We start from the raw sequence: 57,671 nt of genomic DNA, 5'->3' as shown, positions 1-57,671 counted from the left end.
TATCTCCCACTGGAAAAGTCGATCGTCAGACGCTGATCACACTGGCTCAGGACCCATCAACTGAAGATGATGCCGGGCTAATCCTGCCACAGACGCCACAAGAGATACTTTTAGCTCACATCTGGAGTAAAGTGCTCGGACGTGAGCAGGTTGGCATTACGCAAGATTTCTTTGAGATAGGTGGTCATTCTTTGCTGGCCACTCAGGTTGTGGCGCAGATCCGCCAGCTTTTCCAGATCAATTTCCCGTTACGAGCGATCTTTGAGCAGCTCACGATTGAGAAAATTGCACTGCAACTGATTCAACTCCAACGAGAGCAGCAGCACTTCTCCCATCCCAGCCTGCAACCACGCACGCAACAGAGCAACATCCCACTCTCTTTTACGCAGGAGCGCCTCTGGTTCCTCGATCAATTCAATCATAGCCACGGCGCATACAATCTGGCGACAGCGATTCGCCTGGCAGGCATCATAGACGTATCTGCGCTAGAAAATAGTCTCACCTATCTCGTCGCCCGACACGAAGTCTTACGCACAACGTTCACCGACCAGGATGGCATCCCACAGCAGATCATCCACACCCCCAGGCCATTCGCGCTCTTACAAAGAGATCTCACCTCATTCGAGCATAGAGAACGTGAAGAGCTTTTGCCCCAGATCCTCAATCAGGAGGCCCAATACGCATTTGATTTGACTCAGGGACCACTGATGCGCGTTCAACTTGTGCGTCTCACCGAGACAGAGAACATCTTAATGCTCACCATCCACCACATCATCACCGATGGCTGGTCGATGCAGCTACTCATCCAGGAACTCATCGCCCTCTACCAGCACATTCACGCTGGAGAGCCGCTCCAACTGCCGGAACAGCGCTTACACTTTGCCGATTACGCCATCTGGCAGCGCCACTGGATGCGGGATAGTGTGCTTGAGCAGCAGCTCGCCTACTGGAAAAAACAGCTAGCGCACGCCCCCATCCTGACCTTACCAACCGATTATCCACGACCGGCCCAGAGATCATTCCGAGGTGCACAACTGCATTGTACACTCTCGCTTGCCCTCTTAAAACAGCTGCAACGCCTGAGCAAAGAGGAAAATGTCACGCTCTTCATGACGCTGCTGGCAGCGTTCCAGATCCTGCTTGCCCGCAGCAGTGGACAGGAAGAGATTGTTGTAGGAACCTCGATAGCCAACCGTCCATTTGCCGAGATGGAACAGATCCCCGGCTTTTTCGTCAACACGCTGGCGCTACGCACCGATCTGTCGGCCGATCCAGACGTGCGCACCTTGCTACATGCAGTGCGAGAGACATGCTTGATGGCCTATACCCATCAAGATCTGCCCTTCGAAAAAATTGTGGACGCCTTACAGCCAACGCGCACCCTTAGCCAAACCCCACTCATTCAGGCACTGATAGTCTTACAAAACCAGCCTGGCTCAACCACAACGCTGCCTGATCTCAGCGCAGAATCCTACATATTACAAAATCACAGCGCCCGCTACGACCTCTCGCTCTACCTGACAGAGACCGAGGATGGACTGACAGCGATGTTCGAGTATAGTACAGATCTTTTCGCTGCGGAGACGATCCAACAGATGATGCAGCGCTGGCAACTGCTCCTGGAAGGCATCGTCGCGCATCCAGACCAGAACATCTCCATGCTCCAGCTCATGACCAGTCAGGAGCAGCAACACATACTCAAGCTCTCGCTGGGTCCATATATGCCCATCGACTCATCCCGCACGCTCTCACAACTATTTGAGGAGCAGGTCCGGAAAGCGCCGGCAGCGCTGGCTCTGCTTGCAACAGATAACACAATGCTTACCTACGCACAACTCAATCAACAGGCCAATCAACTGGCGCACGCGCTCTACGCCCGTGAGAGGAATACGGAAAGCTGCCTGGGAGTGTATCTAGAACGTTCATTTGATCTCGTAGTTGCGCTACTCGCCATACTTAAAATCGGCGCGACCTATGTAATCCTTGACCCAGAACTGCCGGGGAAGCGTCTCTCATTCCTGATCGCCGACGCAGCCCTTGATCTGATTATTACGCGTGACACCCTGCAATCAACGCTACCAGTTACATCTGTGCCAGTTTATCTCATCGACTCTCAGACGCTAGAACTACAGCCCGGAGACAACCTTGAGCTCCCGCTCTCGACCGAGCAGCGTGCCTATATCGTCTATACATCTGGTTCAACCGGCCAGCCACAGGGAGTAGAGACAACGCATGCAGCGCTTTTAAATCGCTTCACCTGGATGTGGCAACGCTATCCTTTCACGCCAGCTGATCGCAGTTGTCACAAAACGTCATTCAACTTTGTTGACTCCTGCTGGGAACTGTTCGGTCCTCTCTTACAAGGATGCTCGGTCCTCCTTTTCACCGAGGAGCAGATGCGTGATTTTCATTATCTGGTTCCTGCCCTACAGACGTACGCGATCAGCCGCATCATCCTCGTCCCCGCACTACTACGTGCCATCCTGGAGGCCTTTCCGCAGCTAGCAGATGTCCTCCCCAATCTTAACTACTGGACCAGCAGCGGTGAGACCCTGACACTTGATCTGATACACAGCTTCAGGCAACAGCTACCAGGAAAACACCTGCTCAACCTCTACGGCTCATCCGAAGTGGCTGCCGATGTCACCTATCATGAAGTGACTGAGCATGAGACGGACCAGACTGCCATCGCTATTGGAGTTCCCATTATCAACACCGATATCTATCTTCTCGATCGACAACGGCAGCTGATTGCGCCCGGCATCGTTGGCGAGATCTATCTTGGAGGAGCTCAACTTGCTCGTGGTTATCACCATCGGCCAGACGCGACCGCGCAGCGCTTCCTCCCACATCCCTGGAGTCAGATAGGAGGCGCACGTCTTTATCGCACAGGAGATCTCGGCTTCCGCACAACCTCGGGTCTACTCTACTATCTAGGCCGCAGCGATCAGCAGCTAAAGTGGCATGGCTTCCGCATCGATCCCACAGAGATTGAAATGGAGCTACGTCGTCATCCAGCTATCCGGGAAAGCATCGTACAGCTCAAGCAGATCGCCAATCGCCACGAGGACGAGACACAATTAGTCGCTTACCTTGTTCCAGACAGTGACGAGCAAGCACCGCTCACACGCCCCCAGATACGTGCATTCCTACAGGACTACTTACCCGACTACATGCTACCAACGCAGTTCATCTGGCTGCTGGAGCTCCCGCTTCTTCCCGGTGGAAAAGTCGATCGGCAAAGCTTGCTAGAGTTGGAACTTCCATCTGAGGCGGCAAACACAGCCTTGATTATGGCGCGTACGCCTCAGGAAGAGCTGTTAGTAGACATCTGGCGTCAGATTCTCAAGCTCGATGTTATTGGAACAACGCAAGATTTTTTTGCACTTGGAGGACACTCATTGCTTGCGACTCAAGTCATGGCTCGCATTCGTCATGCCTTTCAAATTGAACTCTCCGTACGCATTCTCTTTGAAAGCCCAACGATCATCGAACTATCCACCCAGATTGATCAAGCGCGCACGACTCCCACTGGCCTGCAACTTCCGCCACCGCCCAAGCTTATCTCGCGCCCACAGACGCTACCGCTCTCCTTTGAACAAGAACGCCTCTGGTTCCTGGAGCAGCTCACCCCTGGCAATCCAGCACAGACATTACCTGTAACGCTCCGCCTACGTGGTCCTTTCCATCTCGACGTCCTACAGCAGAGCCTGAACGCATTAAGTGAACGTCATGAGATTCTCCGTACCATCTTTCCCACACACATGGGACGTCCAGAACAAATCATTTTGCCTGCTGATGTCGTTCCCATCTCATATCATAAAGTTGCGTCAGAGCAACATTCAGAACACACCATACAACAACAAATCCAGCAAGCGCTCCGCCAGCCCATTAATCTCATGCATGGACCAATCTGGCGCGTCTCGCTCTGGCGTCTCAGCCCAGACGACCATGTGCTGCTGATCCATCTTCATCACATCATTGCCGACGGCTGGTCGATCAACCTCCTGCTGCAAGAACTTGCCACCTTCTACCAGGGGACACTCGACCAGCAGACAGTCAATCTACCCACGCTCCCGCTACAATTCGCGGATTACGCTCTCTGGCAGCGTCAATGGTTGCAAGGTGAGCCCCTCCAGCACCATCTCGATTACTGGACAGAACTATTAGCGGGTGCGCCCTTCTTATCGCTTCCAACCGATTATCCTCGCCCAGAAAAGCTCACTTTTAACGGAGCGCGTCAGGCCAGCACCGTATCAACGGAAATTTTACAGCAGCTAAAATCTCTGAGTCAACAAGAGCACGCCACCCTATTTATGACGCTCTTCACGGCCCTGCACATCTTGCTGGCAGGCTGGACCGAGCAGCAAGACATCGTTATCGGTACCGTGATTGCCAACCGCAACCATCTTGAAGTGGAACATCTGATTGGCTGCTTCATCAACATCCTACCCATTCGCATCAGTAGCACAGAGAAGGACTCCGCCAGTAGTCTGCTCGCCCGAGTACGTGCGACGCTCCTCGAAGCCTACACCCACCAAGAGTGCTACGTCGAAAAAATCGTGCAAGCGGTACAGCCCGACCGTAGCGCGAATCAGCATCCACTCTACAGCATCGCCTTCCTGCTCCAAAACTACGCGCCGGTACAATTCCCCGACTCAGCTAGTGGAGCACTACAGGTGCAGGCGCAATCCATCGAGGCCGAGTATGCGCAAATGGATCTGCGCTTCGTGCTTGAAGAAACAGAGAGTAGACTCACAATCCAGTGCGAATACAATACCGATCTTTTCGCCGCCACAACCATCAGCACACTTTTGACAGCTTATCAGAACATCCTCGCACAACTTGGCGAACAGCTAGCAGAGCCACTCGCCACGTTTGTGCTGCCGACAACATTGATTGAGCAGGCAGAGGACGCCAGACGGCGCGACCGAAAGCAGCAAATCATCATTGCATCAAACTTTACCGCCGAGCCAATCCAGGATACTCTCACATTCTGGATGCGCACACTCAAGTTGCCCTCGACGCTCCAGATCGCGCCCTATAACCAGATCATGCAACAATTACTCGACCCACAAAGCTTTTTTATGCAAAATTCCTGGGGCTTTAACCTTGTGCTCCTCTCGCTCTACTCCTGGTACAGCCCTGCATCCAATGACGCAGAGACTGACGCACATGACCCAAAGCCAGACGCAGTTGCAAGCCAGCATATTGAAAGCCTTTCCAGACTTGAGCAACAGCTCGCTGCGTTTACACGTGCGCTTCACGCCTACACAGATCAAACCCACACACCATTACTGCTCACGCTCTGTCCGCCACCACCCGATCTCACCACAGAAATTGCAGCATTTATAGCAGATCAGGAGAGTCGCTTACTCGCAGAGCTTGCCAACCTCCCACAAGTATTTGTCACACAGGCGCACGAGATACTACAAAGCTATCCCGTAGCAACATATTATGATGCACAGACAGATGAATTAGGAAAAATCCCCTACACGTGTCCATTCTTTACATCCCTGGGGACCAGCCTTGCCCGCACGATTCATGCATACCATCAAACTTCGTACAAGGTTCTGGTGCTTGATTGCGATAATACTTTATGGCAGGGATTTTGTGGTGAGGATGGGATCCAGGGGATCACGCTTGATCAATCAGCCATTGCGTTGCAAGAGTTTGTAATGGAACAATACCGAGCAGGGATGCTTATCTGCCTGTGCAGCAAAAACAATGAGCAGGATGTCTTCGCCGTCTTCGAGCATTATTCCGACATGCCTCTACGCCGCGAACATCTCATCTCCTGGCGCATCAACTGGCACTCCAAGTCCAGCAACATACAAGAACTGGCTCAGGAATTATCGCTGGGGCTGGAAAGTTTTATCTTTCTCGACGACGACGCGCTTGAATGTGCCGAAGTGCAAGCGCATTGTCCCCAGGTCCTTACGCTCCAGTTGCCAACCAAGCAAAAGCAGGCCACCTCATTTCTCCGTCATCTGTGGGCATTTGATCACCTACATACCACTGACGAAGACAGCCAGCGCACCCAATTCTATCGTGCGGATCAGCAACGCCGAGCTTTTGAGCAGAAAACGCTTTCATTTGAAGGCTTCATGGCGGAACTTGATCTGCATATCGAGATCACGCCCTACGACCACTCTCAACTTGCGCGCATTGCTCAGCTGACCTGGCGTACCAACCAGTTCAATATGACAACTCGACGCCGCACAGAAGCTGAACTTCAACAATTGCTCACCGCTACTCACAATCAATGCCTGACAGTTAAAGTTAGTGATCGTTTCGGTTCCTATGGATTAGTTGGTTTACTTATCTTTACCACAACCGAGACCGATCTCGTAATCGATACCTTTCTCCTCAGCTGCCGAGCTCTTGGTCGTCGGGTCGAACATCAGATGCTGACAGAACTGGGGAAAATCGCGCAGGCGCAAGGCTTACGTAGGATTCACATCCCCTATATCCCCACCTCCAGAAACCTGCCCGCCCGCACATTTCTACACGCCGTCAAAGAAACGATGCCTGGAGTGGCCCAACAGACAGACACATCTTTCTCAATCTCTGCGGCAGCAGCCGCTATGTATAGAGCACCATTAGTCGTCAACCAACCAATCGAGCAGACACAGGCATCTGGCATAATAGCACCAACGACCGTGATGCCCTCCCAGATTGGGCCGTCCCAGAACATTCATGCAGAGATACTCCAGGAGATCGCGGCCGAGCTCAATCAGGTTGCCACTATTTCTGAGCGTGTCATACTTGAGCAACGCCGCCAAACGACGACGCTCGTAGAATTTGTCGCGCCACGCACCCCGCTTGAAACGCTCCTGGCGCAGCTCTGGCAAGACATCCTGAACATCGAACAGGTAGGCATCTACCATAACTTCTTCGCGCTCGGAGGAGATTCCCTGCAAACCACGCTGATGATCGCGCAGATCAACACAGCACTGGCGATCAACCTGCCCTTACAACATCTATTTGCGGCCACCACAGTCGCCGATCTGGCCTCGATACTCTCAACAATCGTCGAGGCGGATATTCTGGAAGAGAAAATACAAGAGCATCTGGAAGAGTTAGATTAGAGGATCGCGATAAATGCCTGAACCGCTTTCACGAAATCGTCGGAGACACGTTGCATGGTCGCTTCATGATAAAGATTTTCTTGATAGGACCATTCCGCAACCAGACGATCGCCATCAATGAACATAGTCACGCTAATTTGTACCGGATCAATCATACTATCGCCTATCAGATTTTCGACGCGTTCTTTGGCTGGCTGAATCGTGGGATCACTGCTCGGAGGCTGCTTACCCAGATAGTTAAAGAGTATTTGCGGCTCCGGTTGGCCTTGAAATTGCTGCTGCACATCCGGACTCGTCAGATAACGCAGGACTCCAAATCCCAGGCCATATTGAGGAATACGTGCAATTTGATCTCTAACGGCTGCGATACTCTCATGTGGACTTGAGAGACCTTCACCTCGAAAAAAGAAAGGTACCACATTGGTCAACCACCCGACGGTACGCAGCAGATCGATACCTTCAAATTGTATTTGACGACCATAATTGGATAATTCAACCAACATATCACTCTTGCCAGTCCATTTTTTATAGACCTGAAAGAAGGCCGCCAGCAAGATATCCAGGACCGACAGATCACTTCTGGTAGCGGCGACCAGGATAGCCGTTTCTTCTCTGCTCCATTGTATATCCCAGGCACGCAGTGGAGCCGGTAAGGTACCGAGCTTAGCAGGATAATCGACCGGAAGTGGTGACGCCAGCCTGCGTTGTGGATCAGTCCAATAAGGCAGTTCCTGCTGCATCGTAGCTGTTTGAGCATAAGCTGTCAAAAACTCAACATAGCGCTGCACAGAAGTAGTCTTTGGAGGTAATTTAGCACTTTTCCCTTGGACCAAACGTCGATACAAGCTTAGCAAATCGTCAGTCACGATGCCCCAGGAAAAGCCATCGCAGACAAAATGATGAAAAATGAAGAGCACGCGACAGGGCTGATCATATCCCAGTGAAAAATGGACAATTCGTAAGAGAGGTCCATGTACCAGATCCAACGTCTCCTGAAAGCGCCGCACCTCCTCCTCAAGTACCTGAGTTTGGAGATGAAGATCCACATGCGAAAGATCACGCGTTTCGAAGGGAACATTATCGTCAGGCTCAACGATAAAGGATCGACAACCAGTTTCAGTCTCGACAAAGCGCGAACGCAATCCATCATGATGCAACATCACAAGGCGCACGCACTCGCGCATAATATCCAGATCAATCTGAGTAGTAATCTCCCATAATGCCGACATATTAAAGATATGCCTTTGTGCATCCGGCCTTGAGTGTATATGCAAAACCGTCGGCGTCACCAGGACAGGACCACTTATCACTCCTTGATCACTTTCGTCGCTTTTTCCCTGAACTATTTCGCGCTTCATAGCTTCTCGATTCTTTAAACGTCTCTTTTTCCCAAAACTCCTTCCCATTTTACAACCATTCTACTTTCGCCGCAATCTCGCCTGAACTACAAAATAGTTACAGCATCGGATGCAGGTACGCCTACACCGGCAGGTAATATCCTGTATCCGAAAAAGCTCCAGAGTTGTCTGAAAAGCATCAAAGTGATATATTCAGATAACCTGGGAATAGCCCTCTTGACAAAAGGCCTTACCACCCATGTTGACCAATCGGTCAATATTTTCGAGATAAAAATTCTGATCTTAGCCCGGTTTGGTAGAACAAGACGTGCCCAGCCTCGACTCGCAAGGATAACTGAATTGATGACAAATAAAAAGAGCATGATGAGAAAATGCAAACCAAATATTAGGAGGAAATAGTTATTTTGTTTCAGACACCAGAAGATACGTCTTCCTTCCGACAGGAGGTTACAGCATCACGCACCACGATTGAGGTGAGTGACCTCTCGGAGCTCACCAATCTGCGCTCGACTGATCTCAAGAGACTTGTTGTGTCAAATTACAAGGGGAGCGGCAAGGATCTTGCACATCTCGCTAACATCCCTACTCTCACGACGCTGGCGTTGGAATCTTGTCATCAGCTCACCGATATCTCTTCTCTCGCCAAGCTTCCCACTCTCTCCACCCTCATTCTGCGCGACTGCCTTCTGCTTACCGACATCTCTCCTCTCGCTCATTTGCAAGCTCTCTCCATCCTCAACCTGGACTGCTGCAAATGCCTTACCGATATCTCTCCCCTCGCGCATCTTCAAGTTCTCTCCATCCTCAACCTGAGCGACTGCCCTCTTCTTGCCGACCTTTCGCCGCTCGCGCATCTCTCTTTGCTCTCTACCCTCGATCTGGACTGCTGCAAACGCCTCACTGATATCTCTCCCCTCGCGCATCTCCCCATGCTCTCCACCCTCTATCTGAGCGGCTGCAACCTCCTGACCGATATCTCTCCCCTCGCGCATCTTCCCATACTCTCCACACTCGACCTGAGCGACTGCCCTCTGCTTACCGACATCTCTCCTCTCGCACATCTCCCTGCGCTCTCCACCCTCGACCTGAGCGGCTGCCCTCTGCTTACCGACATCTCTCCCCTTGCTCATCTCCCCACACTCTCTACCCTCAAAATACGCTTCTGTCCACTTATCACTGATATCTCTCCCCTTGCTCATCTCCCCGCGCTTTCTACCCTGGAAATGAACAACTGCCCTCTCCTCAACAACATCTCTCCCCTCTCACATCTGCCTACCCTTACTATGCTCGACCTGAGCAGTTGCGATCTTCTCTCCTCTTTAGGTTCTTTCTCCGCGTTGCCTGCTCTCTCTCTTCTCGTACTGAACAACTGCCCCCTCCTCTCAGATATCAGCACACTGCCCTCTCTCTCGGCTCTTTCTTTACTTAATATGAGCAATTGTCCCAGGCTGAGCGCATTACCAGCACACCTCACAACAAAGCGACTCGATATCAGCAACTGCACTGCGCTGCATACGCTGCCAGAAGATCTCTCTGTCTCTGAGCTCATCATGACTGGATGTATCTCCATGACCTCCTATCCCCAAAAGGGCGCATCGCACATGACAGTCTTCGAGATGCACGGCTGTCGAGAACTGCACACCATCCCCCCCTGGCTCCTAAGCGTTGAGCGGCTTGATATCAGTGATTGTCCTCTGATCTCCGAGATTCCTGCCACCCTCCAGATCGGATCCTGGCTCGATCTTGCCGGCACCCCAATACAGTCACTCCCCCAGCATCTCAGCTCGCTCCAGTTGCGCTGGCACGGAATACCGATCTCACACCGTATAGCCTTTGCACCCGAATCGATCACCGTTGAAGAGATTTTGACGGAAGAGAATGTCGAGCGCCGTCGTACCCTACTCGAACGCATGGGTGCTCAACGCTTTATAGAGCACAGCCAGGCACGGGTCCTCGATCAGGATCAAGATCGCGGTGGTCAACGCCAGCTCTTGCGCGTCCCGTTCGATGAGGATGAAGATCTCATCGCCCTGGCCGTTACCGATCCATCAACCGGTCATCGCTATATGCTGCGCGTCCCACCGACAACAACGAGTTGTCGGCAGGCCGCCGCCTGGATCGCTGGCTTCGAGAACCCCGATGATTATCAGCCACTTGACGAAACCTAAAGAAGATCGCTATCAATATCATCCCATTTTGTGTGAAGAATGGAGAGGAGACAGGTAGATGATGATTGCATGAGTACCTTTCCTCTTTCAGTTTCATAATGTACCCGTTTGCCAAAGAATACTCTTCTCTAATATGTATAGAAAAATTTATTCGCTCAAGAGATTTACACGAACGCATTAATGACCTACAAAAGTAGTCGAAGGAATCTTCATTTATGAGTAATCAGCAGTTATTTGGTAACGCATTCGCTCTCCGCAATCGTCGCCGTTTTCTTCAACAAGCTGGTGCGCTTGGTATTTCCTCATTCGCACTCACATCGCTTTTAGAGGCTTGTGGTAATGCTTCCAGCACATCAACTAGTGATGTCGATATGACCGGTCCAATTGACATGCAAACATTAATCACAAATGCCAAAAAGGAAGGCCAACTACAAGCAGTTGGTATTTCACCAGAATGGGCCAACTACAAAAACATTCTTGCTGGCTACACCTCAAAATATGTACCAGTCGAGTACCAGGCCGAAGCATTGTTTTCTTCCGCACAACAACTCGAAGTATTCACAAAATCGAAATCCCATGCTCAGGGTGACATTAGCGATGCAGGATTCAAGTTTGGCGCACGAGCTGTGCAGCAAGGACTTGTAGCACCGTACAAACATGCGCATTGGACTGACATTCCCGCTGACCTCAAAGACCCTGATGGCTACTGGTGTACTGAGTACTACGGTACAGAAGCATTTGTGATCAACACGGATATTGTAAAAAATCCACCAACCTCCTTCAAAGATCTACTCACGGGAGACTATAAGAATCAGGTGGGCATCGATGGTGATCCACGCCAGTCGAATGATGCATTTATTGCCGTCTACTCAGCCGCACTCGCACAGAGTGGAAGCCTTGATGATATTCAACCTGGGATTGACTTCTTCAAACAGTTAAAGCAAAAAGGCAATTTCACTCCAGCCTTTACGAATCTTGCCAATATGACCAAGGGCGAGGTTGCAATTGGTATTATGTGGGACTTCGCCGGGCTTGGGTACCGCGATATACTCAAAGGTAGCCCCAATCTCAAAGTTATTATCCCCTCTGACGGTTCTATTGCTGGCCCTGATATCTCTTTCGTCAACAAAACTGCGCCAAATCCTTATGCAGCGCGTTTATGGATTGAATATATCTTCTCTGATGAAGGACAACTCTCTTATCTTCAAGGCTATGCACACCCAGCGCGTTACCAGAAATTAGTAAGTGAGGGCAAAGTACCAGCAGAGCTTGCGGCAAAACTGCCTGCGGCAGAGCAGTACGCAAACGTCAAATTTGTTACCGATCTTGCCAGGCTCTCAAAAGCTTCAGACACACTGATACAGAACTGGCCATCTGTGACCGGACAATAATTCTTAGGGGTATAAATGTCTGCATTAGCTAAAACTTCTATGGCAACTACCTTAAAGAAGCACAAAACTCGGCAAAAGTTGCATCCCAGTTATACATTCGTTAGCTGGTTAGGATTACTTCCATTTTTACTTTTTTGTCTCTTATTTGAAGTATTGCCTGCCCTTATCATTCTTCAAGACAGTCTGGTGGACAGCAACACAGGAGGATTTACATTTAACAATTTCCAGCACCTACTATCGAGCATTACCTACCTTCACGCATTTCAAAATAGTATTAGCCTTTCGCTTATTACTGCACTTATTGGTACGGTTGCTGGTTTTTTCGCGGCTTATGGTGTGTATAATACAAAGGCAGTTTGGCTCAAAAATCTGTTAATTGGCTTTTCTAGTATTGCTGCAAACTTCGCCGGCGTGCCACTTGCATTCGCCTTTGTCTCAACGCTTGGGGTAACTGGCCTTATAACGGTGCTCCTACAACATTTTTTCCACTTTAACATCTATGATGCTGGCTTTACACTCTATAGCTTCATGGGACTCGTACTCGCTTATGTCTATTTTCAGTTGCCATTGATGGTCCTCTTGACGGTTCCCGCCTTCGGTGCGCTCAAGCCGGAGTGGCGTGAAGCTGCGATAAACCTGGGTGCATCAAACGCAACCTACTGGCGACGTGTAGCTCTTCCTGTACTCCTGCCCTCACTCCTGGCAGCTACGATGCTTCTGTTCGCAAATTCTCTTGGTGCTTTTGCCACCGCATTCGCATTAGCACAAGGAAATATTAATCTTGTGACGATTCAGATTGCCTTTGCTATCGATGGCAACGTCAGTACTGATCCTGGATTAGCAAATGCACTTGCGGTTGGTATGTTCATTGTGCTGCTACTGGCGGTCACATTCTACACCACAATGCTTCGTCGCGCGAGCAGATGGCAAGGAAGGTAAATCTTATGCATATACAAAGTAGGCAAGCAACGCGCTTTGCATTCCGATGGGATGCACTTTTCCTTGTCCTATTTATGCTCTACCTCATAATCCCATTGGGCGCAACACTGCTCTTTGGTCTTTCCGGGGGGAAGGGGATTGATTTTAGTAGCTACCGACAGATATTTGTCGACAAAGACTTCTGGAAGACGTTGCTACTATCGCTAGAATTATCGCTCGCTGCAACCGTCCTGGCAGTGGTATTAGTTACACCAACAGTATACTGGATGCAGATACGCTTGCCAAAGGCTCGACCGTTGTTAGACTTTCTCTCGCTTATTCCATTTGCAGTACCTGCAATTTTACTCGCGGTGGGACTAGGCGAAGTATATGGTGGTTCAAATATTTTTATTAACATTCTTTCGTTTGGACTTGTACCATTGCTAAGTAGCCAGCCTTTCAACATTGTCAGCACACCACCACTGTTGGTCTGCGCCTATATCATTGTGTCACTGCCCTCCATTTATCGTCCAATTGATAATAACTTGCGAGCAATCAATACACGCGTTCTTACAGAGGCAGCGTACAGTCTTGGTGGTGGCTGGTGGCGCACATTTTTAACCATTGTGATGCCTAATATCCTTCCAGGTGTGGTCAGTGCATCGCTACTAACTTTCTCAATCTCAATGGGTGAATTTACGCTTTCCTCACTATTTGGTATTTATACTTTTCCGATCTATCTGAATCAGGTAGGACAAAGCGATGCACGCAAAGCTGCCTCCCTCTCCATTCTTAGCTTTCTCTTCACACTCGTCTGCGTACTCATCTTGCTCCTTTGTATTAGGCGTAGAGTCGGTGGTAAGCAACAAGATATTCAAATTGTGACCGTGAAATAGGCAGGTGCAAGAGACGCCTCCACATCGAGAGTTAATTAAGGAAAGAGATAACTATGGCTTTTCTCAAATTAGAAAGCATCGCAAAATACTTTGGCCCTACCCCAGCAGTAGAGCACATCAACCTTTCTATCAATCAGGGCGAGTTTCTCACGCTGCTCGGGCCAAGTGGTTGTGGCAAGACAACCATTTTACGTATGATTGCGGGCTTCGAGATACCGACAGAGGGTACGATTACGCTTGATGGTGCAGACATTACCCGTAGTCAGGCCAACAAACGCCCCATGGGTATGATCTTCCAATCATACGCATTATTTCCACATCTGACCGCCTCTCAAAATGTTGCATTTGGTATGCACATCAAAAAACTTCCCAAAGGTCATGCACAGCAGCGCTGTGCCGAATTGTTGGAACTTGTAGGATTAAGCGAAATGGGTCCGCGTTATCCGCATCAACTCTCCGGTGGACAACAACAACGTGTCGCGATCGCCCGTGCCCTTGCCGTTGAACCGAAAGTGCTTCTGCTCGATGAACCACTCTCGGCACTCGATGCCAAAGTACGTGTCTCCCTACGTAACGAGATCCGACGCATTCAGCAAAAACTCAATATGACAGCAATTTATGTTACACATGATCAAGAAGAAGCTCTCGCAATCTCTGATCGTATTGCGGTAATGGCAAACGGTAAAATCGAGCAACTCGATCAGCCAGAGGAAATTTATAGCAACCCTCAAAGTGTTTTTGCCGCAACGTTCATCGGAAACAGCAACCAATTTCACGGCATCATTGATTCAGCATCAGAAGGGGTATGCAAAGTTGGCGACTATTTTATCTCTACACCGCGTCTTGAACATCTAAGTAATGGATCAAGTGTCCTCATCGTTGTTCGTCCAGAAGAGGTTTCTCTATTACCTGTGAACGATACAGAGACGGTTTATAGCGTAAACGGAACAAAAGAGAATGAAAATCGCATCGCTGGTGTCATCGAATTACGGACTTTTCTGGGACCATTCACGCGTTTCCATATGCTTATCAGCGACAAGACTACTCTCATTGCGGATATGCCTAACCATCTGGCAAGGGATTTCAATGTGGGAAACAAAGTTTTACTTTCATTCTCGCCAGACAGTTGTCAAGTCTTCCCACTTCCTTCACGCGATGTTGAACTTGAGTCACAGAGCATATAAGTCTTGACTTTGCCCTCTGAGACCGAGCGCAGATGGATGATTTCCCCTCCTCTTTCTTCGCCTCACCTCATTATCGTATGATATCTGTATTTTTTGCTGTCATAGATGGTTTTTGCATATTCAAATGGTTGCTCATGCTCTGTATAAGTGGTGCGTCGTATAATCAGCGCAGCACTATTCAGCGGCACTTTCAGCTGAAGAGCAACTTTATCGTGCAAGAGTCCAGCCTCAATCTCTTGATCGGCTTCAACCAAAGTGATCCCATATTTATATTCGAGTAAACGATAAAGCATCTGGTGTTCAAAATTTTCGCTTAAAAGTCTTTCACATTCCTTGAAATGCAGATATGAAACTTCAACTGCATATGGCTCATCATTTTCGCAGTATAAACGTTGTAAACAAAAAGCGTAGCTCCCCGCTGCGATCTGTAGATGCTCCGCTACGACGCTATCGACGGCTTGCATCTGAGCTGAAAGAACTTTTGTGCGCAAATTCTGACCATGCGTGCGGCTATCTTCTGCCAGATTATTCAATGGCACACACTGTGGAGCGATTTTAGGCCGACTAACAAAGGCTCCTCTTCCCTGTTCGCGATAAACGACGCCTTCACGCACCAATTCCGTGATCGCTTGTCGTGCCGTCATACGGCTCATATGATAATGTTTGCCGAGTTCATTTTCAGAAGGAATTAGATCGCCAGGTTGCCATTCGCCGGTAGTAATTTTTTCGCGTATAACTTCTTTTAATTGATAATAAAGTGGCAAAACGCTTTTATGAGTAACAGTATTCATGGATGATTTTTAATCCTTTAAATTATGAGGATGCTTCTCAACAATATTGTAAGTGCGATTTAACAAAATTATAGAGCAAATGGAGGGGAAGATCTAGAGATAAGAGAATGTGTCCGAGCGAAAAAGGAACAGAAAATAAAGCAAAGAAGAAGGATTACTTATACAAAATAGGCTGCTCTTCAACACTAAAATAACATCCAGTTAAATAAACTTTCTATGGCATGCCACACCTTTTATCCATAGCATGGCATGCCATTCAATCGTCTGAGTGAAACTACATAATCCACCCTGTTCAAAGGAAGAAGTCATATTCCTGAACAAGGCTAGCGATATGCCTCTGCCTGTAGATTAAACAATTCGGCGTAACGCTCTTCCAGCGCCATCAACTCTTCATGCGTACCATTCTCGATGATATGTCCGTTTTCCAGGACAAAGATACGATCGGCCAGCCGTACAGTGCTAAAGCGATGGCTGATGAACAGAGCCGTCTTATTCGTAGTCAGGGAACGGAAATGGTTAAAAATCTCGTACTCGGCGCGTGCATCCAGCGCACTGGTCGGTTCATCCAGCGCCAGAATATACGCATCACGTATAAACGCTCGAGCCAGAGCAATCTTCTGCCATTCGCCGCCGCTCAACTGAGTGCTCTCCTCCAGATTCTTAAACCAGCGTCCCAGGGTCGTCTCGTAGCTCTGCGGGAGCTTTTCAATCACCGCATCGGCACCACTTTTGTGAGCCGCACTGACCACAAGCTCCCTATTTTCAACTTCTTCGATACGTCCAACGCCAATATTCTCACGCGCAGTCAGATAATAGTTCACAAAATCCTGGAAAATCACTCCGATGCGCCTGCGCAACTCCTCCAGACTATAGACGCGGATATTTTTTCCGCCGATCAGGATCTCTCCCTCATCCGGCTCATAAAGGCGCGTGAGCAGCTTCACCAACGTTGTTTTGCCTGCTCCATTGTGTCCAACCAGAGCGATCGCCTCGCCGGCACGAATCTTAAAACTCACATTCTTGAGAGTCGCTTCTGTCTCCGGGTCCCTGCCAGGATAGGTAAAACTTACATTGCGAAACTCGATATCCTGTCCATAGCCCTGCTCCGACGGCTCAAACGGCTGCGGATCTTCAGGAGACAGGATCTTCGATTGATAACCAAGAAACTCGAAGAGCATATTAACATAGAGCGCGTTCTCGTAGGTGCTGGAGACACTTCCTAATAAGGATTGAAAATTTTGCCCGACCTGCATCGCCGTCTGCGTATACAGGGTCAAACCGCCCAGCGTAATCCGGCCAGCAATCGCCTGCAAGGCTACATAGATATAAATACCTGTATTAACAACACTGGTGAGATTCGACCAGCCAAAATTCGTCAGATAGCGACGCAATGCCAGTTGCTGATCTTGCAGATACAGCTTCTTTGCCAGCACCTGGAAGCGATTAATAAAGAAGTCGCTCAAATTAAAAAGCTTAATCTCTTTTGTATACGTATCGGTCGTCATCAGCCGTGTAAAATAATCCATCAGACGCCGCTCGGGTGATTGGCGACGCATCTGACGATAGCCTTTCCAACCATAGCGTGTACTAAAGATAAAAGCTGGTATCGGCATAATCAGCGAGATAACCGCAAGCCACCAGGCCAGATGAAAAAGCACAAAGAGCAGTGAGGTCATCGTAATCAACGTCTGCCCCAAACCGAACGTCTGAGCAATCATGCTGGTCGGTTGATACGAAGACTGATTGGTTGCCTGACGAATCTTGTCATAGGACTCTGGATTTTCAAAAAAGGAGAGATCAAGTCCTCCCGCCTGTTTGAGAATATCCAATTGGATACGATTGGAGACAAGCTCCTGCAAAAGCTGCTGTACAATACTACTCAAAGCACCCAGCAAGCTAGAAAGCAAGGTAACCCCCACTTGCAAGCCTATCGGCCACCAGATCGGAGATGGATTTTGCAGATGAATAGCTTTGACAACACCATCAATCACCAGAGCCGTAATCGAGATGCTAATAGCTGGTACCACGCCCTGCAAGATATCCAACAGCCCCAACGAGAGCGTCAAGAATCTCTGCGTCTCCCAGACCAGTCGAAGGACACGTGGAAAGCTGGCCAGGGTGCCCGGTACCTTTTTCAGGCTAAACTTCTCTTCGTCATTCTGCCTCCTTCCCGATACCCCGCCCATTCCTCTTTGATAATTCATATTCATCCCTTCAATATATACAAGTAGCGTCGCACGCTCGCGTGCGATGTCCACTGGACGTACGATCAGGCATTCCAGCGTGGCTCGCCAAAATCGGGCTATCTCATACGAGCCACTGGACATCGTACGCGAGCGTGCGACACTACTGTGGGTTACAGCACGACTGAAACAGTCATACCTGTATTGATAGGCAGTGCGATTGAGCGCAGTGCAGGATTACCGATCACACTCTGATTGTACGCACGAGCTCCGGCGGAGCGTGGATTTGTCGTATCCTCAAAGAGTAGCCCATTGCCACCCAGAACACAGTTATCGGCCACAATGATGCTGCCAGGATGCGCGAGTTGAATCGCCCACGTCAGATACTGCGGATAGCTATCCTTGTCAGCATCGATAAAAATCAAGTCGAATGGTCCATCCTCCTTCAAGAGAGGCAACGTCTCCAGAGCGGGGCCAACGCGTACTTCGGCGCGATCATCCACATGAGCCTGACGGAACGATTCACGTACCACCTCTGCATGGGTCGCATCGATCTCCAGAGTAATCAGCCGTCCATCCGCAGGCAAAGCTCGCGCCAGCCAGATGCCGCTATACCCTGCAAGCGAGCCAATCTCCAGGATCTTACGAGCCTGACAGGCTGTGGCCAGAATCTGCAAGAGTTTCCCTTGCAGAGCAGAAATCTGAATCGCAGGCAGACCTCGTTCTCTGGCTCGGATCAATGTTTGCCGCAACGCATCATCCTCAGACACAAACGCACGAGAGATCGCCTCCTCAAGCTCGCGAGCGTCTACCGGAGCACTATAAGATCCTGTACTCATCTGCTGTGGAGAGGAGCCACCTGCAAGCAGATCGCGGATCTCATTCTTACTGCGCTCAAGCGCCTGACGTAATGGTAGGAGGCTTTGCGGATCAGCCTGCTGCGCCAGCACATGTACTCCTTTTTCCACGGTACGGTGCAGTTCACGTAGTTCCTCATAGACAAACTCGACCGCAAAACGCGTGGTAGAAGTTGGCATAGGATGACCATTACGCTCCCAAAAATCCTGGAGAAAATCCATCTGAGTTTGTAGCTCTGCCTCACCTGTCTCTGTCAGGCGATAGACACTTTTCTCATCAGCCCTCTCCGCCAGAATCAATCCTTGATCCTCTAAAAGCTGTAACGTCGGATAGACGATGCCCGCACTGGGAACATAGCGCCCATAGGTCCGTTCTTCCAACCATTTGATAATCTCATAGCCGCGCTTGGAACCATGATGCAGAGCATCAAGTAAAAGATAGCGCAACATGCCGCGCTCAACCCGCATACGTCGCGGCCCACCTTGATATCCATCCTCGTCGGCAGAACGCCCTGACGCACGGTGATGAGATCCTTCTCGATATCCACCGTGCTCCTCCCCATGATGACGCCCTTCCTCACGTTCACCACGCCTTCCACGTCGCCTATACTCCTCCCGCTCCGACTCATCATGATGATGATTTGTTCTCATAGATAGTTCTCCTTTCTTTTCATAAAGATATATCTTTCACTAATATAAATTATATCTTTTTATAAATTTTGTCAAGCCCTGCCTCTGCATATTTCATCTCAAAACACAATGTTTCTAACACTTATAAAAAATAAATATATAAAAAGATATATCTTTTTATAGTAGACGTACTCTCCAAAGAGATCGCGTGAGAATTGAAACAAAGAAGGTAGGAGGCTCTTTCATCCCCTTTGCACGCGTAAATGACAGGGCATCAGTGCTGACATTGACAAGAATACAAATTGCATGTTATCTTTTAAAAGCATCTTTTTCTCTCCACAAAACAAATCTGCATACTGAAGGAGAAGTGTCTTGGGTCATATGACACCAACCACAGACCTATCAACGCTGTGGGAACATGCCACATTATATCTAATCGATAGCCGTGCCATCGCCCACAGCCGCATTCTGCCTTTTTTCGAGAACCTCTAAACAAAAACCACCTTGAGAAGAGAGAAGCCGTGGGTGATGTTTTTCCGCTCACGGTTTTTTGTGCATAAAAGTCGTGATGTGATCGATTCACCTCATGGCTTTTTCATCTTTTCAAGGAGTTTTCTATGCGCACTTTCTTGCCACAAGGATTATGGCATCACAAGGATTTTCTCAAATTCTGGACAGGGGAAACCATCAACGCATTTGGCTCACAAGTTACCACATTTGCCCTTCCCATCACCGCTGTATTCACCTTGCACGCCACAGCCATGCAAATGGGGATTCTCTCATCTTTAGCATTTGCCCCTATGCTACTTTTAACGCTGTTTGCAGGTGTCGTCATTGATCGTTTTCCATGTAAGCCGGTGCTTCTCCTCACTAACCTTGGACAGACGGTGATCATTGGATGCATTCCATTCATAGCCTTCCTTCATCTATTACGCATGGAATATCTTTATGGGATTGCCCTTTTCAGTGGATGTCAGACCGTCTTTTTTGAAGTAGCGTATCAAGCCTATCTTCCCTCTCTTATTGAACAAAAGCACCTGCTTGAAGGCAACGGAAAATTAGAGACGAGCCACGCATGTGCTCAGATCGCCGGTCCCGGACTTGCCGGATTAATTGTCCAATGGCTTAACCCTCCATTCGCCATGCTGATCGATGCCTGCACATTCCTTATTGCTGCATTCTTTCTTTCCAGGATCAGGAAACCGGAGCCGCGAAAAGATCGCCATGAAACGGAATGGGTTATCTTCACAGAGATCGGTGAGGGATTGAAAGTGGTTCTCCAACACAGAGTTCTCAGATCGATTGCGGCATACAATGGAACCATCAACCTTTTCAACAGTGCGCTACTGAGCATTGCGGTTCTCTATGTAGTTCGTGAGCTCAAAATAGAGCCCATCATGTACGCTTTTGTCCTCTCGATGGGAAGTGGAGGAGCATTGGTAGGATCTTTTCTATCCAAACGCATCGCTGACCGTTTTGGGATTGGTCCAACCATCACAGGATCTGCACTCCTCTATGGAATAGGGGGATTGTTTCTTCCATTAGCAGGGATTTTACCGAAGGTGGCTCTACCCATTCTTATGTTGAGTTGGTTTGTGCAAAGCCTGACATTAGTAGTATTCAACATCACACAGATAAGCTTTCGTCAGAGTCTCCTTCCCAACCATCTCCAGGGCCGTCTAAATGCCAGTATGCGCTTTCTTATCTGTAGTGCCTTGCCGATTGGCTCATTTTTGGGAGGGGCGGCTGGTTCAGCTATTGGGCTTCTTCCAACCGTCATACTCTCAAGCATTGGCATGCTTTCCGCATTTCTTTGGCTACTCTTCTCGCCGGTATCCTCTTCCTGACCCAAATGAGTTAGATTACCTATTGGCCAGTTGAATCAGTCACAGCCAGTTTCACCCGATCCATCTTACGAAGCGCTGGATTAAAGAGTAAGCTCAGGGTTACGGCAAGATAGCTTACCGCGATGGCCAGAAGAGTGGCATGGATTCCAATTAAATCCAGCGCATAGCCCGCAATAAGTATACCAAGTGGGATAGCAATAAACCCACCGGCAGTAGCAGTTCCGAATACGCGACCACGCATTCCTGCTGGCACTCGTTCTTGAGTAATGGTTCCAATAATAGGATTAATCGGGCCACTGGCCAGACCCGCAAACGCTAACGCGACCAAAGTGATAGCAAACGAAGGTAAGGTAGCCAGCAACCAGAACGGGAGTCCTAGAGCGATGAAAGCGGCAATAAAGACCGGCCGCCTGGGTAACTTAGGTCCAACGATCCCATAGAGGAAGGCACCCATGAGTGCCCCACCACCAAACGTAGCCAGAGCCAGTCCAAGAAACACCGCGCTGCCAAAGCGCACCTTCATATACACTGGCATAACGACTGAGAAAAGAGGAGCATCCAGAAAGTTCGTGATCATCACCACCACGATAATTGCCAAAACGAGTTGATCGAGGCGAATAAAGCGTATCCCCTCCACCAGTTCAGTGAGATAGCTACCAGTACCTTCTTCCTTTGCTTTAACCACAGGTCGGGGAATAACCAGAGCAATCAGCACCGCAGAAATCGCAAAAGTAATCGCATCGATCCAGAGGAGTCGATTCGTGCCTAATAAAGCGATGAGGATACCAGCTATTGGTGCCCCGATAATCCTGGAAGAGCGTTGAATAGCCTGAAGATAAGAATTCGCTCGTTCTAAATCCATACCAGCCAGCTCAGCCATATCTGGCAACAACGCCGTGCGAGCCGAGTTGCCCGGAGTATCAAAGAACGCGCTAATAAAGACGAGCGCGAGCAACTGCCAGAAAGCCAGTCCTACCGTATAGTAGAGCAAGGGAATAAGAGCAATTGCCGTACCACTTGCCAGATCGGCAATGATACTGGTACGCTTATAGCCCAAACGATCGACGATAGTGCCACCGAAGAGCGCAGAGATAATAATGGCCAACATCTCAAAGAAAGCTACCAAACCAGTCTTAGAAGCGCTACCAGTTGTCACCAGCACGAACCACGGCACAGCGATCAAGGTCAGAACGCTACCAGACATCGAAACGATATTTGCAGCGAACAGCATAAGGAGAGGCTTTACATTTTTTGTCGCAGCGACAGCTGTACTTGTATTCAATTCAGCTTCTCTTCTCTCATACATAACGTGATGCCATTTCTTGATAACAGAATCATCTAGAAATAGAAAATCCATCAGACAACACCGTTTTTATAATCTCCAAAGCAATATCAATATTTTTTGCCGTAATGCCATAATGAGTTACCGCACGGATATTTCCATGACCAAGCTCTCCGATATTCAAACCGTGGAAGCGAGCCGCCTCAATAAAGGATTGCCAGCTAAAACGCTCGTCAAGGATGCGGAAAAGGACAATATTAGTCTGGACCTTATCCACATCGACCTGAATCTCGGGAAACTTTGCCAGACCCTCGGCCAGACGACGCGCATTGAGATGATCCTCAGCCAGCCGTGCCACCATCTGCTCGATCGCGACAATGCCAGCGGACGCGATAATGCCGGCCTGACGCATCCCACCGCCTAACATTTTTCGCACTCTGCGTACTTTTTCAATCAAGACGTAATCCCCGACAATCATCGATCCAATAGGAGCTGATAGTCCCTTCGAGAGGCAAAACTGTACCGAGTCCACATATTTAGCGATCTGAGCAGGACTCACCCCCAACGTGATAGCGGCATGAAAAATGCGTGCGCCATCCATATGAATAGGTATATTTCTCTCTTGCGCGAAGCGAGCGACCTCTTCCAGATAGGAGAGAGGTAAGACAGTTCCTCCACAACGATTATGCGTATTTTCCAGACAGATTAAAGCAGGAAGTGCAAACTGAGGATCATGAGAGTCCTCAGGGAAAGCCTGCTCTAAATCGCTCACCAACAGGCGGCCATCAGGTTGAGTTGGAATCGGCTCATAGACGATGCCTCCGCACACCGAGGCTCCTCCGGCTTCATAGATATAGATATCTGACTCGTTACCTACAAGAACCTTCGCACCACGAGGACAATGAGCCATCATTGCTGCCAGATTAGCCATCGTGCCACTGGGCATGAGACAAGCAGCTTCCTTCCCCAGAGTAGAAGCCGCCAACGCCTCCAAACGCACAACCGTTGGATCTTCTCCATACACATCATCGCCCAACTCGGCATGAATTATTGCCTCTATCATCGCGCTTGTCGGCAACGTAAACGTATCGCTACGTAATTCAATCATGCTTCAACTCCTTGTGCTACTTCCTCGGGTGTTACAGGTGCCAGACAGACCGTCAGTTCCGCCATGGCCTCTGTGAGCAAGTGGGCGACTTGATGATAGGTGTCTGCGCGTACAATTCCATATCCGAGTCGATCATAAGAGCTACCAGGCAAAGACACTTTGCGGCCTGGAGAGGCGGTCACAACGATCTGCTCAACGCCAGCTATCTCCCGAACTGCCTTCACGCCATGGATGCCCTCCAGTATGCCAGCCTCAGGCGCCACCAGAAATTGAATTCCGGCACACTCCGCACGAATAGACGATAGGTCTGGCGTGGCACCGATGACTGCTTTGAGCTGCTCCTCCAACAAATCAACGCCGGTTGCCAGACGTATCAATTCGGGGATCATCCCTCCGGCGAGCCGAGCATTGATTTCAATGATAGCGCAGCCTTGCGGTGTCAGCTTGACCTCCGTATGAGTAGCACCATGAGTCACGCCCACGGCCGCCAGAGCGGATCTGACAGTCGACTCTATCTCACGGACAAGATGTGAGGGGAGTTGAGCCGGGAAGATATGACGATATTCAACAAAATGGGGAAAACCAAGCACGCTTTTCTCCGTGATGCCAATACACGTCGTTGCGCCTTGCCACGAGAACATCTCAACACTAAACTCGGGAGCATCCAGGAACTCCTCAATCAGGACCATCCGGGCCGTCTGTTGTCCCCGTATATTTGTATCTAACTGGAGAATACGCAATGCATGTTGCCTGGCCTCCTGAGCATTGTGACAGCAAAGCACATTGCTAGAGCCTGTATCATCAGCCGGCTTCACAATGTAAGGAGCATCAAGATTCAGCAACGCCGTCTCGACATCAACAGCGGTACAAACGATCGCAAAGCGTGGTTGCCTGATATGCCTCTCAGCTAATTGGAGCCTTGTCTGTGCTTTGTTGCGACACACTTCCATCGCATAAGGAGGATTACCTGGTAGCTTATAGAGTGCCGCCAACTGTGCCACTATCTCCAGATAAAACTCGCTCGTAGTCATAACGCCTCGAATATCTTCCTCTCTGATATATGAGGCGATGGCTTGACGTACATCCAATAGCGAATTGGTGTTACAGGTTATCACGGTGCAAGCGATTTCTTCCAGTCCGGGATAGCGCTGCGGATTATTGGTCAGAAACACAGGAGACAGTCCCATGGCCTGCGCTTTCGAGAGAGAGAGCAGACCTGTCCCTGTTGTATTAGCCTCGATAACTAGCAACTGGTTTTGCATAGCGCTCCCTTGCTTTCATATATGTGTGCGACCATGATGTCACAATAGATGCAGCAGAAACTTCTTCTGGATTCTCTGGTAAGCGCAGAGCATTCACATCTTTTTCAATACGATACGCTTCATCATAAATGGTCTTGAAGTAGCGATCACCACGATCGGCAAAAATCACCGCGATCTTTGTACCTCTAGACACATTATGGCTGAGCCAACGAGCCACGACATAGGCCGAGCCTGAACTATTGCCTGCAAAGATCTTCTCGACGGAAGCAAGCTCTAAGGTACCAGCAAAGGCCTCCTCATCGTTCAGCCAATGCACCTCATCAATGAGTGAAAAATCGACATTCGAGGGAATCAGACTATTGCCCAACCCTCCCTGTAAACGCTGTGGCCAATCGGGCTGTCCAAAGATAACGCTTCCGGCTGCATCAACAGCCACCACATGCAAATTGGGATTCGTTCTGCGCAGCTCACGAGCTGTCCCACAGAGCGAGCCTCCGCTTCCCACGCCAGTCACCAGAACATCGACCTGTCCGATATCATCAAGCAGTTCTCGTGCTAATTCGGTATAGGCTGCCGGGTTAGCGGGATTATCATATTGACGTGGCCAGAAAGCTCCAGGATAGCTACTCATCAATTCATTCAGACGCTCAAGGCGAGCGCTCTGCCAGCCCTGGCTGGTCATTTTCTCGACGATATGAACGGTGCAGCCCGTGGCCTTGAGTTTGGCTAGCGTAATAGCATCGATGCGTGGATCTGTTACAATATGCACATCGTGGCCCAGATACGTGCCTACAAGTGCCACGCCCAGAGCCATCGTGCCTGATGAGCTCTCAATAATAGGTACGCCGTCGCGGAGAACACCTGTCCTTTTTGCCTCCAGGATCGCCTGTTTGGCCACTCGATCTTTCATTCCAAAGGGATTTAGCAGTTCCAGCTTCGCGTATACTTCGCCGACCGCTTGAGAATCCAGACGCAAGCGTACAGCAGGGGTTTTACCAATACTATCTATTATATCTTTTCGCAACATATTATCTTTTATCCTTCTTTATCCTCGAAACCAACTGAGCGATAGACCGATACCGTATCTGCAATATCATACAGACGCCTCTGAGCCATTTGTAGTTGATCCTGGTACTCCGCCTCCTCAGACGACAGGAGTATGCCTAAAGTCGTACCGCTATGCGCTACGGCAACGCCTAAACCACCAATATCCTCACAGATCTTTATCACCTCATTAAGAGTGCGCTTAGGATTTAATTTCTGATTGAGTACTGCGCTACGCGTGGCGATCTGACCAACCGTTGGGAGATCATGCTTCTGAATGGCTCTAGAGACTCTATCCAGCAGATGCTGATACTCTTGCATATCTTGTGCTGTAAAAATCTTAGGCCGTGCATTAAATTGAACAGTATCTATTTCTCCACCTTCATCTATAGCGATAATCATAATAGAAGGAAGCACACCAAGAAATTCTCTCAATTGAACATCGCGATGATAAAATGATGTGATGCCAGGATACATTACTCCATCTGATGGCTCTATTTTATGCATAAAAGACTGTAGCAAGTTTATAGGTATATTTATCTTAAAACATGCAGAGATAGCTCGCGCAGTTGCCACAAGATCAGCCGAGGAGCTTGCCAGCCCCTTGCCGACTGGCAAATTACTCTTTATATCTAACTTGCCCCCACGCGGTAGATCATAATAAGCCAACAACTCTTCAGCCATACGTTTAGACTTTTGCTTAAAGCGTGGAAAAACGGTCAAGCTCACATCATCTGCATTAGAGACAAAGGTAGCCTCGGCATACTCTCTAATTGGAAGTGTCACCAGGAAATCAGCATTATCCTTCTCGCATCGCCCCTGAAGTAACTCACCAAAAGTTCCAAAGGCTCTGCCATGCCCAATAATATTAGGTAATCCAGGTGTGCACCTGGGCTTATCGAACAGTTCAAGCGCAGCCTGATAATAAATGCTCACTTTTCCAGTCCCTTCTCGCCACCGCAAATGCTTACTTCGACAGCCTGATACGAGTGCTCTAAGTGCGCACGCCGTCGGGACCAGGCATCTTGTAAGGAACCTCGCTCTTCCTCCAGCTGAGTGAGAAGCGCTCCCGTCTCCTTAGGATGGGTAGATCCCAGCGATTGTTTCGCACGCAGATTGTAATCGCTATTGAAAACTTCTCGAACCTTCTCATCGGAGAGCTTTATCTCGTACCCTTGCTGTTGGCAGAGCGATCGGAGCAACTGGCCATCGACCTGCCAGGGCTGCAACTGCTGTTGAATACTGGCGACGATGTAACGTCCAGCGATCACCTGCGCCAGACGATAAGGTATGCCAGCTTGCAACGTTAAGAGATTAGCCAGGGTAAATCCTCCCATGAATTCGTGCTCACATGCCACACGCATCTGCTCTTCCCGAAATTGCAGGTGTTCTATGACACTGGTCAGCAGCCGCAATACCGACTGTGTGCTCGTAAACAGCGAGATGAGATGGCTTCCAGCTTCTTTTGAAACTTCAACCAGATTGGTATAAGCCGTATTTCGTTGTGCCATCAGCAAATCGATTGAGAAAGTCGTAATATGAGCAGTTTTTCCGCGAATGCGCTCCAGAATAGGAAAATTCTTTTTTTGCGGCATAGCCGATGAGATACCGACCATCTCATCGGGCAAATCAATAAATCCGTACTCGCTGCTACCCCAGCAGATGAAATCCGTCACAAATCTGCTCAGGCCAACAGCAAAAATTGATAACTCGTCCGCGATATGTAGACGCCAATCGCGAGAAGCCACTGCGACGAGCGCGTGGCGCTCAGGGCCGAAGAAACCGAGCAAACGAGCCATATGATAGCGATCCCAGAGAAGTTCCTGTCCGGCCATCGCGCCGGCGCCCAGGGGACAAACGTTCATCTCGTCATAAACGCCAAGCAACCGCTGCACTGTCGCGAGCACATGCTCTGCAAGCGCCGCCAGGTAAAAGCCAGGGCTGATAACCTGTGCCGCCTGATAGTGCGTATAACCCGGCATGACAACCTCTGTATGCTTGCTCGCTAAGCTGAGTGTTGCCTGAGCCAGGACCAATAATTCTTCTACGATGCCAAACAATTGCTCGCGTCCGAACATCAGCTGAGCACAGGCCTGAAGATCATTCCTGCTACGGTCTACATGCCATGCACCGATCTTTCCATCGAGTTGCTGCTCCACATACAACTCGATAGCAAAGGCAATATCCGACATGTTCGCTTGTGGATCAGCGCTTAAGGTTTGGGAGGATACCTGACTCAACACACTCCCAATCTTCGTTACCTCCTCTCTCTTTAAGATCTCCATGCGTTCATACTCGACCAGCAAAACCTTCTCTATCAAGATGTACCAGGGGAGTAACCAGCGAAGCTCATAGTTAAATTGCGGCTCCAGAATCTCTTCATGCAAAAGAGCATTCGGGCTAGCGTCGATTCTCCCCGTACGTGTTCCCTGCTCCGAACCTTGTTGCCGATTCATTAAGATGAGTTCCTTCCTCACTTTACTTCAATACATGCTCTTGAACCACAATCTCGCTAATCGCCAGAGTGCTGCGTCGTAAGTACGCTAGCCAGCATTGGCTCACGCGTATGGATCGCTTCGAGCACCTCACCGATCGCGGCAGCTAACGAGAGAACATATGGTGGCTCGACGAGATTATGATGCTCACCGGCGATCGGAAGCACATGAACATCTCCAGCCGTGTACCTGTACCATTCCTCTGGCCTCACCAGCCTATGCGGATATGCACTATTTACCGCAGAAACACAAAACAGGTAGAGATCCGACAAAATCGCGCTACGGCCTCGATACGACTCCAGCGCGAACTGATTGGCAGCCATAATCTTGACCTGACGGCGCACGGTATCTAACATCGCTGTTGGTGGAAGCATCTTCAGCTCCTTTTCGCGCTGTAAGACCAGTGCCAGACTCTGTTCCTCATCAAGGTCCTCAAAGGCGGCCCTGTCCATACCTAAATGCAGAGTAGCGATATCGATCAGAGCTCGCTCTGGAACCAGCTCAAGCTTATCGCCGACTTCACCCTCCCCATCAGCAGCCTGGACATCCAGCAGCCCCACAAAATCCACCGTTTCGCCTCGAGCCTCCAGGCGCCGAGCCATCTCAAACGCCACCAGCCCTCCAAACGACCAGCCTGCCAGGCGATATGGTCCATGCGAAGTGACCTTTTGGATCTCTTCCAGGTAGCGATCCGCCATCGCATCAATCGTCCACAGGGGAACCTCATCCGAGTCATAGCCGATCGCTTGCAGCCCATAGACAGGCATATCTTTGTCCAGAGCTCGCACCAGATGCAGGTAGCTGAAGACGCCTCCTCCTTGCGGATGAATCAGGAACAGAGGAGCCTGCGTGCCATGCTCACGCATAGGGATCAAGCACTCGTTGGAGAGAGCTGTAGCAGGCACCGTTTCTGATCGCAAGTAATCACACAAAGCCGCAACGGTTGGCTTTTGAAAGAGAACAGCCAGAGGTAAATTGATCCCGAAGCGATTTTGGACCGCTCCAATCAGCATCACCGCCTTCAGAGAGTGGCCACCAATAACGAAAAAATCGTCAAAGACGCCGATCGGACGCACTTGTAGCACCTCCTCCCACAGCTGCACCATTGTCAGCTCGGTCAGATCTCGCGGAGCAACATAAGCGTCTTCCAGACTCACCCGAGAACCATCTGGAGCTGGTAGCGACTTACGATCTACCTTGCCATTGGGCGTCAATGGCAAAGCCTCAAGCAGCACGAAGGCCGACGGCAGCATGTAATCGGGCAGCATCTCTTGCAGATAGCTGCGCAGCTCATTGATGCCTGGCTCAGCGCCAGAAATCACCACCAGATACGCAACGAGCCGCTTGTCACCTGGAGCATCCTCGCGTACCATCACCACCGTCTCGCGCACCGCTGGATGCTGTCCCAGCATCGCTTCGATCTCGCCCAACTCGATCCTGAAGCCACGAATCTTGACCTGATGATCGATGCGACCCAATACCTCAATCTGTCCATCGGGCAGATAGCGAGCCAGATCGCCTGTCCTATACACACGAGCTCCTGATCGCTTGCTAAATGGATGAGTAATGAAGCGCTCGCGCGTCAACTCCGGCCGCTTGAGATAGCCACGAGCCAGGCCATCGCCACCGATATAAAGCTCGCCCTGCACACCGATGGGCACAGGCTGCAACTGAGCATCAAGGATATACATCTGCGTATTGGCGATTGGTCGACCGATTGAGATCGGGCCAGTCTCCGTAGCGTGTACAGGCGAGACAGCTGACCAGATAGTTGTCTCAGTCGGGCCATACATATTCCAGAGGGAAGTATTCTCAACCAGAAGTTGAGAGGCCAGATCAGGTGAAAGTGCCTCACCACCGCAGAGAAGTTTGATCCGACCATCGTTGTGCCAGCCAGAGTTCAACATGAGCCGGAACGTTGATGGAGTTGCCTGCATCACGGTTGCTTTAGAGCTAGCCAGTTGCGCAAGCAGATGAGCTCCGTCAGCTGCTCCTTCCGCATATATAACCAGACAGGCTCCCACAATGAGCGGCAGATACAGTTCCAGCGCGGCAATATCAAAGGATAACGTCGTCACTGAGAAAAGCGTATCTTGATCGGTTAATCCTGGTCGCTGGCGCATAGAATGCAAGAAGTTGACCACCGCACGATGCGGAATTTGTACGCCCTTGGGTCTCCCAGTCGATCCTGATGTATAAATTGTGTAAGCCAGGTTTTCAGGACCCACCTCACTGATCGGGTTCGTCTCAGATTCCTGAGCAATGACCTCCCAATCGCTATCCAGGCATATATTGACAGCTTGATGCGTGGGCAGCCGATCGACCAGATGATGCTGCGTCACAAGGACAGCTACCTGCGAGTCCTGGAGCATATAGTCCAATCGATCCAGAGGATAGTGCGGATCAAGTGGCACATACGTCCCGCCCGCCTTCAGAATACCAAGCACGCCCACCAACATCGCGAGCGAGCGCTCTACACAGATACCAACCAGCACATCCGGTCCGACCCCTAATTTCTGGAGGTAATGCGCGACCTGATTAGCCTGTGCATTCAGTTCCCCATAGCTCAACTGCCCATCGTTACAGCGCACAGCCAGTGCAGCAGGAGTGCGCTCCACTTGAGCTTCAAACAGCTGATGAATACACGAAGTTCTGGGATAATCAGCCACCGTCTCGTTCCAGGCTTCAAGTAATTGATAGTTTTCAGCCTCCGTCAATAACGGCAAAGCCTGGACCTGCATCTCTGGCTGAGCAATGATACCTTGCAACAACGTATGCAGATATCCTAGCATGCGCGTAATCGTCGCAGAATCAAACAGATCAGAATTGTACTCGAAGCTGCAATCAATGCCATCGCTCATCTCAGTGAACGCGATGCTCAGATCAAACCTGGCATAGCTTGACTGCGTTGGATACTCACGCACATGCAGATCATTAGCCATCTGTTTCGACGTAGAAACCGCTCTATTCACCTGAAACATAACCGAAAAAATCGGAGGCTGACTTAAGTCACGCACGGGATTGAGCCGATCCACCAATTGATCGAATGGATATTCTTGATGCGTATAAGCATCCAGAGCAGTTTTCTTCACACGCGCCAGCAGCTCCAGAAAGGTAGGATTGCCACTCACGTCCAGCCTGAGCGCCAATGAGTTAATGAAGAGTCCTATCAGGCCCTCCAATTCCATCTGATTACGTCCGGTGACCGGCGAGCCCACAATGATATCGTCCTGCCCACTCATACGTGAGAGGAACGTTCCGGCGCTAGCCAGCAGCATCATAAACAAGGTCACATCACATTGCTGACAGAACTGATTGATGCGCTTCATCAATTCCACATCCAGTTTGATGCTTTGACTACTACCAACGTACGTCTGCAGCGGAGGATGAGGACGATCCGTAGGAAGGTTCAGCGGCTGAAGTGGGCCAGCTAACTGCTTGAGCCAATAGGACTCATCCTGAGCGAGTTGATCGCTCGCCAGGAGCTTGTCCTGCCAGTAGACATAATCGGTGTACTGGATAGCCAGCACTGGTAATGGATCAGACATATGTTGGCAGAAAGAGTCGTAGAGCATCGCAAACTCTTGTTCCAGGACCTGCCAGGACCAGGCATCGCTAATAATATGGTGCATATTGAGCAACAAGATGTGACGCTCTCCATCCAACTTCACACACTGCACGCGGAAGAGAGGACCAGTTTCCAAATCGAAACTCGTCTCCGCTTCGAGCTGCAAAATTCGGGACAGAGCCACATCGCGCCTCTCCGCCGACAGACCCGAGAGATCCTCAACGGGACAGGACAATTCCAGCTGCGCCGCGACCCGTTGGACTGGTTGCCCATTGACAAGCGTAAACGTCGTCCGCAGGCTATTGTGTCTATCAACGATAGTTTGAAATGCTTGTGCCAAAGCATCCAGGTTCAACGAACCCTCTAACTCGAGGGCTGTAGGCATATTATAAAAGCAGCTTTGCGGCACCAGACGTTGCAGGAACCAGAACCGCCTCTGCGCGTGCGACATTGGATAATAATCCGCTGCGGGCATGCGCAGTATCAGTTGCTGAGCAGAAGTACCCGTATGAGCACGAAGTTGATCAATCACTGAAGCCAGATCACGAATCGTACGCGACTCAAACAGCGTTCTCAGCTCAATCGCCACATCGACAAACGCACGCTTGATGCGTGACCTTACCTGGATAAGTTTAAGCGAATGGCCTCCCAATCCAAAAAAGTCGTCATCGATACTAACCTGGGGAACCTCCAATACTTCCTCCCAGATCCTTGTCAATGTCACCTCTGTTGGCGTGCTTGGAGCAACGAAAGTTACCTTCGTCGGCGACGCTTTCACAATATCGGGTAGAGCTTTGCGCTGTATCTTCCCATTAGCATCTTGCGGCAGAGCATCGAGCTGCATAATATGCTCAGGAAGCATATAAGTAGGAAGCAACGTCTGTAAAAAACTGCGTAGCCCTGAGATCTCAGCATCTTTGTTAAGCACAACGTAAGCAAAAATGTGGTTCTGCCCCTCATTATCAGATCGGGCCACTGCGACACCCTGCTCAACAACGGGATAGCGTAAAAGCGCCGCTTCGATCTCGCCCAACTCAATGCGATATCCGCGTACTTTGACCTGAAAGTCTAAGCGACTCACATAGACAATCCGGCCATCGGGCAAGAAATAGCCCAGGTCACCGGTCCGATACATACGCTCGCTCATACCATCGTGAACGGGATTGGATACAAAGGCAGCATCCGTGCGTTCTGGGTCATTCAAGTACCCTCTACCTACCCCAATACCCGTGAAGCAAATCTCGCCGATACAACCAATAGGGACAGGGCGCAGCCATCGATTCAGCACATAAACCTTAAAGTTAGGAATAAGAGAGCCAACAGACATATACAACTGCTCATCAGCAGGAGGGATTGTAATCACCTCATGAGTTGTATCGTCAGAGCATTCGGTAGCGCCATAAGCATTGATCACTTTTGCCTGTGGATAAGCCAACAACCACTTACGACAGAAGGCAACGGGCAAGGCTTCGCCCGTTGAGATCACATAGTGCAGATCGGGCAGAGGCAATGGCTCGAATGACACTTCTGTTGCCGCCTGATACAGCAATTCAAACATCGTTGGAACCACTTCCAGCACCGTAGCTCGATCTCTCTGGAGGGCAGAGAGTAACGCCTGAGGATCATCCGCAACGTCGTTACCATACATTAAAATCGTTCCGCCGACCATCAGAGGTGCAAAGCACTGCCAGACCGAGATATCAAAACAGTGCGAAGCATTTTGCACCACCAGACTCTCTTCTGTCAGGCCCAGGACCTGGATTTTCGCCCACAGATGATTCAGCATGCCAATATGCTCAATCATGGCCCCCTTCGGAACGCCCGTAGAGCCAGATGTATAGAAGACATTTGCCAGATCATGAGGTTGGTTGATACAAGCCAGGTTTTCACGCGAAAAACCTCTGAGCATCTCTTGATCAGGGACCTTACTATCTATGGACACCTTATCCAGACACAACAATGAGCTTGACAGAGCTACGCTGTGTGCTAATTCTATGCTCCGTGCGGCCAGACTATCCTGGGTCAAGATGACCTTAGGCTGACTGGCACTGAGCACACTAAGTAAGCGATGATCCGGAGAGGCCGGGTCCAGGGGGACATAGGCACCACCTGCTTTGGCGATTGCCAGAATCGCGACGAGCATATCGAGACTACGCTCGGCGAAAAGAGCGACAATATCATCCCGTCCCACCCCCTGAGACCTGAGCCAGTGAGCCATCTGATTCGCCTGGGCATTGAGTGCTTCATAGGTAATTTTCCGCTGCCCACACACTGCAGCAATCGCTCTGGGTCTACGTGCAACCTGATCTTCGACCACCTGATGAGCCCATCGATCTAATGGTTTCCCAGGAGCTGCGCGATTAAACTGGATCATGAGCTTGTGACGCTCATCGGCCGGAAGCATATCCGATTCTGCCACCAGCACCTCTGGCTCACGTACCATATTCTCCAGGAGCGACTGAAAATGAGTGGCAATGTGCCCGAGTCTCGCAGCCGCGATCACATCAGAGGAAGCAGTAAACGAGATGCTCCAGGAACTTCCCGGCATAACATCAATTGAGATAAAAGAAACTTGAGCTCGCCTGATATCTTCGGATGTCGCATACAGGACAATATCCCTGTCCGAGGAAGATGCAACCCCATCATAGACAGCAAGCCTGCTACTAAAAAGATCCCCTGCGCTGGAGCTATTACTATAGCGTTGTACTTCAGACCAGGGCAGAAAAGAATATTTCTGCATATCGTCGTACCGCTCTTGCACACGCTGTAGAAATTCGGGCCAGAGCAGTTTGCCATCAACGGAGATGGACATTGGCAAGGTATTAGCAAAGCGGCCAACCATGCCGCCAGAGCGCAGCAAATCGTCAGGGCGACCAGAATACTGAAAGCCAAACACCACACTTTCTTGATTGCTATACACACTGAGCAAGACTGCCCAGGCCGCTTGAAAGACTGTACTGATCGCTACCGCGTACCTGGTAGTCAGAGCATCGAGCGCTTGAGAAAAGCCTTCAGAGAAGTAGACAGTCTGTACAAGATCATGTTTCACCACATCATCTTGAGTATCTTGACCCATCAACAGAGGTGTTGGACCTTCTATATCCGCTAACAACTTTGTCCAAAACCCGCGAGCGGCGCTCCAGTCCTGACGAGCCAACCAGGTCAGATACTCGCGGTAGGGTACCCGATCGATCGATGGTAGTGGACTATTCTGCATCATCGCAGCATATGTAGAGAGCAGATCACCCAGCACATACTCTGCACTCCTGTCATCTAATATGATTGGATGATACGTCACGAGAAAGCTAGCTTTCTCATCCGTGATTCGAAACAAGGCCAGACGTAACAGAGGTCCACTTGCCAGATCAAACGGATGCTGAAGAGCCAGAGACTCCTCATCCATAGTCAGCTTTTGCGCCTCCGGTGATCTGCCACGGATGTCATGGACCGCGACAGCTACCGGTCGTGTCTTCAGCACAACTTGAACCGTCCTATTTTTCACCTGCCGAAAAACAGTCCTTAACACTGCATGCAATTGGATAATCCTGTCGCAAGCCAGCTGAAACTTATTGACATCAATGATCCCCTCCAGCATATATATCATTTGTGTCGTAGAGGTCTCTGCCTGTGCTGCGTGCGCCAATAAATTTTCTTGTAAGGGAGAAAGATTTAAAACTTCCTGTACATTCTCTTTTGATAGATAATTCACAGCCATCATCTTTCTATAATAAAAAGAGTTCATCAAGCTCTTCTGGTGCCAGCTCAACAATGCCAGACCACACGGGCAACGCGCTGAGAGGTCGATCAGGATCGATCACAATTTCTTGCAGTAAAGTTTGTAAATGTTCTCGCATACGCCCTATCGTAGAGGCGCTAAAGAGATCGGTGTTATATTCCAACCATCCTTCCAGACATTCGGGCAACTCTTCCATCAGTAGAGTCAGATCAAATTTTGCCGTCCCATTCTCCAGTTCCACGCGACTGAGATGAAGATCAGCCATGTCTGCGAGTGGCATCGATACATTTTGCAAGCCAAACACCGCCTGGAAGAGCGGATTACGGCTCAAATCGCGCTCTGGTTGTAAGTGCTCCACCAGCTTCTCAAAGGGCAGATCCTGATGCGTATAGGCTCCCAGCGCTACCTCGCGCACGCGTGCCAGCAGTTCGCGGAAGCTCGGATCTCCACTCAAATCAATGCGCAACACCAGCGTATTGACAAAAAAGCCGATCAAGTTTTCAAGTTGGGCATGCGTACGACTCGCGATCGGCGTACCCAGCACCAGATCCTCCTGCCCACTGTAGCGACCCAACAAGCTCGCCCAGGCCGCCAGCAGCGTCATAAAGAGCGTCACCCCTGCCTGCTGACTCAGCTCCTTGAGTTGCAGGCTCAGCTGCTGGTCCAATCGGAACGACTGCACTGCTCCGTGGAAGCGTTGTTCTGCGGGCCGAGGCCAATCCGTCGGCAACTGCAAGACAGGCAAAGGAGCCTGGAGTTGCTGCTTCCAGTAATCTAGATGTGCCTGCAACACACTCTCGGACAATTGTTGACGTTGCCAGGCGGCAAAGTCGGCATACTGAAGCGACAATTCCGGCAGGGGAGAAGGCATTCCAGCCACAGCCGCCTCATAGAGGGCCACCAACTCCCGCACCAGCACACTCATTGACCATCCATCGGAGACGATATGATGCATATTCAGCACCAGCCAATGATCCTGCGCGCCCGACTGTAGAAGATGGGAGCGAAAAAGCGGACCAGCCGTCAGATCAAATGGTCGCGAGATATCTTCCCTGATCCGGAGCATCACCTGTGTCTCGCGCTCATCCTCGGGATAATCCATCAAACTTGTCACCTGGAGTTGGTGAGGCTGAGCGGGTAAGAAAACTTGGACGGGCTGCTCACCCTCTTCAACAAAGATCGTGCGCAATATTTCGTGTCGTTGCACAATAGCATCCAGACTGTGCTCCAGAGAAGCGATATCAAGTTGACCAGTCAGCCGAAAGGCAATGTACTCGTTATACAAAGAGCCACCATTTTCCAGCTGATCAATAAACCATAATCTCTGTTGAGCGAAGGAGAGAGGTATACTCTGCTCGCGTGATACACGTTGAATAGGCACAGATGGCACTTCTTGTATCAGCGGCCCATTGCTCTGTATTTTTGCCACCAGAGACGCCACGGTAGGAGCTTCGAACAGGTTGCGAAGCGACAATTCTGCCTGAACCGTTTCTCGCATACGAGAAATGACTTGTGTCGCCAGCAGTGAATGTCCCCCGGCTTCAAAGAAATTGTCATACACCCCCACATGTGCGACGCCGAGAACCTCGGCCCATATCCTGGCAACCTCATCTTCAAGCATGTTACGGGGAGCGACATAGACAGCCTCGTTATCCAACTGTGCAGAAGAAGCACTATCAGGTAAAGCGCGCCGATCCACTTTGCCATTAGGCAGGAGAGGCAAAACCTCCAGAATTTCAAAAGTCGATGGAATCATGTAGTCAGGCAATTGTTCTTTCAGGAAGCTGCGTAAAGCATGCACTGAAAAACCTTTTTTTTCGGCAGGCACAATGTAGGCAACCAATCTTTTATTGCCCGACAGATCTTCTTGAATGCGGAGCACGCCTTCTCGCAACGCCGGAGATTGTCTCAGCACGGCCTCGATCTCATTGAGCTCAACGCGAAAGCCGCGAATCTTGACCTGATCATCGATCCGTCCCAGAAACACAACATTACCATCGGGTAAGTAACACGCCAGGTCGCCCGTTTTATACAGACGTACCCCTGACTGCTCACGGAAGGAATGAGTAATAAAAGCCTCACGCGTCAACTCCGGACGGTTGAGATAGCCACGAGCCAATCCATCACCGCCGATATACAATTCAGCTGGAACGCCGATCGGGACTGGCTGTTTATATCTATCAAGCAGATAGACCTGCGTATTAGGGATAGGACGTCCCATAGGAACCGTCGAGAAACGCCTGTAGACTTGTTCCCACTGCACCCGATAGGTCAAAGTTCCGACCGTAGCTTCCGTTGGCCCATAATGATTAAAAACGGCGAGATCGGGAGCAAGCGCATGTACCTTATCTATCATCTGCCAGGAAGACGCCTCACCCCCAAAGATCAGCCAACACTGGGGCAAGAACTTCACGTCACGAGACGAGGCCATCAGCGCGGCAAAGTGAGAAGGAGTAATTTTGAGACAGTCGATCTGATAACGAGCAAAATACTCGTTTAATGCATGAGGATCGGTCGCTCGCTCCTGAGCAATAACATGCAAGCAGCCGCCCGTATAGAAAGCGGGAAAGATCAGCGTGTTACAAAAATCGGCACTCAGTGATTGCAGCAGAGCAAAGGTAGCGCCAGAGACAAAACCAAAGCGCCCGACGATACCGTGCACATAGTTTACAAGTTGCTGCTGCTCAATAGCCACGCCCTTGGGGCGCCCAGTCGAGCCGGAGGTATAGATCACATAAGCTAGATTATGCGGTTGAAGCCCACTAACGATATTATCTGTACTCTGTTGGGCAATCACCTCCCACATGCTATCGACGCACAGAACGGCCCTTGCCTCCGCAGGTATGCGCTCACGCACCCGACGCTGTGTGAGCAAAACCGCCACCTGACTATCCTCGAGCAGGTAAGCCAGCCGCTCTTGTGGATAGCTCGGATCTAACGGTACGTAGGCTCCTCCCGCCTTGATTATTGCGAGCAAGCCCACGATCATCTCGCTTGACCGCTCCATACAGATGCCGACCAATACTTCTGGTCCCACCCCCAGGGCTTGCAGATAGTGTGCCAGTTGATTAGCTCGTGCATTCAGCTCACGATAGCTTACCTCCTCGTCTTCAAAAACCAACGCCACAGCCTCTGGTGTACGCTCCGCCTGCATCTCGAGCCACTGTCCAGGCAATCGCCCATCTTCATAAACGCTAACAGACTCATTCCACTCGACTATCACCTGCTGCCGTTCGGCCTCCTCTAGAAGCGGCAAACTGGCGGCAGGCTGATCGGGATTAGCTACCATATTCTCTAATAGATGCAACCAGTTCCGCTGCATCCGTTCGATCGTCTCATTCTCAAAGAGATCAACATTATATTCCAGCCGTCCATACCAGCCATCGGACTCCTCTTGCAGGCGTAGTGTGAGATCAAATTTCGCGACATCGCTTTCCACCTCTTCGGCTCTCAGATGCACACCTGCCATATCAGGCACAACTAACGAACCATCCTGCACCACAAACATCGCCTGGAAGAGCGGATTACGGCTCAAGTCTCGCTCTGGTTGTAAGTGCTCCACCAGCTTCTCAAAGGGCAGATCCTGATGCGTATAGGCTCCCAGCGCCACCTCGCGCACGCGTGCCAGCAGTTCGCGGAAGCTCGGATCTCCACTCAAATCAATGCGCAACACCAGCGTATTGACAAAAAAGCCGATCAGGGATTCAAGCTGTGCAAGCGTGCGACCCGCGATCGGTGTGCCCAGCACCAGATCCTCCTGCCCGCTATAGCGACCCAATAAGCTCGCCCAGGACGCCAGCAGCGTCATAAAGAGCGTCACCCCTTCCTGCTGACTCAACTCCTTAAGCTGCTGGCTCAGCTGCTGGTCCAATCGGAACGACAGCACTGCTCCACGGAAGCGTTGCTCTGCGGGACGAGGCCAATCCGTCGGCAACTGCAAGATGGGCAAGGGAGCCTGAAGCTGCCGCTTCCAGTAATCCAGCTGTGCCTGCAACACGCTCTCGGACAAATGCTCACGTTGCCAGGCAGCAAAGTCGGCATATTGAAACGACAATTCCGGCAGCAATGAGCCCTTCCCTACGACATCAGCCTCATAGAGAGCCGCCAACTCCCGTACCAGCACGCCCACAGACCACCCATCGAAAACAATATGATGCACACTCAGCAATAGAATATGTTCCTCCACCCCCAATCGTAACAAGACAGCTCTGATCAGAGGACCCTGAGCCAGATCAAAGGGCTTCAACGCCTCCTCAGCAATGAACGATGCGATAAGTCCATCGTTCTCATTCACTGAACCTCTGCCAAAGTCCACGATGGGGAGTGACAAAGACAATCCAGGAGCAATGATCTGAAGAGGGCTGCCGTTTTCATAGTGAAACGTCGTACGCAAGACCTCATGCCGTCGGATAATCTCATTGAGGCTCCTTTGTAAGGCTGAGATATGAAGATCTCCTAGCAGACGCATCTTCATCGAGACGTTATAGCTAACGTCTCCTGGTGCCAACTGATCCACTATCCACAGTCGCTGCTGAGCAAAGGATGCTGGACAGGCAATGGGTATCTGCCTCTCTTCCTGCAACAATTGAGCCAGCAGGATACGTTTCTGCTCTTGTGAGAGACTCTCTATGCTATTCATTAATTAGCCTGCCTTCCAGACGTTTTAGCGCTGAGTAATCGATTGACTTCATCATCCGAAAGCTCATCAAGCTCGGCTAAGATACGTGCTGCGTTACCACGATCTATTCGTTTAATCGTCTCAATTGCCTCGACATGTTGCTCAGTCTGCTGTTGTGTGATCACTGCGGCCAGTCCAGCAATGGTAGGAAAGTTAAAGATGCTATAAGCTGACAGCTCTACCTTGAAAACGTCACGGATACGCGAAAGCACTTGCGTAGCCAGGAGAGAATGCCCACCGACCTCAAAAAAGTTGTCATCAACACCCAGTTGCTTGAGTCCAAGCAGTTCCATCCAGATCGCATGCAAACTTTGCTCGACCGACGTACGCGGCAGGACAAGATCGGCCTGTGCCACCTGTCTGCTCTGCTGGGAGGCAGCCAGCTGACCCCGATCTACTTTGCCATTGGGCGTCAACGGCAGGGACTCAAGTAGCACGAAGGCGGAGGGTAGCATATGCTCTGGGAGCTTCTTGCGCAGATAGGTCCGCAGTTCATTGACTCCTGGTTCAGCGCCAGGAGTCACCATCAGATAGGCAACAAGTCGTTTGTCTCCCGGAGTGTCCTCATGCACGATGACAATCGCTTCGCGCACAACGGGATGCTGCCTTAATAGTGCCTCTATCTCGCCCAACTCGATGCGAAAACCACGCATCTTGACCTGATGATCAATGCGACCCAGAAAATCAATCTTCCCATCCGGAAGAGAGCGGACAAGATCGCCTGTTTTATACAAACGTGCTCCTGGTTGCTCCCCAAAGGGATCGGGCAAAAACCGTTCGGCCGTCAGGTCCGAGCGGTAGAGATATCCCAGAGCTAGCCCGATGCCACCAATGTAGAGTTCACCCGCCGCCCCTGCTGAAACAGCCTGCATAGACTCATCCAGCACATGCATCTGTGTATGCGCAATCGGCCGCCCGATACTTAATTGCTCCCCATGGGGATTATACTCATCCATACTCATCCAGATCGTTGTTTCTGTCGGACCATAGACATTCAAGAGACGTCGTCCCTGCCCCCAGTAGCGCACCAGTTCCATCGCGCAGGCTTCGCCTCCTACAATTAAAACCTCAAGCTGAGGCAGCGGCGCACGTGGCACAACCGCCAGAGCGGAGGGAGTCAAAAAGAGATGGGTAATGGCTTGCTCCACGAGCGTTCGATACAAGTCAGGTCCAGGCATCATTTTTACGGGCTCTTCTAGATGAAGCGTTGCTCCCGCCAGCAGGGCCATTATGAGCTCTAGCACCGACGCATCGAAGTTAAACGAAGCGCATTGCAACACCCGATCGCCCACCTGCGCACCGAAGACATCTTGCTGAACCTGAGCCAGATTAGCCAATCCGCGATGTGAGACCAGCACCCCTTTTGGTCGCCCTGTCGAACCAGAAGTATAGATCAGATAGGCTCCCTGCTCGACCGAATGATCCACATCGGGAGCCGTTTCCGGCTGTGCCGCCAACTGCGTCCACACATCCGAGAGCGAGAGTCTGGGCACCAGACTCTGAGCCAGTAGAGTAGCTGTCCGACCAGATGTAAGTAGCAACGAGAGCCGGGCGTCATCAAGCATATAAGCGAGTCTTTCAACTGGATAGGAGGGATCAAGTGGTACGTAGGTTCCTCCCATCTTAAGAATTGCCAGTATGCCAATGATGAGCTCAAGCGAGCGTTCCAAACAGAGTCCAACCAGGGCATGCGCTGGTACTCCAGTAGCGAGTATCAGATGAGCCAGTTGATTAGCCCGCACCTCTACCTCAAAGTAGCTAAGCTGTTGTTCCTGAAACACCAGTGCGATGGCATCGGGGTAGCGTCGCGCCTGATCCGAGAAGAGAATATGTAAACAAGCAACAGACTGCTCATCGATCGTGACCTGATCCCCAACCGAACAAACTGCTTCAACCTCGGAAACGGCCTCACCTTCATCTTCATCGAACAGATCATCCTCTCCGAAGAGATCATCGAGTTCAAAAGGATCAAGCAAGGTAATTTGCGACAGACGCTGATCCGGCTCAGTCACAAACTGCTCAAACACGGCCACTAACTGAGCCAGAAAGCGATCCACGCTGGCCGCCAGAAATCGTTCGGGATTGTATTGCGTCATCAGAGTAATCTGCTCATCCATCTCGAGGGCTTCGATATGCAGATCGTACTGGACTGTAAGATCATCTCCAAAACCTTCGGCGCTTGCATCATCGACTTCTTGCAAGCGATCGGTCACAGATGCACGTAACGTGATATCATCGAAAGTCAGACTACTCATGCTCGCATTTTGGAGCACAAACACGATCGAATGGAAGAGAATGTCACTCCCTCGCTGACGCCGCATATCCTGGACCACGAGATCGAATGGATACTCTTGATTATCAAAAGCACCCAGGGCAGTCTCATTCACGCGCTGGAGCACCTCTATACACGTCGGATTACCTGACAGATCTGTGTGCAACGTCACCGGATTCCACAATACGCCAAAGACTCTCTCAAGCTCTGTCCGCGTACGCCCTGATACAGGCGAGCCAACAGAGATCGTATCCTGACCGGAGATCTGTGCGATCCACATCTTCAGCCCGGCCAGCAACGTGATATACAAAGAGGTACCATGGACGCTAGATAATTTATGCAACTTCTCGCTCAGCTCTTGATTGATCGTTATCGTACGATACGTCATCGCTTCATGCGTCGGAGGAGGAGTCACGAAGTCCCAGGGGAGACGCGGAAGATCGCTATCGTGCGCCAACTGCTTCTGCCAGTACGCCTTCTGCCCATCTAATGCGCCCGATGCCAGACGTCGATTTTGCCAGGCAGCAAAATCCACATATTGTAAAACCGGAGCCAGATCCCTCTCAGACTTTCCCTGCTTATACGCCTGATACAGAGCCTTCAGATCTTCCATCAACACAGTAAAAGACCATCCATCGAAGATGATGGAGTGAATTGACAGCAGAAGGCGATATTTCTGTTCCGCCAACCGATAGAGAGTAGCTCGAAACAAGGAATCGTTCAGCAAATCAAAGTGCACCTGATTTTCAGCCGCCACATCATGTGCCAGCCGTGCCTCCTGATCCTGAGGAGAGAGGCCAGAAAGATCAACGTCACGATAAAAAACTTTCCTCTCGTCATGGACAACCTGAAGCGGAATACCTTCACGCTCGATAAAAGAAGTGCGCAAAATGCTATGTCTGACGACCAATCCTTGCACAGCGCGAGCAAAAATCTGTCGATCCAGTGGACCATCGATCTCCAGAGCCATCAGCGCCCCATAGGCATTCTTATCATCAAATTGGTAGCGGAACCATATGCGCTGCTGTGCATGTGAAAGCGCATAAGTATCCTGAGGCGGCAGCAGTGGAATAGGATCATATTTGTGCAACGACTCAATAGAAGCTGCCTGATCAATCCTCTGAGCCATTTCAGCAATCGTCGGTGACTCAAACAGCATCTTGAGAGGAAGCTGCACTTGCAAATCTGTATTCATCTTAGAGATGATCCGGGTCGCATCAAGCGAATGGCTACCGAGATCCCAGAACGTATCATGAATACCTATCTGCTCAAGCCCCAGGACCTCTTGCCAGATGGAAGTGATAATTGCTTCGGTAGGCGTTGTAGGTGCAACATAGCTCTGAGGGAGAGCAGGACGCTCTTTTCCAACATCTGGTAAATGCCGACGATCCACTTTGCCACTGGATGTATACGGCAAGCTCTCCACCTGCATAAAGCGTCCTGGGATCATATACTCAAGCAGCCGCTCGCTCAAGAAAGCCCGTAACATCTCAACTGCTCGCCATTGCATTGACTCATCTACATCGGCCTGTGCCTGCAACACGAAGTAAGCCACCAGGCGATAACCATCGGGCTGCTTATCAGCCACCACCACACAATCCTTAATCGCAGGATGACTGCTCAATACCGCTTCAATCTCGCCCAACTCTACGCGCTGACCACGTATCTTCACCTGTTCATCGACACGACCCTGAAAGGCAATACAGCCATCCGGCCTGTAGCTCCCACGATCGCCAGTTTTATACATACGCGCACCAGAGATAAAGGGATCAGGGATAAAAGCTTGAGCGGTACGCTCAGCCGCGTGCAAGTATCCGCGCGCAAGTCCATCGCCGACGAGGTATAAGTCGCCCACAACGCCTATCGGAACCGGCTGCAAATACGCGTCCAGGATATAGACACCATTATTTGCGATGGGACGCCCAACCGTCACCACAGCCCCCTCGACGGTATCATCGCTACGGCAGGTATACATCGTCGAATCAATCGAGACCTCGGTAGCGCCCCATTGATTATGTAACTCGCACCCGACATACTGCATAAAAAGCTTTACCAGCTCCGAACGGAGCGGCTCCCCGCTGGAGATGACATGACGTAAGCGTGTCAGGCGAACGCGATCATCTGGTGTGACAACGCCGACAAACAGACTGAGCATACTCGGCACAAATTGCAGTACTGCAACCTGATAATGCAGGGCAGCATCCAGAATGGCGCGGGGATCTTTATGGAGTTCCGGCTCCAAAAGAGCAACCCGTGCTCCCACCATCAGAGGCCAAAAAATCTCGACAGCCGCATCATCAAAGGTGAGAGTCGTCTTTTGCAGGACCGTTTCATCCGGCCGCAGTTGATACTGTTGCTGCATCCAGACCATCCGGTTGACCCAGCCCCTATGTGTACTGGCAACTCCCTTTGGTTGTCCGGTCGAGCCCGAGGTGTAATAGACAGAGACCAGATGATCTGGATCAACTTCCACTTTGGGTGCAGTGAAAGGATAATTATTGGCCGTGGCGGCCCAATCATCGAGGTAGACAGAGATAACCACATCGGTAGGCAAAGGAGTAATCATCTGCTTCTGAAAGATACAAACCGCCGCTTGTGCATCCGTCAGCAACTGACTGATACGCATCATGGGCGCAGTGACGTCCAGAGGCAGATAAGCTCCTCCCGCCTTCAAAACAGCGAGCATCGCAACCAGCATATTTAACGAGCGATCGACACAGATACCAACCGCCATATCTGGCCCGACACCCAGCGAGCGCAGATAATGAGCCAGCCGATTAGCCTGAGCATCTAGCTGTGCATAAGTCATTGGCTCATCCCTAAAAACAGCGGCCACATTATCCGGCGTGCGGAGCACTTGCTGCTCAAACAGATGATGGAGACTGAGCTGATGTGGATACTCCATCTGCGTATCATTCCACTCCACCAGAAGTTGCTCTTGTTCCACTGCTGTCAAAAGAGGTAGATCGCAGAGTTGCTGATTCGCGTCAGCCAGAATACTCTCAAGCAAGGTACGTAGATGCTCTGACATGCGACGGATGGTCTGAGCAAAAAACAGATCCGTATTATATTCAAAGAAGACATAGAGAGCATCTGGAGTCTCTTCAATCGTCAATGACAGCTCGAATTGAGCCCATGGTTGCTTGACCGAAAAAGACTCCATTTCCAGTCCTTTTAAATTCAGCCGACCGCCGACCTGACCATTTGAGAACATAGAGAGTCCTCTGAGATCAGGGACTATCGCTCTGACCATATTAAAGGCCACCTGCGATAGTGGTAACGAGCCCGCATCCTGCTGCTTTTTAAGTTGTTCAACCACAAGCTGATAAGGATAATTATCGTTATCGCGCATCTCCAGCACGCTCTGTCGTACCTGGGCAAGAAACGAGCGGAAAGGAGTATCGCCCGAGACATGAGAGCGTAATATCGCAGAATTTACAAAATACCCAAAGGTTCTTTTAAATTCCTTCTGGCTGCGACCATGGACAAATGAATTCAGCATGATATCGTTCTGGCCGGTATAGCGATAAAGCAGCACCTGAAAAGCCGCAACAAGGATCATATGCAGGGTTACGTCCTCAGCCTTGGCTAAGGCCTTGAGTTGCAGCGTGAGTTGTTTATCCCATAGAAAAGACAGTATCTCTCCATTCTCTGTCTGGATGGGTGGTCGCGGCTTATCGATTGGCAGATGCAACATCGGAAGCCGACCAGATAACTGTTGCTCCCAATATGCGGCATACCGATTGCGTTCAGGCCCCTGCAACATCTCCGCCTGCCAGCGCACAAAATCAGCATACTCGGCCTCAATCGTGGCAAGAGATGCCTTCAGGCCATGTTTCTCGGCATGATAGAGGATACCAAGATCATGTAAGTACAGAGAGGCGGACCAGTAATCTGTCACAATATGATGAAAGGCCATAAAGAAAACACTCTCATCAGGAGACAGAATATACAGGGCAGCACGGGAGAGAGGGCCTTTTACCAGATCAAAGGGACGAAAAGCATCCGAGGTTACCCGTGCCTCCAACTCCTCCTCACTCCATCCAGAAGCGTCCACTTCTTGCATACGAAAATCTATCTGCTCATGAATCTGCTGGACTGGTTCTCCCTGGACAATTGTAAATGTCGTACGAAAAGCGTCATAGCGCACCACCAATGCTTGCAGTGCACGTTGTAATGCCTCTCTATCCACAGACGAACGAATACGGCCAACAAAGCTTGAATTATAAGCGGCACTTTCAGGAGCAATCTGATATAAGAACCACAATCCTTTCTGCCCATATGAAAGAGGATATTGCTTGCCACTCTGATTCTGATGTTCTTCCCATGAGAAGAAATCAGTGTTTTTTTGAGAAAGATTATTCAATTTTACGACTCTCCTCAGCTAGTATGTCGCATAGCAATACATTTGCATCTACATTCACACTAAATACTTTATCTATCTATCATATATTCATACACATAGTACTTGATATATCATATGCTTTCATCTCTCCACAGAGACAAGCTTCTGTTATTGAGTATATAGAAGAGTAGAGAAGGAGGCACCTGTAAAATTACCGGTTTTTCTTACCTGTTGATATTAGGCACACAACATCAACATCAGGTCATACCCGGTAAAATTACCTGGTATGATCACATTCAAACAACTTCACAACCCGGGATCATAATCTGGCTGGATATATGTTATACTCAAAGCTACTTCATCATTCATAGATAAGAGGAAAAAAGTGAGTCAGGATCTCTTCTCCCCACATGCATTGGGTTTTCTGCGCGTCGCTGTAGTTTCGCCGGCCTTGCAAGTTGCGGACGTTCGCTACAATGCGCAGGCCATTATTGATGCGCTCCACCAGGCCGCATCCCGTGGCTGCCAGCTCGCAGTATTTCCCGAGCTCTGCATCACGAGCTATTCCTGTGCCGACCTGTTCTATCAGACACTTTTGCAGCAGCAAGCGAGTGAGGCGTTATTGGAGATTGCTCATGCAGCGGGAGAGTGCCAGATAGCCACAGTAGTAGGGCTACCGATGACCATGGGAGGCAAACTTTACAATTGTGCTGCATTCATCAACGAGCAAGGGATATCAGGTATCATTCCCAAAACATACTTACCATCCACTAACGAATACTACGAGGAGCGCTGGTTCAGCTCCTCCAAAGACTGTCCCTTTGATGTGATTCAGCTTGCTGGGAAAGCAATCCCTTTCGGAACCAACCTGCTCTTCTCAGCTGAAAACTTCCCGGGTTGTACTATAGGAATAGAGATCTGCGAAGATCTCTGGGCCGTCGAGCCTCCAAGTGGCAGCATGGCCTTAGCAGGCGCGACCGTTCTGCTCAACCCCTCAGCCAGCGATGAGGTCTTAGGCAAAGCCGAATACAGACGAGCCTTAATCCATCAACAAGCGGCTCGCTGTCTGGCGGCCTACCTCTACGCGGGAGCGGGACCGGGTGAATCGACAACAGACGTTATTTTCTCTGGACATTCTCTGATCAGCGAAAATGGGCGTACGCTGGCAGAGACTGAGCGCTTCCACTTTACAACTCAGATGGCGATCGCTGATATCGATGTACAACGCATGGCTCACGAACGCTTAAGAAACAGTAGCTTCTCATCGGCCCTACCCAATAAAGCCTATCGCACCATCCAGTTCAGCCTGCCCGAGACGAAAGGGGCCAGCAGCCAGGAGAAACTCCTGCGCCCCGACCTTACTCCAACTCCTTTTGTCCCCGCCAATCTGGCCCAACGTGCTCAGCATTGTCAGGAAATTTTCCATTTGCAGGCGATAGGACTGGCAAAGCGACTCAAACATACCGGCATCAAGAGCATTACGATTGGACTTTCAGGTGGTCTTGATTCGACCCTGGCGCTCCTGGTCACACAGCAAGCCTTTGACATGCTCACGCTGGATCGTAGTGGCATCGTGGCCATTACCATGCCCGGCTTCGGGACCACCAACCGCACCCTATCAAACTCCGAAAAGCTGGCCAGATCGCTCGATATCACGCTCAAGCAGATCCCCATCCGCGAAGCAGTGCTCCATCACTTCCAGGACATCGGACACGATGAGCACGACCACGACGTCACCTACGAAAACGCGCAGGCCCGGGAGCGAACGCAGATCCTGATGGATGTGGCCAATCAGATCGGTGGATTAATGGTGGGAACAGGTGATCTATCCGAGCTTGCGCTGGGCTGGTGTACCTACAACGCAGACCATATGTCCATGTACCACGTCAACGCCGGCGTGCCAAAAACGCTGGTCCGTTACCTGATCGAATGGTGCGCGGATAGCGTCTATGATGGAGAAACCGCCGCAGTCCTGCGTGATATCAGCGCCACTCCTATTAGCCCGGAATTGTTACCGCTGGGAGAAAACGAGGTCTTGCTACAAGAAACTGAAGCCACCATTGGACCCTATGTCTTGCATGACTTCTTCCTCTTTTACGCGATACGCTATGCTTTTACGCCACGCAAAATTTTCTGGCTGGCCAGTCAGGTTTTCCAGGGACATCACGAGCCCGAAGAGATCCTACGCTGGCTCCATATCTTTTACCGACGCTTCTTCGCATCCCAATTCAAACGCTCTGCGATGCCCGACGGACCCAAAGTCGGCTCGGTGGCGCTCTCCCCACGAGGTGACTGGCGCATGCCCAGTGATGCCAGTGGAGCACTATGGCAACAAGAGCTTGAGCTGCTAGAGCATACACTGTCCACACTCCATCCATCCAGCTAGCGAGAGCTGACAAAACGACGCGGCTGATCCATTATGCGACGTATCATTGCATAATGGATCAGCCGCGCCACAGCCGATACATTAACGCTGCACGCATCAAAATACACAACAACTTCTCAAAATGCTGAAAAATCTGCTAGCCCTTCATGCCGATTTTAAAGTGAAGGTTCGAATAAATTACACCTACAAATTTTAACCGATTTCCTGCTATTATTTTCGAAACATGGTGTGAATGAACAAATCTCCCACGATTAGGACGGGTTTTCTCGCTAAGAACCGTAATAAAAAAGTTTTCTGGCAGAGTTTAATTGTATCAATACACGAAAGCCATTTCGTATGTAATAAGGTAGGGGCAATGAGGGAGGTAATAAAAAGATAAATTATATTGAATAGCATATATCATCTAGATACATACTTTTCAATAAAGTAAAAAGGAGAAATAGATGAAACGACTTCGTTCTTTAGCAATCGCGCTGTGCGCCGTAGCATTAATGAGCTTCATTTTTCTTTCCCCGGTCGCAGCGGCCGGAACGGCACAGGCAACACCAGCGGCAACGCCACACGCGCTAACGCAATCGGTAACAGGGACGACAACGAGTGGAGATACATTCAGTGGCACGTACACGATTACAAAATTTGTCTCTCAGGGAAACCAGCTCTTTGCTAACGGTACACTGAGTGGCACGTTACAGGATGCAACTGGAAACTCTCTAGGAACGATTTCGAATCAAGCGGTCTCAGTACCCGTAGCATCAGCTATCGGGAGTTGCTCGATTCTCACATTGTCTCTTGGCGCATTAAATCTCAATATTCTGGGCCTCAACGTAAGCCTGAATCCAGTGCTGCTTATCATTTCGGCCATTCCTGGAGCGGGTAATTTATTAGGAAACTTACTCTGTGCAGTAGCCGGTCTACTCAATGGAGGAATTCCTCTGGGAGGTCTCAGTGGACTACTCAACGAGATTCTTAGCATTCTATAGTTATGCTTCGCTAAAGTGATCGCTTGTTCTCACCGATGCCCCACAGAACATAAAAGGGATGTGATAATAACAGATGTTGTTATCACATCCCTTTTGCCATCACCGCAATATTTCGCTCATAACTTGCGACTCCAGCTATTGCTTTTTTCGCGATTGCGCCGATTGGCGTAGTATTTGGTCTGCCTCTTTATACATCCCAACCCGGTATGCAAATTCCGCAACAGCTTTATCTATCTCTGAAGTATCAATGCGTTCGGTTGAATTGAGCGCTCGGCGTTGTTTTCTGGTCTTATCCAGAGGAGTAGATTGCTCAAGCCGCGCATGTAACCCCAACGGAGAGATAAGGGGGCTCTCAGCCGCCAATGGCAATGAGCGTTCCTCACGTTGGGGACGCTCAAATAGCGCCCGGGACTCCAATCGAGGGGTCGGAGGGGCACTCTCACTAAATGACTCCTCCCTACCTTGATGGCTACCAAAAGGAGAGAAACTCTCAAACCGCTCCTCAGATCCCAATCGGGGGGTCGGAGGGGCACTCTCACTGAATGACTTTTCACTACCTTGATGGCTACCAAAAGGAGGAAAACTCTCGAACTGCGCCTGAGACCCTAATCGAGGGGTCGGAGGACTATCCAATGTCTCTCGGCGCTGGCTCTGCCGCACTTCATTCGCCGTGCCTCTAAGTATGTTAGTGTCTGAGTGCTGGCTGCCTCCTCGTCCAGCGTTATCACGATGAGCGGTTTTTTCTAACATGGTATCGATCCTATTTTTAATAGAGCGGTGACCGCTGGTTGGAAGCAGGTCACACTAAACTCTTTATTCTTTCCACGGTACAGTTCCTTACATCAGAGTGCCAGAAACAGGGTTACTAGCCAGGGTCGCGAAGAGATAACGCCAACCTCACATTCATTATATGCCAGGGATTAGATATGACCAGAGGCATGTGAAGAAAGTCCTAGAGTGGTCACACAACTCATCCATACTCGTATATATATGCGAGTGCACTAAAAATACAATGGGAGTGGAATTTGACAGAGATATATCTTCGCCACCCATGCGCACAAATTGCGAACATTCTTTCGTTTATCGTAAGTGAACCAATGAGTATATACGACATGGTTAATAGATAAAGATGAATAGAGAACAGTATTCACAACCACGGCGACAATTTATTCGCCCGTTGTCGCCATCAACAACTCTACCTGTGAATAATTCGCAGACTCTAAAATCCTATCCACAGCCGCACCAACCTGTCGTGGAGGAGCAGACTGCTCTCAATCCATGGGGACAGAACCAGATTGGGGCAGGTTGGCTAGAGGATTTCTCATCCTCTTCCTGGGTTCTACCCCAGGAAGAGACATCCCCAGTCAGAGAAGAAGAGTCATACGAAACAGAGGTGGAGACCCAACATAACGGAGCGTTAGCATGGATGATTCAACCAGGGCAATCCCACCCAGCTTCGGAGCTCCAAAGTTTTGCGGAACAAGGGCCATTACTGCAACCATCAAAGCCCCTAAAAGCTCGTCGGCAGCGTAAGAGACGCCTCCCTGTGTGGATGGTTATTGTCAGTATCATCGTCGTGCTCGTAATTGTATTCGCCCAGGGAAACGGTGTTGTGGGTGCCTGGACCGCCGATGAGTTTAGGGCCATCGCAGGACCAGTCGCAGCGGCTCAGGTTGAAGCCATTTATCTCAATGCGCAAAACACGGCATATAGCTGGGAATATAAACTTGGTCTGCGCCATCTCTCCACACCCTTTCAAGCCAAATCAAAGCCCATAAAGCTAACCAAACCCACAAAAACCACGCTGAAACCGATGTCACTTGCAACTATCAAATCATTCATATCGCCGGCTGTTGATGGTGAGGGGACATGGAGCATCCTCGAAGCCGCACCCGGTGCTTATAGCTATTTACCGCTTGATGCCAAGACATTTATTCGACCCGATCCCGTGACTCCCTACGCGATTGTTTCACTCTTGCAATTCGATGCCCGCTTCATGCGTTTGCACGTCGTATCGGGTACCCAGGAGCCTGGTGGAGTACTCGGAGTATCCGGTACCGGCGTCATCCCCCAGACGGACCTGCAAGGGAATGCTTTGCTTGCCACTTTAAATGGTGGATTCAAATATGCAGATGGGGCATTTGGACTCATGACCGATGGGACAGTGTATGTTCCACCGCAACCAAACTCAGCCACGATCGCCATTACCAAAAGCGGAAAAATTATCATCGGAGCCTGGGGAGAGGATCAGCGTCTCTCCACCACCAACAAAGATCTGATTGCCTGGCGTCAGAACGCTGGATTGCTCATCAACAATGGAGCCATCAGCACCCTTGCCAAGGACGGTGCCGCCTGGGGTGGTACCATCTTAAACAGCGAATACACCTGGCGTTCTGGACTTGGCATCACCGCCCAGGGAAATCTGATCTATGCCGCGGGCAATGCTCTGGTCCCCGAAACGCTCGGAAAAGCGCTCAAGGCCGCCGGAGCCATCATGGCCATGGAGACAGATATCAATCCATTTTGGGCGCGAGCTTTTCTCTATCAACAGGCCAAGAGCGGAACCTTTACCATCAGCAAGCTCAATAACGACATGCAAGGCACTGGCGAGGAGTATATGACGCCCAACCTGCGCGACTTCTTCTATCTCACGCGCTATACGCCGCCAAAGAGCAGCGCCAAATAATTTTTGTCACCCTGGCAGAATTTCTTCTGCCAGGATCTCCTTATGTAACGCCGCACCCTCGGGTACAATACTATTCAAAAAAGGAGATTTTGTAGCCATATGCTTTTAGCATCGTCCTACGCTCATCCGCAACCGACAGGAACAAAGATCTCTGCTTCCACGCCATCAATGCTGCGGCCATCGCGTCTGCTGGTGACGCGATGGAGCCGAATTCCGGGATGTGTCTGGGTCGTAGTGATTATCTTTATCGTTCTGCTTCTCGTGCTGGGAGGATGGATTGCCTCGCTCCTCACAAGTTTTTCTAATCCCCTCAGCCAGATTGTCGGACAACAGGCATCATGCGCCAAAGGAATCACCAACAATCCCACCCAGGGTCGCATCAACATACTCCTCCTGGGCAGCGATAACGACCAAAAATTTCAGGGACAGCCCCTGGCTCAAACAGACATCGTCATCACCATCGATTCCACAGGCAAGACCGTTGGTATGCTCTCCATTCCACGCGATTTCTTTCTCAACGTGCCCGGCTACGGCATGCACAAACTAGATGAAGCCTATAGTCTGGGGGGTGTTGCGCTCAGTTGTCTCACCATCGAGCAGGATTTCGGAATACCGCTCAACTATTACGCCTGGATCGGGCTGGATGGCTTTGCCAGAGTGATCGATACCGTCGGTGGAGTCGACATCAACGTGACACATGCCATCGTCGATGACAACTATCCCAACGACGTCAACAACGCCAGCGATCCTTATGCCCTGAAGCGTCTCTACCTGCCCGCCGGACCTCAACATCTCGCCGGCCCTGAAGCGTTAGAATATGTCCGCTCACGCCACGCCGATCTGATCGGAGACTTTGGACGCTCCACACGTCAGCAGCAAGTCTTGATCGCATTGAAGAGCAAGCTCAACAACGCAGATATTTTCGGCAAACTCACGACCATCGCCAATGAACTAAAGGGATCAGTCAAAACGGATATGCAGCTCACCGATGTCCTGAAGATAATGGATTTCGCACGTGGACTAAACACAAACGCCATCCAGAGAGTAACACTCGGTCCTCCTTATTCGACTCCAGGGATCGCGCCCGCCGATGCAGGTGTCGATGCGGGAGCATCCGTCGTACTGCCCAACTGTTCAGCCATCATTCCAGCACTTCAAAAGTTATTTCAGTCTAGCATCAACACTATCTGCGATATCAATGGCGGTCCCGGCGTCAGTTATTATGGGCCGTCCAGACAAAACATTGGCACAGTCCCCTCTTCTCTACAGCTATCTCTAACGCCATTGACATGGACGCATAGCAACAAGAGTAGTATCCTGCGAGCACAAGGGAGCATCATAGGCATCTCCACCGCAAGCATCATGGACGGTCCCGACGACCTGTTTGGAGTGCGCAGCATGCTCGATCTCATGAGCCTGGTAGTCTTTGAAGCACCAGACGCGCTGCAGATATGAGAGGAAGAAATGCAGACATGCAAAAATTGTTCAGGGACGTACGCAGCCCACTGCTCTGGTTCATCATCATCCTTCTCAGCCTCCAGGGATGTTCTGGTAGCGGATCAAACACAAAGCAGGTGACAACTGGTCCCAATGGACAGCCAATCACGCTAAGCCAGGATACATTTCAGGGAACATTCTACCTGACCATCCAGGGGAATCTCTATGCCTTAAATGGCAACGCCCAGACCACCCAGGAGTTAGTTCACACGGGCAATGTGATGGACCCGGCGCTCTCTCCTGATGGAAAATGGATCGCCTTTATCAAAAAATATCAAAATTACTCAGACCTCTGTGTCATCTCGACAAGAGGTGGACAGCCACGTATTCTGCGCAGCGGCAACGGATCTTTCTATAACGCTGATGGTCCGATACACAATACCTACTACTGGTATGCGCAACCATCCTGGTCACAAGATAGCTCGACGCTGCTCTTTCTCAGCGACCTCGAAAAAGAGGACTGGTACCAGCAGACCGGCCAGGATGCGCCCTTGCTCGATCTACAAGTATTCTCGCTACCATTCAACCATCCAGAAGTGGCTCCGACCGCCGTAGCCTACGCCACTTTTGGGGATGGTGGTAATCAAAATCCAGCCTATCGTCCCGGCCATCCCGACCAGATTATCTATACCCACTACACCTACGATGCAGCGACCAAGACCCAGCAAGTCATCCAATTATATATGGAAAATCCCACCACCATCAGCGAAAATCCAGGGACTTATTATCCCGGCTCGCCAGGCGGTGGATATGATCCAGCGATTGCAATTACCCCCACCAGCAGCACAATCACTGATCCAGCCTTCTCGCCCGACGGAGCCGCGCTCGCGTACATCAAGACTGATAGCAGTACTGACCAGATGGAGTTAAATGTGATGCCTGTTCCGCCCACAAGCATTACCCAAACGCCAAACGATCCCGCCACCAAACAGCTGGCACTACACGCATATCAAACAGCATCATCTCACCTACTCACCAGCATGTATCTCTCGGAACCTGTCTGGTCGCCAGATGGAAAACAGCTCGCCTATTACGACTATACCAACACAGCCTTTAATCTCTGGATCGCACAGATCAACCACGACACCAAAACGGGCAAATATAGCCTGCAGGGAAAGCCAATCCAGATCACATCGGGCGGAGTCGACGCAGCCAGCCATTCTGCCTGGAGCCAATGAGAAAACAAGCAAGTACTGCACCCTTCTATGGCTTCTTTACAACGGCACCGTCAATCGGTGCCCCCACCCTCTTGACTTAGAGCGTACTCAAACCTATATACTAAAAAGGTTTTCCAGACGAGACCGTCAGACTATTAAAAGCGGAATTGTGAGGTGACTCACGAAAAGGTATGTAACTATGTCGATTCACAATCCACAGCATCTCGACAGCACAACGCTTTCCTGCTCTCGTGAAGGCATCCTACGTTCTAGCGAAGTATTGTCATGGCAAGGGGTAGTAGTTGAGCAACGATATCATCCGGCGGGAGAATACACGCTTCCCGCTTCATCCTCTCCTTTTATCTGTGTCCACCAGGGTCCCCCCATCCTTCTGGAGCAAGTGCGTGAAAACAAACTCCATACCAGTATGGTCCCTCATGGAGGACTCCAGATCGTTTCGGCGGGTATGAAAAGCACATGGCGGCATCAGGTTGGTGCAAACCATTTCCATCTGCGCATCTCTCCCGAATTGATCCAACGGGTCGCCGCCGATCTCAATCAGAAGCAGGTCGAAATCCTTGATCATATTACTCTCCAGGATTCTCGTATTGAGCATATAGGCCTGGCACTGCTCACAGAGCTTGCAGAGGGAGGACCATCGGGGCAGATCTATACCGAGAGTCTGTCCATCGCTTTAGCAGCCCATCTACTTCAGGCATACTCAAGTACGCCTCGTTCTCTGCCCAAGATCGCCAAAGGGCTGCCGGTTCCTCTCTTGCGAAAAATCTTCTCGCTGATTGAAGATCGTCTCGCTGAAGACCTGGGGCTGGACGATCTCGCAACGGAGGTTGGGCTAAGTTCCTCGCACTTCGCGACACTCTTTCAGCAAGCAACTGGTCTCTCTCCGCACCGCTACATTCTGCAACGCCGCCTGGAGCGTGCGCAATGGCTCCTTCGATCAACACCACTTTCGATCGGAGAGATTGCTGCCTCAGTAGGATTTTACGATCAAAGTCACCTTGTGCGTCAGATGAGACGTTTTTTAGGTGTGACGCCCAAATATCTGCGCGACCATCTGACTTGATCATCCCCAAGAGCGAGGTTTTTTCCTAAAAATAAGGAAAATTTCCAAGACCTCTTCCTCAATTCTCCCGTATACTTCTCTCAAGCGCGTGAGCAGAAGGAAAAAAAACATGATCCTGCTTCTGTCTCGCCCCGCAGAGCACTCGTCCTTGCGGCATTTGAGAACGAGTAAGACGAAATTCCGTTACCTATGGAATAGACATAATGCCATTGGCTACTTAACAATATTGCATAGCCAATGGCCGCTGTTTGGTTGAATACACAGGTAAAGTCAGGCTTAGCTGTGCTAAAGAACGTGAAAGGATCACTTAATTATGACAACAACGCAGATGACTCTGGGCCATATCCCCATTCATCGTCTTGGCTATGGGACGATGAAGTTGCCCGGACCTGGCGTGTGGGGGATGCCACACGACGAAGCTACCGCGATCAAACTCTTGCATCGCGCCGCTGATCTCGGTGTCCAATTTTATGATAGCGCCAACGCCTATGGTCCAAGAGTGACGAACCAGCTCCTGGGAAAAGCCTTTCATGGTAGAACTGATCTTCTCATCGGCAATAAAGTTGGAGCTGAGCGTGGCTCAGATAGATCATGGGTAATAAACGGCCAGCCAGAAACCGTGCGCAAACAGGTCGAAGAGGCGCTTCTTGACTTGCAGACAGAGACCATCAATCTGATCTACCTCCGACTTAGTAGTGACGGACAAGGAAAGATACTTTCCCCGGATATCCCGCTAGAGGAGCCTCTGGGCGTACTAGTAGAAATGCGGAAGCAGGG

Annotated in this window: 28 protein-coding genes (2 of these 28 running past the window's edge); 14 read left to right on the top strand and 14 right to left on the bottom strand. The window is 50.3% G+C overall.

The genetic code is table 11. The features are described 5' to 3' along the window. Nucleotides 1-7,091, top strand: partial view of an amino acid adenylation domain-containing protein gene (locus tag AC27N8_RS13360; protein ID WP_487067778.1) — the 3' portion only. Its footprint begins 6,232 nt before the window's first position; the window shows 7,091 of its 13,323 coding nt (coding positions 6,233-13,323); its start codon lies off the left edge, out of view; it ends in the stop codon at nt 7,089-7,091. On the opposite strand, the gene AC27N8_RS13355 is transcribed toward AC27N8_RS13360, so the two are convergent. Continuing rightward, the gene (locus AC27N8_RS13355) at nt 7,088-8,449 is read right to left on the bottom strand and encodes a condensation domain-containing protein (RefSeq protein WP_487067776.1); all 1,362 of its coding nucleotides are present in this window, start codon (nt 8,447-8,449) and stop codon (nt 7,088-7,090) included. The genes AC27N8_RS13360 and AC27N8_RS13355 overlap by 4 nt on opposite strands. A gap of 404 nt (nt 8,450-8,853) precedes the next feature. On the opposite strand from AC27N8_RS13355, the gene AC27N8_RS13350 reads away from it, so the two are divergent. The 5 genes from AC27N8_RS13350 (at nt 8,854) to AC27N8_RS13330 (ending at nt 15,006) form a co-directional block, all read left to right on the top strand. Further along, on the top strand, nt 8,854-10,617 hold the full coding sequence (locus tag AC27N8_RS13350) for a leucine-rich repeat domain-containing protein (RefSeq protein WP_487067774.1): 1,764 nt from the start codon (nt 8,854-8,856) through the stop codon (nt 10,615-10,617). Between the two features lie 215 nt (nt 10,618-10,832). Further along, nucleotides 10,833-12,008, top strand: a complete 1,176-nt coding sequence (locus tag AC27N8_RS13345) for an extracellular solute-binding protein (protein WP_487067772.1) — start codon at nt 10,833-10,835, stop codon at nt 12,006-12,008. Nucleotides 12,009-12,023: 15 nt separating this feature from the next. Continuing rightward, nucleotides 12,024-12,947, top strand: coding sequence for an ABC transporter permease (locus AC27N8_RS13340; RefSeq protein ID WP_487067770.1), 924 nt, complete (start codon nt 12,024-12,026; stop codon nt 12,945-12,947). Between the two features lie 5 nt (nt 12,948-12,952). Further along, nucleotides 12,953-13,822 (top strand): ABC transporter permease, encoded by an 870-nt coding sequence (locus AC27N8_RS13335; protein ID WP_487067768.1) that lies wholly within the window; start codon nt 12,953-12,955, stop codon nt 13,820-13,822. Between the two features lie 53 nt (nt 13,823-13,875). Continuing rightward, the gene (locus AC27N8_RS13330; RefSeq protein WP_487067766.1) at nt 13,876-15,006 is read left to right on the top strand and encodes an ABC transporter ATP-binding protein; all 1,131 of its coding nucleotides are present in this window, start codon (nt 13,876-13,878) and stop codon (nt 15,004-15,006) included. 62 nt (nt 15,007-15,068) lie between these two features. Here AC27N8_RS13330 and AC27N8_RS13325 read toward each other — a convergent pair whose 3' ends face one another. From AC27N8_RS13325 to AC27N8_RS13315, 3 genes are all read right to left on the bottom strand, one after another. Continuing rightward, a complete protein-coding gene (locus AC27N8_RS13325; RefSeq protein WP_487067764.1) occupies nt 15,069-15,797 on the bottom strand; it encodes a GntR family transcriptional regulator in 729 nt (242 codons plus the stop codon). Nucleotides 15,798-16,120: 323 nt separating this feature from the next. Further along, nucleotides 16,121-18,001 carry an ABC transporter ATP-binding protein gene (locus AC27N8_RS13320; protein ID WP_487067762.1) on the bottom strand — a complete coding sequence of 627 codons (1,881 nt, stop codon included), beginning with the start codon at nt 17,999-18,001 and terminating at the stop codon, nt 16,121-16,123. 152 nt (nt 18,002-18,153) lie between these two features. Further along, entirely contained in the window at nt 18,154-19,488 is a 1,335-nt protein-coding gene (locus AC27N8_RS13315) for a class I SAM-dependent methyltransferase (protein ID WP_487067760.1), read from the bottom strand. 596 nt (nt 19,489-20,084) lie between these two features. On the opposite strand from AC27N8_RS13315, the gene AC27N8_RS13310 reads away from it, so the two are divergent. Beyond that, a complete protein-coding gene (locus AC27N8_RS13310; protein ID WP_487067758.1) occupies nt 20,085-21,314 on the top strand; it encodes an MFS transporter in 1,230 nt (409 codons plus the stop codon). A 19-nt stretch (nt 21,315-21,333) separates the two neighbouring features. On the opposite strand, the gene AC27N8_RS13305 is transcribed toward AC27N8_RS13310, so the two are convergent. From AC27N8_RS13305 to AC27N8_RS13265, 9 genes are read right to left on the bottom strand one after another with little or no spacing between them, the layout of a single operon-like run. Next, complete coding sequence (locus tag AC27N8_RS13305; RefSeq protein WP_487067756.1) at nt 21,334-22,596, bottom strand: MFS transporter; 1,263 nt, start codon at nt 22,594-22,596, stop codon at nt 21,334-21,336. A gap of 52 nt (nt 22,597-22,648) precedes the next feature. After that, entirely contained in the window at nt 22,649-23,704 is a 1,056-nt protein-coding gene (locus AC27N8_RS13300) for a GntG family PLP-dependent aldolase (protein WP_487067754.1), read from the bottom strand. Continuing rightward, entirely contained in the window at nt 23,701-24,966 is a 1,266-nt protein-coding gene (locus AC27N8_RS13295) for an ATP-grasp domain-containing protein (RefSeq protein ID WP_487067752.1), read from the bottom strand. The genes AC27N8_RS13300 and AC27N8_RS13295 overlap by 4 nt, the downstream gene beginning before the upstream one ends. Continuing rightward, complete coding sequence (locus AC27N8_RS13290) at nt 24,935-25,993, bottom strand: cysteine synthase family protein (protein WP_487067750.1); 1,059 nt, start codon at nt 25,991-25,993, stop codon at nt 24,935-24,937. Before AC27N8_RS13290 ends, AC27N8_RS13295 begins: the two co-directional genes overlap by 32 nt. An 8-nt stretch (nt 25,994-26,001) precedes the next feature. After that, a complete protein-coding gene (locus tag AC27N8_RS13285) occupies nt 26,002-26,946 on the bottom strand; it encodes a GHMP family kinase ATP-binding protein (protein WP_487067748.1) in 945 nt (314 codons plus the stop codon). Continuing rightward, the gene (locus AC27N8_RS13280; RefSeq protein ID WP_487067746.1) at nt 26,943-28,466 is read right to left on the bottom strand and encodes a lyase family protein; all 1,524 of its coding nucleotides are present in this window, start codon (nt 28,464-28,466) and stop codon (nt 26,943-26,945) included. The genes AC27N8_RS13285 and AC27N8_RS13280 overlap by 4 nt, the downstream gene beginning before the upstream one ends. A gap of 56 nt (nt 28,467-28,522) precedes the next feature. Then, nucleotides 28,523-35,782: an amino acid adenylation domain-containing protein gene (locus AC27N8_RS13275; protein ID WP_487067744.1), complete on the bottom strand. Its 7,260-nt coding sequence runs from the start codon at nt 35,780-35,782 to the stop codon at nt 28,523-28,525. Nucleotides 35,783-35,795: 13 nt separating this feature from the next. Continuing rightward, entirely contained in the window at nt 35,796-40,448 is a 4,653-nt protein-coding gene (locus tag AC27N8_RS13270) for an amino acid adenylation domain-containing protein (RefSeq protein WP_487067742.1), read from the bottom strand. Then, the gene (locus tag AC27N8_RS13265; protein ID WP_487067740.1) at nt 40,448-47,125 is read right to left on the bottom strand and encodes an amino acid adenylation domain-containing protein; all 6,678 of its coding nucleotides are present in this window, start codon (nt 47,123-47,125) and stop codon (nt 40,448-40,450) included. Before AC27N8_RS13265 ends, AC27N8_RS13270 begins: the two co-directional genes overlap by 1 nt. Nucleotides 47,126-47,489: 364 nt before the next feature. Between AC27N8_RS13265 and AC27N8_RS13260 the strand changes: the two genes are divergently transcribed. Together AC27N8_RS13260 and AC27N8_RS13255 are read left to right on the top strand one after the other, a co-directional pair. Then, nucleotides 47,490-49,490, top strand: coding sequence for an NAD(+) synthase (locus AC27N8_RS13260; protein ID WP_487067738.1), 2,001 nt, complete (start codon nt 47,490-47,492; stop codon nt 49,488-49,490). A gap of 443 nt (nt 49,491-49,933) precedes the next feature. Beyond that, nucleotides 49,934-50,470 (top strand): hypothetical protein, encoded by a 537-nt coding sequence (locus tag AC27N8_RS13255; protein ID WP_487067736.1) that lies wholly within the window; start codon nt 49,934-49,936, stop codon nt 50,468-50,470. A gap of 135 nt (nt 50,471-50,605) precedes the next feature. Here AC27N8_RS13255 and AC27N8_RS13250 read toward each other — a convergent pair whose 3' ends face one another. Further along, nucleotides 50,606-51,220 carry a hypothetical protein gene (locus AC27N8_RS13250; RefSeq protein WP_487067734.1) on the bottom strand — a complete coding sequence of 205 codons (615 nt, stop codon included), beginning with the start codon at nt 51,218-51,220 and terminating at the stop codon, nt 50,606-50,608. A 379-nt stretch (nt 51,221-51,599) separates the two neighbouring features. Here AC27N8_RS13250 and AC27N8_RS13245 point away from each other — a divergent pair, with 379 nt between their 5' ends. From AC27N8_RS13245 to AC27N8_RS13225, 5 genes are all read left to right on the top strand, one after another. Next, nucleotides 51,600-53,156, top strand: coding sequence for a hypothetical protein (locus AC27N8_RS13245; RefSeq protein ID WP_487067732.1), 1,557 nt, complete (start codon nt 51,600-51,602; stop codon nt 53,154-53,156). Between the two features lie 99 nt (nt 53,157-53,255). Then, a complete protein-coding gene (locus AC27N8_RS13240) occupies nt 53,256-54,611 on the top strand; it encodes an LCP family protein (protein ID WP_487067730.1) in 1,356 nt (451 codons plus the stop codon). A 17-nt stretch (nt 54,612-54,628) separates the two neighbouring features. Next, nucleotides 54,629-55,831 (top strand): hypothetical protein, encoded by a 1,203-nt coding sequence (locus tag AC27N8_RS13235; RefSeq protein ID WP_487067728.1) that lies wholly within the window; start codon nt 54,629-54,631, stop codon nt 55,829-55,831. A 178-nt stretch (nt 55,832-56,009) separates the two neighbouring features. Then, entirely contained in the window at nt 56,010-56,894 is an 885-nt protein-coding gene (locus AC27N8_RS13230) for a helix-turn-helix domain-containing protein (RefSeq protein ID WP_487067726.1), read from the top strand. 313 nt (nt 56,895-57,207) lie between these two features. Further along, nucleotides 57,208-57,671 carry the start of an aldo/keto reductase gene (locus tag AC27N8_RS13225; RefSeq protein ID WP_487067724.1) on the top strand. Its footprint extends 472 nt past the window's final position, so only the first 464 of its 936 coding nucleotides appear in the window; it begins with the start codon at nt 57,208-57,210; the stop codon falls past the right edge of the window.

This window comes from Dictyobacter sp. Z7_2 (genome assembly GCF_057551105.1).
Note: the sequence above shows the minus strand (reverse complement) of the source record. Positions and strands in the feature narration are given on the sequence as shown.

Coding starts and splice junctions, on each gene's coding strand:
- AC27N8_RS13355 (WP_487067776.1), bottom strand. CDS start 8,449: ATGAAGCGCGAAATAGTTCAGGGAAAAAGCGACGAAAGTGATCAAGGA.
- AC27N8_RS13345 (WP_487067772.1), top strand. CDS start 10,833: ATGAGTAATCAGCAGTTATTTGGTAACGCATTCGCTCTCCGCAATCGT.
- AC27N8_RS13340 (WP_487067770.1), top strand. CDS start 12,024: ATGTCTGCATTAGCTAAAACTTCTATGGCAACTACCTTAAAGAAGCAC.
- AC27N8_RS13335 (WP_487067768.1), top strand. CDS start 12,953: ATGCATATACAAAGTAGGCAAGCAACGCGCTTTGCATTCCGATGGGAT.
- AC27N8_RS13330 (WP_487067766.1), top strand. CDS start 13,876: ATGGCTTTTCTCAAATTAGAAAGCATCGCAAAATACTTTGGCCCTACC.
- AC27N8_RS13325 (WP_487067764.1), bottom strand. CDS start 15,797: ATGAATACTGTTACTCATAAAAGCGTTTTGCCACTTTATTATCAATTA.
- AC27N8_RS13320 (WP_487067762.1), bottom strand. CDS start 18,001: ATGAATTATCAAAGAGGAATGGGCGGGGTATCGGGAAGGAGGCAGAAT.
- AC27N8_RS13315 (WP_487067760.1), bottom strand. CDS start 19,488: ATGAGAACAAATCATCATCATGATGAGTCGGAGCGGGAGGAGTATAGG.
- AC27N8_RS13310 (WP_487067758.1), top strand. CDS start 20,085: ATGCGCACTTTCTTGCCACAAGGATTATGGCATCACAAGGATTTTCTC.
- AC27N8_RS13300 (WP_487067754.1), bottom strand. CDS start 23,704: ATGATTGAATTACGTAGCGATACGTTTACGTTGCCGACAAGCGCGATG.
- AC27N8_RS13295 (WP_487067752.1), bottom strand. CDS start 24,966: ATGCAAAACCAGTTGCTAGTTATCGAGGCTAATACAACAGGGACAGGT.
- AC27N8_RS13290 (WP_487067750.1), bottom strand. CDS start 25,993: ATGTTGCGAAAAGATATAATAGATAGTATTGGTAAAACCCCTGCTGTA.
- AC27N8_RS13280 (WP_487067746.1), bottom strand. CDS start 28,466: ATGAATCGGCAACAAGGTTCGGAGCAGGGAACACGTACGGGGAGAATC.
- AC27N8_RS13270 (WP_487067742.1), bottom strand. CDS start 40,448: ATGAATAGCATAGAGAGTCTCTCACAAGAGCAGAAACGTATCCTGCTG.
- AC27N8_RS13255 (WP_487067736.1), top strand. CDS start 49,934: ATGAAACGACTTCGTTCTTTAGCAATCGCGCTGTGCGCCGTAGCATTA.
- AC27N8_RS13250 (WP_487067734.1), bottom strand. CDS start 51,220: ATGTTAGAAAAAACCGCTCATCGTGATAACGCTGGACGAGGAGGCAGC.
- AC27N8_RS13245 (WP_487067732.1), top strand. CDS start 51,600: ATGAATAGAGAACAGTATTCACAACCACGGCGACAATTTATTCGCCCG.
- AC27N8_RS13240 (WP_487067730.1), top strand. CDS start 53,256: ATGCTTTTAGCATCGTCCTACGCTCATCCGCAACCGACAGGAACAAAG.
- AC27N8_RS13235 (WP_487067728.1), top strand. CDS start 54,629: ATGCAAAAATTGTTCAGGGACGTACGCAGCCCACTGCTCTGGTTCATC.
- AC27N8_RS13230 (WP_487067726.1), top strand. CDS start 56,010: ATGTCGATTCACAATCCACAGCATCTCGACAGCACAACGCTTTCCTGC.